This is a genomic window from Chryseobacterium sp. MDT2-18, from assembly GCF_030815285.1.
Lineage (GTDB): Bacteria > Bacteroidota > Bacteroidia > Flavobacteriales > Weeksellaceae > Kaistella > Kaistella salivictor.
Map to the genome: position 1 here is coordinate 1 of NZ_JAUSWQ010000006.1, position 57,671 is coordinate 57,671.

42 protein-coding genes (1 of these 42 running past the window's edge) are annotated in these 57,671 nt (G+C 40.1%); 21 read left to right on the forward strand and 21 right to left on the reverse strand.

What is annotated here, in order from left to right:
- The first annotated feature begins 275 nt into the window (after nucleotides 1-275).
- Together QF004_RS07725 and QF004_RS07730 are read left to right on the forward strand one after the other, a co-directional pair.
- Nucleotides 276-2,141: a hypothetical protein gene (locus QF004_RS07725; protein ID WP_307424655.1), complete on the forward strand. Its 1,866-nt coding sequence runs from the start codon at nucleotides 276-278 to the stop codon at nucleotides 2,139-2,141.
- A 624-nt stretch (nucleotides 2,142-2,765) separates the two neighbouring features.
- Nucleotides 2,766-3,188, forward strand: coding sequence for a GNAT family N-acetyltransferase (locus QF004_RS07730; protein ID WP_307424658.1), 423 nt, complete (start codon nucleotides 2,766-2,768; stop codon nucleotides 3,186-3,188).
- Between the two features lie 192 nt (nucleotides 3,189-3,380).
- Here the strand turns inward: QF004_RS07730 and QF004_RS07735 are convergent, their stop codons facing one another.
- Nucleotides 3,381-3,668 carry a hypothetical protein gene (locus QF004_RS07735; RefSeq protein ID WP_307424661.1) on the reverse strand — a complete coding sequence of 96 codons (288 nt, stop codon included), beginning with the start codon at nucleotides 3,666-3,668 and terminating at the stop codon, nucleotides 3,381-3,383.
- A 259-nt stretch (nucleotides 3,669-3,927) separates the two neighbouring features.
- Between QF004_RS07735 and QF004_RS07740 the strand changes: the two genes are divergently transcribed.
- The gene (locus QF004_RS07740) at nucleotides 3,928-4,446 is read left to right on the forward strand and encodes a YgcG family protein (protein ID WP_307424665.1); all 519 of its coding nucleotides are present in this window, start codon (nucleotides 3,928-3,930) and stop codon (nucleotides 4,444-4,446) included.
- Nucleotides 4,447-5,121: 675 nt separating this feature from the next.
- On the forward strand, nucleotides 5,122-5,742 hold the full coding sequence (locus tag QF004_RS07745; protein WP_307424668.1) for a dihydrofolate reductase family protein: 621 nt from the start codon (nucleotides 5,122-5,124) through the stop codon (nucleotides 5,740-5,742).
- Between the two features lie 340 nt (nucleotides 5,743-6,082).
- On the opposite strand, the gene QF004_RS07750 is transcribed toward QF004_RS07745, so the two are convergent.
- Entirely contained in the window at nucleotides 6,083-6,754 is a 672-nt protein-coding gene (locus QF004_RS07750; RefSeq protein ID WP_133440182.1) for a hypothetical protein, read from the reverse strand.
- 187 nt (nucleotides 6,755-6,941) lie between these two features.
- Nucleotides 6,942-7,694 carry a CHAD domain-containing protein gene (locus QF004_RS07755; RefSeq protein ID WP_307424672.1) on the reverse strand — a complete coding sequence of 251 codons (753 nt, stop codon included), beginning with the start codon at nucleotides 7,692-7,694 and terminating at the stop codon, nucleotides 6,942-6,944.
- 346 nt (nucleotides 7,695-8,040) lie between these two features.
- Here QF004_RS07755 and QF004_RS07760 point away from each other — a divergent pair, with 346 nt between their 5' ends.
- From QF004_RS07760 to QF004_RS07825, 14 genes are all read left to right on the forward strand, one after another.
- The gene (locus tag QF004_RS07760) at nucleotides 8,041-8,421 is read left to right on the forward strand and encodes a YkvA family protein (RefSeq protein WP_307424675.1); all 381 of its coding nucleotides are present in this window, start codon (nucleotides 8,041-8,043) and stop codon (nucleotides 8,419-8,421) included.
- A gap of 207 nt (nucleotides 8,422-8,628) precedes the next feature.
- The gene (locus QF004_RS07765; RefSeq protein ID WP_307424678.1) at nucleotides 8,629-9,339 is read left to right on the forward strand and encodes a hypothetical protein; all 711 of its coding nucleotides are present in this window, start codon (nucleotides 8,629-8,631) and stop codon (nucleotides 9,337-9,339) included.
- A 138-nt stretch (nucleotides 9,340-9,477) separates the two neighbouring features.
- Nucleotides 9,478-10,398, forward strand: a complete 921-nt coding sequence (locus QF004_RS07770) for an alpha/beta fold hydrolase (protein ID WP_307424681.1) — start codon at nucleotides 9,478-9,480, stop codon at nucleotides 10,396-10,398.
- 211 nt (nucleotides 10,399-10,609) lie between these two features.
- Entirely contained in the window at nucleotides 10,610-11,395 is a 786-nt protein-coding gene (locus QF004_RS07775) for a hypothetical protein (protein ID WP_307424683.1), read from the forward strand.
- Nucleotides 11,396-11,585: 190 nt separating this feature from the next.
- On the forward strand, nucleotides 11,586-12,314 hold the full coding sequence (locus tag QF004_RS07780) for a DUF4184 family protein (protein WP_307424686.1): 729 nt from the start codon (nucleotides 11,586-11,588) through the stop codon (nucleotides 12,312-12,314).
- A gap of 558 nt (nucleotides 12,315-12,872) precedes the next feature.
- Entirely contained in the window at nucleotides 12,873-15,851 is a 2,979-nt protein-coding gene (locus QF004_RS07785) for an amidohydrolase family protein (RefSeq protein WP_307424689.1), read from the forward strand.
- Between the two features lie 20 nt (nucleotides 15,852-15,871).
- Entirely contained in the window at nucleotides 15,872-17,155 is a 1,284-nt protein-coding gene (locus QF004_RS07790; protein WP_307424691.1) for an amidohydrolase family protein, read from the forward strand.
- A gap of 149 nt (nucleotides 17,156-17,304) precedes the next feature.
- Nucleotides 17,305-17,685 carry an NTF2 fold immunity protein gene (locus tag QF004_RS07795; protein WP_307424694.1) on the forward strand — a complete coding sequence of 127 codons (381 nt, stop codon included), beginning with the start codon at nucleotides 17,305-17,307 and terminating at the stop codon, nucleotides 17,683-17,685.
- Nucleotides 17,686-17,875: 190 nt separating this feature from the next.
- Nucleotides 17,876-19,999: a Tex family protein gene (locus QF004_RS07800; RefSeq protein WP_307424697.1), complete on the forward strand. Its 2,124-nt coding sequence runs from the start codon at nucleotides 17,876-17,878 to the stop codon at nucleotides 19,997-19,999.
- 230 nt (nucleotides 20,000-20,229) lie between these two features.
- Nucleotides 20,230-20,907, forward strand: coding sequence for a response regulator transcription factor (locus QF004_RS07805; RefSeq protein ID WP_307424700.1), 678 nt, complete (start codon nucleotides 20,230-20,232; stop codon nucleotides 20,905-20,907).
- Entirely contained in the window at nucleotides 20,904-22,157 is a 1,254-nt protein-coding gene (locus QF004_RS07810) for a HAMP domain-containing sensor histidine kinase (RefSeq protein WP_307424703.1), read from the forward strand. The genes QF004_RS07805 and QF004_RS07810 overlap by 4 nt, the downstream gene beginning before the upstream one ends.
- A 64-nt stretch (nucleotides 22,158-22,221) precedes the next feature.
- Nucleotides 22,222-23,511: a TolC family protein gene (locus tag QF004_RS07815; RefSeq protein ID WP_307424706.1), complete on the forward strand. Its 1,290-nt coding sequence runs from the start codon at nucleotides 22,222-22,224 to the stop codon at nucleotides 23,509-23,511.
- Nucleotides 23,511-24,437, forward strand: a complete 927-nt coding sequence (locus QF004_RS07820) for an efflux RND transporter periplasmic adaptor subunit (protein ID WP_307424709.1) — start codon at nucleotides 23,511-23,513, stop codon at nucleotides 24,435-24,437. The genes QF004_RS07815 and QF004_RS07820 overlap by 1 nt, the downstream gene beginning before the upstream one ends.
- A 460-nt stretch (nucleotides 24,438-24,897) precedes the next feature.
- Nucleotides 24,898-27,954 carry an efflux RND transporter permease subunit gene (locus tag QF004_RS07825; RefSeq protein ID WP_307424712.1) on the forward strand — a complete coding sequence of 1,019 codons (3,057 nt, stop codon included), beginning with the start codon at nucleotides 24,898-24,900 and terminating at the stop codon, nucleotides 27,952-27,954.
- A gap of 190 nt (nucleotides 27,955-28,144) precedes the next feature.
- Here the strand turns inward: QF004_RS07825 and QF004_RS07830 are convergent, their stop codons facing one another.
- Nucleotides 28,145-29,245 carry a Fic family protein gene (locus QF004_RS07830; RefSeq protein WP_133440168.1) on the reverse strand — a complete coding sequence of 367 codons (1,101 nt, stop codon included), beginning with the start codon at nucleotides 29,243-29,245 and terminating at the stop codon, nucleotides 28,145-28,147.
- A gap of 29 nt (nucleotides 29,246-29,274) precedes the next feature.
- Nucleotides 29,275-29,403 (reverse strand): hypothetical protein, encoded by a 129-nt coding sequence (locus tag QF004_RS07835; protein ID WP_307424715.1) that lies wholly within the window; start codon nucleotides 29,401-29,403, stop codon nucleotides 29,275-29,277.
- Nucleotides 29,404-30,023: 620 nt separating this feature from the next.
- Here QF004_RS07835 and QF004_RS07840 point away from each other — a divergent pair.
- Entirely contained in the window at nucleotides 30,024-30,464 is a 441-nt protein-coding gene (locus QF004_RS07840) for a PepSY-like domain-containing protein (protein ID WP_307424717.1), read from the forward strand.
- A 289-nt stretch (nucleotides 30,465-30,753) separates the two neighbouring features.
- Here the strand turns inward: QF004_RS07840 and QF004_RS07845 are convergent, their stop codons facing one another.
- The 13 genes from QF004_RS07845 to QF004_RS07905 all read right to left on the reverse strand — a co-directional run bounded on the left by QF004_RS07845 (nucleotide 30,754) and on the right by QF004_RS07905 (nucleotide 47,928).
- Nucleotides 30,754-32,037, reverse strand: coding sequence for an alginate export family protein (locus QF004_RS07845; protein WP_307424720.1), 1,284 nt, complete (start codon nucleotides 32,035-32,037; stop codon nucleotides 30,754-30,756).
- Between the two features lie 202 nt (nucleotides 32,038-32,239).
- Nucleotides 32,240-32,941: a glycerophosphodiester phosphodiesterase family protein gene (locus QF004_RS07850; RefSeq protein ID WP_307424722.1), complete on the reverse strand. Its 702-nt coding sequence runs from the start codon at nucleotides 32,939-32,941 to the stop codon at nucleotides 32,240-32,242.
- A gap of 288 nt (nucleotides 32,942-33,229) precedes the next feature.
- The gene (locus QF004_RS07855; protein ID WP_307424724.1) at nucleotides 33,230-34,003 is read right to left on the reverse strand and encodes a glucose 1-dehydrogenase; all 774 of its coding nucleotides are present in this window, start codon (nucleotides 34,001-34,003) and stop codon (nucleotides 33,230-33,232) included.
- Between the two features lie 82 nt (nucleotides 34,004-34,085).
- Nucleotides 34,086-34,799: a 3-ketoacyl-ACP reductase gene (locus tag QF004_RS07860; RefSeq protein WP_307424726.1), complete on the reverse strand. Its 714-nt coding sequence runs from the start codon at nucleotides 34,797-34,799 to the stop codon at nucleotides 34,086-34,088.
- Nucleotides 34,800-34,960: 161 nt separating this feature from the next.
- Nucleotides 34,961-36,916 (reverse strand): heavy metal translocating P-type ATPase, encoded by a 1,956-nt coding sequence (locus QF004_RS07865; protein WP_307424729.1) that lies wholly within the window; start codon nucleotides 36,914-36,916, stop codon nucleotides 34,961-34,963.
- Nucleotides 36,917-37,489: 573 nt separating this feature from the next.
- Nucleotides 37,490-38,155 carry a LytTR family DNA-binding domain-containing protein gene (locus QF004_RS07870; RefSeq protein WP_133440162.1) on the reverse strand — a complete coding sequence of 222 codons (666 nt, stop codon included), beginning with the start codon at nucleotides 38,153-38,155 and terminating at the stop codon, nucleotides 37,490-37,492.
- Entirely contained in the window at nucleotides 38,156-39,781 is a 1,626-nt protein-coding gene (locus tag QF004_RS07875; protein WP_307424734.1) for a histidine kinase dimerization/phosphoacceptor domain -containing protein, read from the reverse strand.
- Nucleotides 39,782-40,004: 223 nt separating this feature from the next.
- Nucleotides 40,005-40,826: a DUF3570 domain-containing protein gene (locus QF004_RS07880; protein ID WP_307424737.1), complete on the reverse strand. Its 822-nt coding sequence runs from the start codon at nucleotides 40,824-40,826 to the stop codon at nucleotides 40,005-40,007.
- Nucleotides 40,827-41,084: 258 nt separating this feature from the next.
- Nucleotides 41,085-42,521, reverse strand: a complete 1,437-nt coding sequence (locus QF004_RS07885) for a M17 family metallopeptidase (protein ID WP_307424740.1) — start codon at nucleotides 42,519-42,521, stop codon at nucleotides 41,085-41,087.
- Nucleotides 42,522-42,693: 172 nt separating this feature from the next.
- Entirely contained in the window at nucleotides 42,694-43,539 is an 846-nt protein-coding gene (locus QF004_RS07890) for a hypothetical protein (protein ID WP_307424742.1), read from the reverse strand.
- Between the two features lie 276 nt (nucleotides 43,540-43,815).
- Nucleotides 43,816-45,183, reverse strand: a complete 1,368-nt coding sequence (locus QF004_RS07895; protein WP_307424745.1) for an AraC family transcriptional regulator — start codon at nucleotides 45,181-45,183, stop codon at nucleotides 43,816-43,818.
- A 2,031-nt stretch (nucleotides 45,184-47,214) separates the two neighbouring features.
- Entirely contained in the window at nucleotides 47,215-47,631 is a 417-nt protein-coding gene (locus QF004_RS07900) for a hypothetical protein (RefSeq protein ID WP_307424748.1), read from the reverse strand.
- Nucleotides 47,632-47,784: 153 nt separating this feature from the next.
- A complete protein-coding gene (locus tag QF004_RS07905; protein ID WP_282905120.1) occupies nucleotides 47,785-47,928 on the reverse strand; it encodes a hypothetical protein in 144 nt (47 codons plus the stop codon).
- Nucleotides 47,929-49,636: 1,708 nt separating this feature from the next.
- Between QF004_RS07905 and QF004_RS07910 the strand changes: the two genes are divergently transcribed.
- On the forward strand, nucleotides 49,637-51,202 hold the full coding sequence (locus QF004_RS07910; protein ID WP_307424754.1) for a MauE/DoxX family redox-associated membrane protein: 1,566 nt from the start codon (nucleotides 49,637-49,639) through the stop codon (nucleotides 51,200-51,202).
- 27 nt (nucleotides 51,203-51,229) lie between these two features.
- A complete protein-coding gene (locus QF004_RS07915) occupies nucleotides 51,230-51,508 on the forward strand; it encodes a DUF6520 family protein (RefSeq protein WP_307424757.1) in 279 nt (92 codons plus the stop codon).
- Nucleotides 51,509-51,613: 105 nt separating this feature from the next.
- Here QF004_RS07915 and QF004_RS07920 read toward each other — a convergent pair whose 3' ends face one another.
- The 3 genes in view from QF004_RS07920 to QF004_RS07930 are tightly spaced (at most 9 nt apart) and all read right to left on the reverse strand, a layout consistent with a single transcriptional unit that may run on beyond the window.
- Nucleotides 51,614-54,094 carry a S9 family peptidase gene (locus QF004_RS07920; RefSeq protein WP_307424762.1) on the reverse strand — a complete coding sequence of 827 codons (2,481 nt, stop codon included), beginning with the start codon at nucleotides 54,092-54,094 and terminating at the stop codon, nucleotides 51,614-51,616.
- Entirely contained in the window at nucleotides 54,094-55,470 is a 1,377-nt protein-coding gene (locus tag QF004_RS07925; protein ID WP_307424765.1) for a RagB/SusD family nutrient uptake outer membrane protein, read from the reverse strand. The genes QF004_RS07920 and QF004_RS07925 overlap by 1 nt, the downstream gene beginning before the upstream one ends.
- Nucleotides 55,471-55,479: 9 nt before the next feature.
- On the reverse strand, nucleotides 55,480-57,671 hold the 3' portion of the coding sequence (locus QF004_RS07930) for a SusC/RagA family TonB-linked outer membrane protein (RefSeq protein WP_307424768.1). 820 nt of this gene lie beyond the right edge of the window; 2,192 of the gene's 3,012 nt are visible here — the last part of the coding sequence; its start codon lies off the right edge, out of view — the gene reads right to left on this strand; its stop codon occupies nucleotides 55,480-55,482.

Genomic DNA, 57,671 nt, shown 5'->3' on the forward strand with positions numbered 1-57,671 from the left:
TATAAATTTTTAAATGAAAGGTAAAGTTGAGATTTTACAATAAATAGACTATTTTTGAAAAGCAGTTACCGCTCACCGAAGGTGTTGCTTGAACAAGGTATTGCCAAAAGCGGGGCTGAACGGCTTCGATTGGACATTTGTGCAAGGTTCAACTTTCATTTTTAGATTGAACTTTAGTGCTAAAAATCCCCGCCTTCGGCAATACCCGAAACGTTGGCAGAAAGTGCCACAAGATTTGTGAATAAAAATAAATTTTAACCTAAAACCTAAAAGAAATGATTAAAAATTTACAATTAAAAACATTCTGTGTTATCTTATTAGCAATATGCTTATTAACTAATTTCAATTCTTGTAGAAGTGAATCTACAAATTCTGAAGACCTCAATTTATCTTTATACAAAAATAGTATTCAAAAGAAGTCACTAAGCGAATTACCAGATGTCTTACCCATTCTTAGCGAAATAAAAGCGAAAACAAAAAACAACACTGTACTGAACAAGGGGGTTGAAGATTTTGAGATTGATGAAGAAAATATTCTTGTACTTGATTTACCAGAGCAAGGACAACTTATAAGTATGGTTGTTAATGAGCCCGTATTAGATGCAAGCTATACTGTTACTAATCTAAATATTGTAAGAAATAATGGTGTTGAAAGTTATTTTTTAACTAAGTATATTCCAACTGACGGAAAACCTTTTTATAACTATGCAGATTTTGTCGGAACAATTCAATATCTGGATTTAGATGGAAATATTCTTACCAGCTCCTTTTCCAACAAGAATGAAACTATAATGGTTTATGTAGGGTGCACAATGATTGAAATTAATGGATGTACATGTGATGGACAATGGACAGTAGTAGGCTCATATAATATTTGTAGCGGAAGTTCTGGTGGCGGTGGAACAACAACTGGCGGAACCAATGGTGGATACACTCCGGGAACTGGCGGCGGTGGAGGTGGCGGAACAGGTGGAAGTCCAACACAACCAAACATTCCCAACATTCCTTCAGAAGATGTAGTTGAACAAAAAAGATTTAAAAGTTTTTTGTTAACACAGCTTACACAGGAAGAAGTTGATATCCTTATTACAAACCAGAATCTCAGTGATCATATATTCAACTATCAAAAAAATAAGAATTTTTCTCCAGCAAGCTGGAACAATTCTAAATGGTTCATGAATTTCTTCGCCCAAACCCCTGATGCAGAACCGTTTTCTATTTTTGATTTCGGGACAAAATTCATTGATGAAAATACAGGAATTGTAAACCCAAACAATGTCTTTTTAAGAGCCTATGCTCTGGACAAATTTTTAGTTCAGAATCCTGATGGGTTGATAAATGTTTCATGCTATGAATTAGAAAAATGGAAAGAGGTTGCAAATCATCCGATACCTGCAAGTGTGAAAAACAAATTACATCAGCTCAATAATCAAGGTTTATTTACATTTGCACAAATACAAGGTATAGAACTAGCTAATGCGCCCCGAGTAAATATGGATTTATTTCCAGTTCATATTTCTACAATGCCTAACAAACCAAATGGTCAAAAATATACAGCTGCGGAATTTTTTGATTATTTTAGAAAAAATATTAATACGCTTATTCAAAAACCAAATTTAAGCCAATTTTATCCAGCAGTATATCCAAATTATGGAATTAACGATACGGCTTTATGGAATTCAGATAATCCAATTAAGGCAATATTGACTATTGACATCCCATTTGATCCTGGCTCTGTAATTTGTACAGGATTTGGTCCAAAAGCATGGGTTTTCAGCACCATTATCAGCCCATGGGACGGTTTACATCCTGTAAACGGAAACCGATTATTTGGCTATTTTGAAGATGCAAATGGAGGCATGACAATTTATACACGTGGCGTAGATAGATTTACGAGTTTATCGGGAACAGGAAATAATCTATTGAGTATTTTAACACTTGCACAAGAATCTTATGCTTTTAGTCAAGCAGATGAATTATGGGAAAGTTTACAAGGCGGAATTAAGAAATTTGTAAAAGACAATGGTGGCGGTGAAAATGGAGCTGAGATTATTCAGCCAACAATCTATCGTCCCAGTTGGACAAAAATATCAGGGTTTTTAAAAGGAAATACTGATATAAGCTCTTTAGGGTGTTATTAATACAAAAAGATTTTATGAGAGATATTCTAAAAATAATTTTTATTGCTTACATTCATATATTTATGAAAATACTTTTGCAGGGATTAATAGGAACATTATTAACTATCCCTATTTTACCGTATAACACCACAGAAATTTTTAATTTAAAACAAGTAGATTCTTTGTTGATTATGGGTTGGATTTTATATGAATTTATTCTTATTTTTATTTCTGTATATATATGGATTGTTTTCGTAATATTCATATTGCTTAAAAAAGTAATTAAAAAAAATAGCATCTTGATAAATATAGCATATTTTGGTATAATTTATTACTTGTATAGTCAAACTACATATAATGGTTTTAATTTTTACAGTTTGGGTATAATGTGTATGTTAGGTATTATTAATTTTTTCTGTATCAGATATTTTTTCAAAGAAATAAAAACGAGCTTATAAAACACCTTCTGCCAACACGCAGTTTGGCAAAATGGCGGGTTTTGTGCTAAATTCAACAGTTGTTCTTCGGTTCAACCTTTGTGCAAAATTGAAGTTTTGTGCTTCGATTTCCGCCACTTCGCCAAGCTGAAAAACGTTGGCGGTCAGCTTAACGAACGACACGAATAAACAAAGAAACGACTGACAGATGAGAATTTTAATAGAAACAGATCGACTAATTTTAAGAGAATTAGAATACACAGACGAAAATGACTTATTTGAAATGGACTCTGACCCAGAAGTTCATTTGTATATTGAAAACAGGCCTGTAAAAACAATTGACGAAGTACAAAAAGCGATTAAAATGCTTAAAAAGCAATACGAGGAAAATGGAATTGCTCGTTGGGCTGTAATTGACAAATTAACAAGCGAATGTATTGGTTGGTCGGGACTAAAGTATTTTAACCAACCATTAAACAATCACAATAATTTTTACGAACTCGGTTATCGGTTTAAGAAAAAACATTGGGGAAAAGGGTTTGCGACTGAATCATCAATTGCAATATTAGACTATGGATTTAAAAACTTGAATGTTGATACAATTTTTGCAATAACTGACCCGAAAATGTAAATTCAAAAAAGGTATTGACTAAGTTGGGCTTTGCCTTTAAAGAAACTTTTGACTATGAAGGCGACCCAACAAATTGGTTTGAATTGACAAAAACAACTTGGGAAAACAAAAAGCCGAACCGCTAACAAGGGTCAGCGTTGCACAACCATTGAATTTTAAAATTATACCAATAAAGGTAGAACCCAAACTCTTTTAAAGCGATTTAGAGAGGTTGTTTTTTTGGTAAAGAGAATATTTTTTATTTTTGGAACCTCTATCACTATTTATATTATTGAGATAACCTACCATCAGAATTTTAAAAAACACGACGGGATCGATGCTCTCCTGCCCGCATTTCCCGTAATAACTTGCAGTGGCTTTATAAAGAAAATCGAGCGATAGATTTTCATTTACTTTTCGGTAGAAATTATCTTCAGGAACCATCTCATCCAGATTTTGATGGTAAAAGAGTTGCTGCGTAATTATTTTCTTTCCCTGCATTCACTAATCTACAAATAACATACTAACTATCAAATAATTATAGTTATTTTTTGCTGAATATTTATAAAATTTATTTTTAGTATTTTTGGCTGTGCAACAAGCACAAGGGTTTGGCAACAGCGGGCTGAATTTTTAATTCACGTTTTGTGCTTCGGTTGAAATCTGTATTTTAGTTGAAAGTTTTGGCTTCGTATTGGCCGCCATCGCCAAGCCCCGAAACGTATATGCAATATTTAACAAAAATTCTGCAAAAAATATAATGAAGAAATTATTTACACTATTTATCCTCTTATTTTTAGTTTTCAGTTGTAAAACAAAACAAAGTAAAACTTCAAATGATGAGGTAAAAAAAACTGCAATAAAAACCGAATTCCCTAAACAGCTGGGTTATGTTTCTGATTTTGACAACGTCTTAACAAATGAAGAAACCAACAAATTGACAAGAATTTTATCGCAATATGAAACACAAACAACAAATCAAATCGCAATCGTTTCAATAACAAAAGATCTAACTGAAAACAATTTTGATCAATATGCCCTTGATTTATCAAATAATTGGGGAATTGGAAAATCAAAAAAAGATAACGGACTAACAATTATTTTTAGTGTTCAACTAAGAAAAATAAGAATATGTACGGGCAGTGGAACTGAAAAAATTTTAACGGACCAAATTTGTGAAAAAGTGTTGGACGAAAAAATATTACCAGAATTTAAAAAAGAAAATTATTCCTCTGGATTAACAGACGGAATAAACGAGTTTAAAAAATTGTGGAAGTGAAAAAAATACTGCAGTTAATAACTAAGCTTTAGCTTGGCTCAGTTCGGCTCCGCCTCGGGTCGTTTTGTCTGAAAGACAAGAAGAAAGCCTGTTGAATCCTTCGGCTACGCTCCTGGCATTGTAAGACCAGAAGGAGCTGTTCAGCAGCGGAGGGAGTGGGTAATCGGAGGACATGAATAAAAGACAAAATGCCCCCCCGCTGCCTCAAGAATCCTTTCTTGTGGCCGTTTTATAAATTATTTCTATCTTAGATCAATAGTTTTTTTATGAGCGATATCTATAAATTTCATAATCCAGAGGGTTTATATTTTTTTTAGCATGCTGTGGTGCACTCGGTGAATGTTTTTTACAAGAAATGAATATAAAGATTTATTTGTGGAAAGTGTGAGATTTTGCTAAAAAGAGAAAGGATTGGAAATTAATGCTTTGGGGCATTGTGAGCGGTCATATTCATTTGGTTTTTAGATTATAAAAAAAACAGAAACCAGAATTACTGATTACTGATGAATAAGGACTTTTGACCGATATTGAAGTATTTAGAATGTTTGATTTTTAAGCTGACCACACGAAAGGGTTCGTGCGGCAGCGGTGGCTGGTGGACTGGGTAAAACGACACTTCCAACATTTAAACTAAGGAACAAAGATTAACTTTAACGAACAATAAATAATACAGTTATGAGTAAAATTATCTTTGACAGTGGAATATCTCTTGACGGTTTTTTCGCTGGTGACAACAGAAGTCCAAAAAATCCCATGGGCGGTGTTTCAGGACAAATACATCAGTGGATGTTTAAACAAAAAGCATTTTGGGAATACTTAGGAATGGATGGCGGAAAAGAAGACGGACCTGACGGTAAATTTATTAGGGAAACCATTGCAAGAACAGGTTCGTTTATTATGGGAAAACGAATGTTTGAAGAAGGCGAAGTCAGTTGGCCAGAAGACTTATATAAAGCAGATGTTTATGTGTTGACACACGAAAAACGGGAACCCTGGATCCAAAAAGGGACGACAACTTTCTATTTCATCAATGACGGAATACAAAGTGCATTAGAAAAAGCAAAACAATCAGCCAATGGAAAGGACATAAGAATACAAGGTGGTGCGAATACTATTCAACAATTTCTCAATGCAGGGCTTGTGGACGAATTTTTCATTCACATTGCTCCCGTTTTTTTAAGCAGTGGAATCCGACTGTTTGATGGGATTGACAAAGACAAGTACGATATTCAGATTGTAGAAGTAATACCCTCGGACTTGACCACACATTTAAGATACAGACTGACGAAAAAATGAAAACAACTACTGCTAATAAAAAAGCTTTAGATTCACTCAGTTCGGCTCCGCCTCGGGTCGTTTTGTCTGAAAGACAGGAAACCGAAGATTCGCCGAAGGCAATGAATTAAATAATCACCGATTCCTTAGAAAAAATAAAAGAGAAGAGGCAAAATCCGTTGAATCCTTCGGCTACGCTCCCGGCATTGCAAGAAAGCCAACGAGGTGGATCTGCTCAGCAGCGGAGGGAGGGGCGGCCGGTGGATAGGGATAAACGACAAAATGCCCCGCTTGGTGTGAGGCATTTTATGATACCAAAATATCCTGAATGAGTTAAAATATTTTCATGAAATGATCAGGATTACTCTCTTGATTCGTAATATTCAACAGTAGGTTTGCTGATAACGCCGGCTTCTTTCATTCTTTCCTTTAGTACCGGAGAATTCATAAAAGCTTTTGCTTTCGCCATATCCGTTATATCACAAACGACCTGCACGATCATGGGATCATCAATATTGCGTGCGACCAAAGCATCAATTAATCCGGCATTCTCGCGCATCGGCTTCCCTTGGTCGAAGCCTATCAACCAGGCATCAAAATCTTTAACCTTATGCGTCATAATCGCCCATTTGGATTCCTTTGCATCGGGATTATGCCGGATGACCTGATAAAATTCTGCTTTGGGATTAGAGACGCCTCTCATTTTTATTCTTTCCAGATAAGCAGGGTCTTTCATAGCAGCTTTGGCTTTTTCCACATCCATTACGGTCGCCACATTCATCATCTTATTGGGCTCCCCCACCCTTGAGCTGATGATAATGGTGTTCATTCCATTCTGTTTGCGCTGCAAAGAATCTTTCAGGAACAGGGGCTTCCAGACGTTGAAATCCTTTACATCAAAGCTTGTTTCTACGATTTTATCCAACTTCATTTTCTGATCTGTATTCTGTGCAAAAACAGTACTGAAAGGAATCAGCAGCAATAACATTAAAGCCGGTCTCAACGGATTGAGCATTGTTTTTAAAATTTTCATGGTTGTTGTTTTTAGTTTATAAAAATGTATTTAAAAAGTAAAGTTACAACGTACGCTACCATTAATTACAAATTAAACAATGCATTTAACTAAACATTAACTGCAATCCAAATATTTTCTTAAAAATCAACAAATTCAATAAAGGCTACGCAAACGCTTTGCAAAAATAAACAGGGTTCGGAAGGCTTTACCGGAGGCTTTTTTTCCTCAGGTAGGCGAACAGGGCATTGAACTGTTTTTTTTCCTTTTCTTTTATGTTTGAAAAACCAGGTGATTCCTCCATGAGCAGATATCCAGGCGAAAGAAACTTCATGGCAGAATAGGTATCATGCCATTTGCCCAACTTTTTTTCCTGCTTCTTAATTTCGGCTTCATTCAGGTGAATTTTTTTTTGAATTTCAGGAGGCAAAGCGTTATATAAATACATGATTTTCTTTATTTTCATTCTGTAGCGGTGCATCTTTTCCCGGTCTTTCAACTTGAGAAGCTGAGTGGCTTTCTTTATTTCATTTTTAAAGTATTTCTTAATGATGTTGTTGCCGGGTAATTTTTCAGGCAGGGAAATTTCTTTGCGGAAATCCCGGATAAGAAAGGTGTATTTTGAACAATTGCTGATGAAACTGCGAACCAGAAGATCTTCTTTCTTTTGCAGCCTTGAAATGAGCTTTTTAGGAATACCTGAATCACTGGCCAACATAGGGATACTTATTCCGCTCACCCGTATTTTTCCTGCTTCCCGAAATAATGGTCTTAGCCTGGTGGCGTCATATTTTTGCTGATAAACCTTTCCGGCAAAAGAAAACACCGCCTTTATCATCTTTATATCAAGGCGTAACCCATGAATATGTTTAGGCTTTCTGTCGTTTGGATATGCTGAAAGATGCTTTCCGACCGACTCAAGGCGTTTAAAAATATAATATTTTAATAAATTCTTTTCCATTATATTTTATATTTAAACTATTGGACAACCGAATCTTAACCACCTTGTTCATAACATCGGCCTGTGAAAAAACCTCCGTTTATGATGATCAAAATTAACCAAATTATCTCAATAAAACGAGTAAAATCTGTATATTCAGTACGTCAGAATTTCATGGAAACAACAGTCAATTCCCCGCGATGGTACCGTAAACTTTACCATAAGCATGAGTGTTTCTGGCATCAAAACACGCTTGCATTTCATAAAAAATTATTCTTTCAATGAAGAACCCGGCGCTGCTGCCCGAAATCGCAGATTCTTTTGCATGGTCACCATAATACCGTCATAATTTTCTACTTTTACGCGGATGTTCAGTACGTTAAAAGAAAACATAAAAAAATTAAAGCAGGAAACCGTTCCGATTTACTATGCGCTGTTTGACAGGCGGACGCCACTGGCAGCCAAATTACTGGCAACACTTACGGTGGGATACCTGCTGAGTCCAATTGACCTGATTCCTGATTTCATACCGGTATTAGGCTTGCTGGACGATCTGATTATTGTTCCGCTGCTCATCAGAGCAACTTTACGGCTGATCCCCCAATATGTGCTGGACGACATTAAAAGTAAAATCGACAGTAAAGAAAAACTGCCCACGAGATGGTATTATGCATTGCCAGTCATATTGTTGTATGGTTATCTCCTATTTGTCCTTTTCAGGTACGCCCGGCAATGGTTTGATTTCTAATAACACCTGTAATAAAAGAGAATCCGTCCATCGAAACCGGCGGAAAAGCCTCCATTTCTTTTAAGGAAACCTTTCCCAATCGTCCGGTTCAAGGCTTCGTTCAATGAAACTTATTTTTCAGAATTAATCTGTAACAAAAAATCTACTGATGCTACAAATCAGCAGTTATTGAAAATCTGCCTCTTAAAATTAAACGAACCCCATTAAATGATTCAGAAATTTTTTATTTTCTTTGGTGCATGTACCGTTTTATACAGCTGCAAAACGAATAACCCTACAGTGTATCTGCTCCCTACCCTTCACACGCTTCATCAGATTAACGGCCAGTACAGTTACCGCCACCTGAGAGAAAAAGCAGCTGAACTGAAGCCTGACCTCATTGCGGTAGAAATACGGCCCGAAGACATGATGCAGGATTCCCTTTATCTGAAAAAGAATTATCCGTACGAAATGTGGATGATGAAGCAGTGGTTTCCCCAAATAAAAACAGAAGGATTTGACTGGCTGGGAAGCGATATCGAAGGAAAACCCATTCCAGAAAATTACTGGAAGGAAACCGCCCCCATTAAAATATATGAAAAAGCACTTGCAGAAGATACGGTCTATTTCAATAAAAAGTCAAAATGCAGCCATTTCAACACGGAGCGGCTCCCCATTCTGAAAACGAAAAGCCTGCCAGAGATTCTGAATAGTAACGACGGCGAACTTACCGGAAAGTTTTATAACTGCCTCGCAGAAAGCCTCCGCGGAAGCGTTCATCAAAGGGTAACCGATTTTTATGACCAGCGTAATGATGAACTGCTGAAAAACATAAAAAAGATCATCGCCAAAAACAGAAACAAGAAAATTCTTTTTCTGACGGGGGATGATCATTATATTTCCCTCAAAGACAAGATACCACACCGGACCCTTCAATAAAGGAAATGAAGCGAAACCGTCTATGGGATCTGCTTCGCGCCATCACCTGCGCAGTACGCGTCCCATTATTGATCTTTACCATCCTAAAAAACAATAACAGTAACCGCGGGTTCCTGCCCGCCTCAAAATTCAATTCATATGAAAAAAACTCATCTTTCCGCAGTATTTATTCTGTTGGCGCATTTACTTTTCGCCCAGACCCTTTCTCAAAAACCAGATCCTGCAGCTCCGTATTATACTGAAACTTCAGACGGTACCAAACTTTTCACCAAGGTTTCGGGCAGTGGCGATCTGTGCATTTATGTTCATGGCGGTCCCGGGATGTGGAGCGATTCTTTTGAAAACATGAAAGGTAAAAATTTAGAAAGCCGCCTGAAAATGGTGTATTACGACCAGCGTGGAAGCGGCCGCTCTCTGGCGTCGGTAACCAATGATTATTCCGTGAACAGAATGGTGGAAGACATTGAAGATATCCGGAAACAGCTGGGTTCGAAAAAAGTGTATCTGATGGCACATTCTTTTGGCGGAATTATCGCTGCCAGTTATGCGGCAAAATATGGCAGTCATCTAAAAGGGCTGATTCTGGTCAACAGTACGCTTTACCTCAACGATTCGGTGATCGGCCAGGTGGCTTACGCCAACCAGCTTACAGGAAGTCATATTGAAATCAAAGACGGACAGTTCATGGCCGCCCTTTCGGAAGCGATGGGGCTTCTGAATGAGAAAGTACTGATGTATAAACTGCTGACGGACAGTCCGCAAAACATGGACATCCTGAATAAAATCGACGAAAAGAGACCCGACGAGAATGGATTCCGAAATACCGTATGGTCTATGGACGAATATTATGGAGATTTTACAAAGCTGACTCCGGGAATAAAAGTTCCCGTTCTGGTCATCACCGGAACACAGGATCATGCCGTAGGTCCCGACCATTATAAACTGTTCAGATTCCCTAATCAGCGAGTAGCAAAAATCAATGGCGGTCATCTGCTGTATTACGAAAACAATGACGAGTTCCTGAAGACCGTATTTTCATTTACCCGCAAAAAAGGCTGATCATCCTGCTGCGGCCACGAACGCTGATATTGAATTGTCCAGGACCACCAATCAATGTCCTCGGAAACCTGCCGCAGATAAAAAAGACCGTTTGATGATTTGTAAAAGATTTTTCCTAATTTTAGCAGAGCAATAAGGTATTGCGATTATCATACTTATACAACCGGGTTGGGATGGCTTTGTGTGATTTTATTTTACCTGTAAACGAGTTATGCAGCATTTTACGAAGACCGCCCTAAAAACAATTTTTGCGATCTTATCATTAAATTTTATCGGTTGCTATAAGTATGAAAACAATACAGGGCCAAAAAAGGAAGCATTATTATTTGCAACGCAAAATTTTAATGACCTAAATAAACTTGAAAGAACTTTAAAAATTTATTCAGACAGTACATTTATATTCAATGAAATTTTAAATGAACCAAATCACAGTAAAAATGAAACTTTTAAAGGATTTATTAAAATAAAAAAAGATACATTAAAATTTTTCCCATTTGAATTAGAGTATAACAATGCAGAAACTGCTGTACTAAAAAATGGCTTTGTTAAATTTATTGATGGTAAATATCCCGATCGAATGAAAATTGAAAAAACTTCATTATCAACGCTAAAAAACATTGACTTTTCGAAATTGCCTAATTTAGCCGTTTTTACTTACTATAAAAATTTTCATACTCTTGACAGTGAGAAGGATTTATCTAATTATGATTTGAGTACAGAAGAAGTAGAAAAAATTAATGTAATTTTCAAAACTGAATTTAAAAAAAATAATAAGCTAAAAAATTACGATCATTATCTAAAACAAATAGTTGCTGTTCGAAATAGTAAAAATGAAATCTTAATTAAAGCACATATCTTTTGTAAAAATTCAAACTTAGCAGAAAGTTATGAGTATTATGAAACAAGCATGATGGATGGCGGAAACTGCAATGTTTACCTGGAATTAAATTTAACAACTGGGAAGTTTAATTTTATAAATATTGCGGGATTAGCTTAAAAAGACGTTGTATAATCCGTTATTTTTATTAGCGCGGCTGAAATTTCCATCATAAAAACTTTCACTAATTGCTCATTTTGTTATATTTATAGAGACCTGTTATCTAAATCACTGCCGGCAGAAATACACAAACCGTTACACCAATTATAAAAACCGATACTAAATCCAATTAACGAACATACAGAAAAAAATGCCGTTTACATTTTCACACCCAGCGATTGTTTTACCGCTGAAATTTTTGCCTCGGCATTGGTTTTCGTTAACTGGACTTGTCATCGGCAGTGTGACGCCTGACTTTGAATATTTTTTAAGAATGAAAATCCAAAGTAATTATAGCCACACAATAGACGGACTTTTTTGGTTCGACTTACCATTAGGTTTGATACTCGCTTTCATTTTTCACAACTTGGTTCGCGACAGTTTATTCAACAACTTACCGACCTTTTTCAAATCAAGATTTTCAACTTTTAAGCAGTTTGACTGGAATGAATATTTTAAACGAAACTGCCTTGTTGTATCAATTTCAATTTTAGTTGGAGCTGTTTCACATATTTTTTGGGACAGTTTTACTCACGACCATGGCTATTTCGTACAGGCAATTCCAGCTTTGCAAAACTCGGTGGCCTTTTTAGGCGGACAAATTCCAATCTTGAAAATATTACAACACTCTTCAACTTTACTTGGTGGAGTTATAATTGCGTTTTCCATTTATAAACTACCGACAAACAAGACAGTACAAGAAAATATAAATTTGAAATACTGGACCATTTTAGCGGGACTCACTTTGACAATTATTGCATTAAGGCTTTTAAGCGGTCTTGACCTGAAACAATACGGAAACGTTATCGTGACGGCTATTTCCGCCGGACTAATTTCATTAACAATATCACCGTGGCTGATAAGGACGAAAGAACAATGACTGGTGCTACTAACCAAGCATTAGCTTCGCTCAGTTCGGCTCGGCCTCGGGTCATTTTTATCTGCAAAACAAGAAATCGAAGATTCACCGAACGCAAATGAATTAAATAATCACCGATTCCTTAGAAAAAATAAAAAAGAAGAGGTAAAGCCCGTCGAATCCTTCAACTTCACTTGGGACAGCCTACACCTTTTTGACCGTCCATGAAGTTATTATTTTTAGAATAGAGATCATTAAAGCAGTTTTCCAAAAGGACTGCTTTTACTTTGCTAAAACACGATCCAGGAAGCAGGCTGCAGAATCAGCAATAAAGAAAAACCACATTTTCTAACAACTGCTGCTGTGGACTGAATGACTGGATCTTTTCGTGAAAAACCTCTGTTTTCACATCATCACCTTCCCCATCGGTTACTTGATCTGTTATATAAAACATTCACAAAATCCAACCTTATGCCTCCTACCCCATTAACACCTGTGTTTTTTTCTGCGGATAATGCACGCTAAGTGGTAAATATTTATTAATTTGCCCGTTTAACCAACTTCTGAAAACTAAACTTCATGATCAGGAAATTACTCTCTGTTGTGGCAGCCGGCATCTTTGTGGCCGGGTCTGCCCAGGTCGGCTACTGGCCCAATGATACCAAAGGAAAAGACCGCAGCGTGTATGCGGTAAAAAACATCACCCTCTATCAGGATTACAAAACGAAATTCGAAAATGCGGTTCTGGTCTTTCAGGAAGGCAAAATCCTGGCTTCCGGCAAGGTCAGCATTCCAAACAATGCGGTGGTGATCGATGGCCGCGGCGCTTTCGTCTATCCTTCGTTTATCGATCCGTATGCCAGTGTGGGCGTCGAAAAAGCCAAACGCAACGAGTACAATCCCGGCAGTTCTTACCTGCCCACAGACGCCACTTCATCTGCGTACAATGACGCGGTGAAAGCCGATGCACGCGCCGTAAGCACCTTTACCAATCAGGGCAAAGACTTTCAGGAGTATCTGAATCAGGGATTCGGTTCGGTGTTGAGCTTCAACGAGGACGGCATTGTCCGGGGCTCCGCCGTACTGATCGCTCTGGGCGAAGGTATTTCTTCGGAAAAGGTCATTAAAGAAGATGCAGGACTCATGCTGTCCCTGGACAAAGGAAGTTCACGGCAGGCCTACCCTTCCTCACTCGTGGGTGCTGTGGCGCTGCTGCGTCAGCTGTATCTGGATGCTGACTGGTATGGGAAAGCTGGAAATGCTGAAAATAAAAATACCAACCTCGAAGCGTTCAACCGCTTTAAGAAACTGCCCACCATCATTGAAACTTCTGAAAAGTGGGACGTACTGCGCGCCGATAATATCGGGGACGAAGCCGCAACACAGTTTGTCTTTGTGGGCTCCGGAACCGAATACCAGAGGGTGAAAGAAATGAAGGCGACCAACGGCACCTTCATCCTTCCGCTGGAATACCCCAAACCTTACCAGGTACAGGACATGATGAACCCCGAAGAACTGGATGTCGCAGACCTGAAACACTGGGAACTGGCACCTTACAATGCGGTATATCTGGCCAGAGAAAAAGTTCCTTTCGCGCTGACGATGTTTAAACTGAAAGATAAGGCATCCTTTCTCGACAAACTCCGGGACCTGAACAAAAAAGGGCTTTCCAAAGAAGAAATCCTGCAGTCGCTGACCCAAAAGCCGGCGCAAATCCTTCAGGTCACGTCACTCGGAAACCTCAACCAAGGTTCACTGGCCAATTTCATTATGGTTTCAGATGACCTTTTCGCGAAGGAAGCCGTGATCTATGAAAACTGGGTTTCCGGAAAACAGAACATTATCAACAGAAGTCCAGACACCGATGTGCGCGGCGATTACAGGGTACAGCTCAACAGCCAGACCTACGACCTTAAGATCAAAGGAAAGATTACCAAGCCGGAAGCCGAAATTATCCAAAGCGATAAAAAAGGAAAAGTAAAAATCGCTGTGGCCGATTATAAAATGGCCATGGAACTGAAACTTCCGAATGATTCGCTGCAGAACTACCGCATCATGCTGCCACTGACGGATTTCAAAAACCGAACCGGTACTGCTATGGATAAAGACGGACACAGTGTGCCGTTCACCATCAGTTTTGTCAAAACTTTCGAACCTGAAGCAAAGAAAGAAGACATCGCCAAAGCTGACGAACCAGGAAAAATATGGTATCCGTTCTCTGCTTTTGGCGCAGAAACGCTGCCCGCTCAGAAAGACTATCTGATCAGAAATGCCACGGTATGGACCAACAGCAATAAAGGCATTGCAAAGAATACCGATGTAAAAGTTTCCAAAGGGAAAATCGTGCAGGTCGGACAGGGGCTTTCTCCAGGAAACGCTGCCGTAATCGACGGAACCAATTTCCACCTTACCAGCGGAATCATCGACGAACATACCCACATCGGACTTTCCCGGGGCGTGAATGAATCGGGAACCAACAATTCCGGCGAAGTCCGCATGAGCGATGCCATCGATCCCGATGATGTTAATTTTTACAGACAGCTTGCCGGAGGGGTAACCTCGGCGCAGCAGCTTCATGGCTCTGCCAATCCAGTGGGCGGACAGGCCTCTATGGTGAAATTCCGGTGGGGTGAAGATGCTGAAAACATGCGGTTTCCACAGGCAAAACCTTATATTAAATTTGCCCTGGGCGAAAATGTAAAACAGAGCAACTGGGGCAATAGCCCAAACCGCTTCCCGCAGTCAAGAGGTGGTGTCGAGCAGGCATTCGACTTTTGGTTCACCCGGGCACTGGAATACGAAAAAGAGAAAGCCGTCAACAAAAACTACCGAAAAGACCTCAGGCTGGAAACGATGCTGGAAATCCTGAAGGATAAAAGGTTTATCACCTGCCATTCCTATGTGCAGAGTGAAATCAATATGTTGATGGATGTGGCAGACCGGTTTGATTTCAGGGTGCAGACCTTTACTCATATTCTTGAAGGTTATAAAGTCGCTGACAAGATGAAGAAACACGGTGCCAATGCCTCCACCTTCTCCGACTGGTGGGCATATAAAGAAGAGGTGCGGGAAGCCATTCCTTACAATGCCGCACTGATGATGCAGGCAGGCGTGAACGTGGCCATCAATTCCGATGATGCGGAAATGGCGAGAAGACTCAATCAGGAAGCTGGAAAAACCGTAAAATATGGAAATGTACCTCAGGAAGAAGCCTGGAAAATGGTTACGCTGAATCCGGCAAAGATGCTGCAGATCGACCATAAAGTCGGAAGCATCGAAGCAGGTAAAGATGCCGATTTGGTGCTATGGACCAATAATCCGCTCAGCATTTACGCCACCGTGGATAAAACCTTTGTAGACGGAATCCTCTATTTCGACGCTGCACAGCAGCCCTTGAAGGACAAAATGGTGAAAGACGAAAAGAACAGAATCATTCAGAAAATGCTCTTCTCCGACGACGCCAAAAAAGGAAATACGCAGAGTACAGAGAAAAAGCAACGCACCCTTTATCACTGCGATACTTTAGAAGGCGAAGAACACGAATCCCATTCCCATTAATCAGAAATTACAATCAGAACATGAAAAAATCAGTCTTCAAAACACTTTCATTCACCCTGTTCATTTCCGGAGCGGTTTCGGCCCAGCGGCCTGCCCCCGCTCCGAAGCAGACTGTTCCTGTAGCGATTACAGGAGCCACCCTGCACACCGGGACAGGCACGGTACTTCAGAATGCTTCCCTTGTTTTCGACAACGGAAAAATCACCGGCATCAATTCGCCCATCCCTGCGAACGCCAAAGTGATCAACGCTTCCGGAAAACAGGTCTATCCGGGCTTTATCCTGGTCAATAATTCCCTTGGACTGGTCGAAGTATCCGCGACCAAAGCCACGGTGGATTTCGTAGAATCCAACGGCTTCATGCCGGAAGTACGGACTTTAATCGCCTTCAACACCGACAGTCACGTTATCCCGACCGTCCGTACCAATGGCGTGCTTCTGGCTCAGCCCGTGTTGGGAAGCGGAATCCTGAAAGGAACTTCTTCTGTGATGAATCTCGACGGCTGGAACTGGCAGGACGCCGTGGTGGCCACCGATAATGTGCTCCATCTTTCCTGGCCGGCGAACCGCAAGTTCACCGATGAAAAAAGGAATAAGGAAATGAAAGAACGGCGCGATGCTTCCATCCGGGAACTGAAAACCCTGTTTGCCAGAGCCAAAGCGTACCAACCCAAAAACGGCGTTAAAGATTATAAACTGGAAGCCATTGCTCCCGTGCTGAACGGTGATAAAATTCTGTTTGCCGACGTTTCAGGTGCCAATGAAGCACTGGAAGTCATTAAGTTCGCTCAGGATTATGGCGTGAAAAAGACGGTACTTCTGGGCGATTCAAGCCTTGAAAGTGTTCTGGATGACATTAAAAAAAGCGGTTTCCCGCTCATCATCAGCAATCCGCATTCACTGCCGCCCAACGAATCCACCTCACCGAGACTTCCTTACGAATTTGCCAAACTGGTTTCCGACAAAGGAATCCTGCACGGACTGGATTACAGCGCCAGAAAGGATTTCTCCGACTCCCGAAACCTGCCTTTTCTTGCCGGAACCACCGCAGCGTATGGCCTCGATAAAGAAAAAGCCCTGCAGAGCATCACGCTGAACCTGGCGAAAATATTAGCCATCGACAAAGATTACGGCAGTCTGGAAGTGGGCAAAAGTGCCACCCTTTTCATCTCCGACGGCGATGCGCTGGATCAGCTCACCAACAATGTCACCGAAGCCTTTATCGACGGCCGACAGATTGACCTCAATAACCAGCAGAAAGAGCTTTACAAAAGATATAAGGAGAAGTATTCAGGAGCGGAATGACGAATTGAAGATTTAAACTTTGTCAAAGTTCCTGACTTTGACAAAGTTGTTCTACGATGTAGTAATTAGAGGGAAATTTCCTTATCGCTCCTCAACAGGCGATTTCTTGTAGTCAGACTTTTGTAAAGAAAGAAAAAACTTTTATAAAAATGAAAAAAGGAATATTAGTAACTCTACTGATTTTTATGTGTGGTTTGCTTTTGTATTATTTCGGTTTCTCTGGGGAAAAGTATATTTCGGAAAATCAACAGGTAATCAACTGTGAAGAATGTCTCGTCAAAGATGAAGAAACCGCAATCAAAATAGCTGAGAATAAATTATTTGTTATGTATGGAAAATCAAAAATTGAAGAAGAAAGACCATACAATATCGACTTGGTTCATAATAAAGTATGGGTGATCACTGGGAGTTTAAACGCAGGAATTTTGGAGAAATTATTATCCGGAGGTATGCCTATGCTTGGAGGAGCATTCGAAATTAAGATCAACGCGAAGGATGGAAAAACAATAAACATAACTCATTATAAATAATCCCTCACTGCGTATTATATTGACAAATCCGCGCTGTTTGCTAAAGCTTTCACCAATCACGTGAATTTCGGATCACCATGAAAGTCAAAGGAATGTATAAGTAATGTCAACCCTTATCTTTTGCTTTTCCCTACTCCCTCTTGATTCGTTCCCATAATTCTCCCTATTTTAGCGGTCTTAAAACTCTATTATGACGGCGACCGGTTTTATCCAAAAATCCCTCAATCTCTCTGAGAAAAACATCAGCGCTACTTTGAAACTGCTGGCAGAAGACTGCACCATTCCCTTCATTTCCCGCTACCGGAAAGACGCGACAGGAAATCTGGATGAAGTTCAAATTGAAGACATTTACAAACTCAACAAGCAGTTTGATGAAATGGTAAAACGGAAAGAAAGTATTCTGAAATCAATTGAAGAACAGAACGCATTAACCCCCAATTTAAAGCAAAGAATTGAGGAAAGTTTCGATCTTCAGGAACTGGAAGACCTGTATTTGCCTTTCAAAAAAAAGCGCAAAACAAAAGCCGATGCTGCGAAAGAAAAAGGTCTGGAACCTCTGGCAAAAATCATCATGAGCCAGAATGCCAATGATTTACCGTTTTTAGCCTCAAAATATTTGAATGAAAAGGTGAGTTCGGAAGAAGAAGCTTTGCAGGGTGCGAGAGATATTATGGCAGAATGGATCAATGAAAATATGTACGTGCGGAAAAACCTGCGCCGGCTTTTTCAGCGAAAGGCGCTCATTTCTTCAAAAGTGGTGAAAAGCAAATTGGAAGAGGAAACTGCGCAGAAATTCAAACAGTATTTCGACTGGCAAGAAAGCCTGAACAGAATTCCGTCTCACCGGCTGTTGGCGATGCTGCGTGCAGAAACGGAAGGTTTTGTGAAAACCAAAATAGAAATCGACAAAGAAGAAGCGGTTGATTTTATAGAACAGGCCCTCATTAAATCAAATAATGAATGTGCGGACCAAATCGCTTTAGCCATCAAAGACAGTTACAAAAGATTGCTGGAGCCCGCTATTTCCAACGAAACGTTGCAGGAAGCGAAAGAAAAAGCCGATCAGAAAGCCATCGAAATATTTGCTGAAAATCTGAGGCAATTGCTGCTCGCTCCCCCATTGGGCGAAAAGCGGATTTTAGCGGTTGATCCCGGTTTTAAAAGCGGATGCAAAATCGTTTGCCTCGATGAAAAAGGGGATCTGCTGCACAATGAAACCATTTACCCCCATGCGCCGCAAAACGAAACGGGGATGGCGATGAAGAAAATCCGTTCTTTGGTGAATTCCTTTAATATTGAAGCGATTTCGATTGGAAACGGAACGGCCAGTCGGGAAACTGAATTTTTTATTAAGAAGATCGCTTTCGATAAACCGCCTCAAGTTTTCATCGTTTCCGAAGCCGGCGCATCGGTGTATTCTGCAAGTAAAATTGCGAGAGATGAATTCCCCAGTTTTGATGTAACCGTTCGTGGCGCGATTTCGATCGGAAGAAGACTGTCCGATCCTTTAGCGGAGTTGGTTAAAATTGATGCAAAATCGATTGGTGTCGGACAATATCAACACGATGTAGATCAAACACAATTGAAGAACGAACTCGATTCCACAGTAATGAAATGTGTGAATTCGGTGGGGATTAATCTGAATACCGCGAGCAAATCTCTGTTGAGTTACGTGTCGGGAATCGGAGAAAAAATGGCAGAAAACATCGTGAATTACCGCACAGAAAACGGCGCTTTTGAAGACCGGAAGCAATTGAAAAAAGTACCGCGTTTGGGCGAAAAAGCTTACCAGCAAGCCGCAGCTTTTATCAGAATTACGAATGCAAAAAATCCTTTGGATAATTCGGCGGTTCATCCGGAAGCTTATGCAATCGTGGAAAAAATGGCGAAAGATTTAGGTTTAAAAACGATTGACCTCATCGCAAACAAAGAAAAAATTCAAACCATTGATCCTGAAAAATACGTGACGGAAACCATAGGGATTTTAGGAATTAAAGATATTTTAAAAGAACTGGAAAAACCCGGTTTGGATCCCCGAAAAGCGGCGAAAGTGTTTGAATTTGATCCAACGGTGAAAAGCATTAAAAACTTAAAACCCGGCATGATTCTCCCCGGAATTGTGAATAATATTACCGCTTTCGGTTGTTTCGTAGATTTGGGAATTAAAGAAAGCGGCTTGGTTCATATTTCCCAGCTCAAAGAAGGTTTCGTTTCGGATGTGAATGAAGTGGTAAAACTGCATCAACATGTTCAGGTGAAAGTGGTGGAAGTTGATGAGGACAGGAAAAGAGTTCAGTTGACGATGATTTTGTGATTCTTTTTTTAAAGAAAAGATGCAAGACAGGTGCAACATAATTCTGAAAAAGGATTTTGTAATTCTTTTTTTAAACGCAAAGACGCTAGACAACTCCAACACACTTCTGAAAAAGACGCATAGGCGCTTCGCTTGGCAAAGGATTGCTTTCTGTTTTAAAATGGCGGGGATTTTTTTAACTTAATTCAGATTTTATTCAGATTTAAAACTTAATTTTCTAAAAAATTGCTATGAAAATTTTATTGATTGAAGATGAAAGGCAGTTGAGCAAAAGTATTTTAACGTATCTGAAGAGCGAAAAATACAGCTGCGATCTGGCGGAAAATTTTGAAACTGCGCAGGAAAAATTAGAATTACACGAATACGACTGTATTTTGCTGGATATTACTTTGCCCGATGGCAACGGTCTTCAACTTTTAAAACAACTGAAAGAGAATAAAAAATCGGATGGTGTTATCATTATTTCTGCTAAAAACTCTTTAGATGATAAAATCAGCGGTTTACAGTTGGGAGCGGACGATTATCTGGCAAAACCTTTTCACCTTTCCGAATTGGGCGCTAGGATTTCTGCCGTGATCAGAAGAAAACATTTCAAAGGAAACTCCTCCATTACCGTCAATGATTTAGAGATTCATTCGGAAGCAAAACTGATCTCTTTTCAGGGAAAACCCATCGATTTCACGCGGAAGGAATTTGATATCCTCCTCTACCTTGCCGTCAATAAAAACAGAATCATTTCTAAAAATGCCATTGCAGAACATATTGCAGAAGACAATATTCAGTTCTTCGACAATTTTGATTTTCTGTATGCCCACATCAAAAACATTAAGAAAAAATTAGCGGCTGCCGGTGCACAGGACTGCATCAAATCGGTGTACGGAATGGGATACAAATTAGAAGCATTATGAAACTGACGCACTATATTTCTCTGCGCTACATCGGCGTTACGATTTTGGTCATGCTGATTTCCATACCGCTTTTTTACGTCGCCATTCAAAATGTTTTAATCAATAATATCGATGAAAGTTTAGCAGCTCAAAAAACAGGTATAAGCAAAAAACTTCAACTGTTGCCCTCAGAAAATTTCGTGAATTTTGACGACAGAATCAGTATTGAAAAAAATCCCCGACAACTTCTGCCGGAAAAAATCTTCACCAGCGATATTTATCATAAAGAAGATTCTGAGATCGAGAGCTTCCGGATTCTGGCATTTCCTGTAAAAACCGCAAACGGCACTTTTAATGTTACGGTTCGCCAGTCTCTGGTCGAAAGCGAGGACTTGATGAAAAGCATTCTTTACCTCCTGATTTCCGTTTTAGTGACCCTTACCACGACTTTATTGCTGATCAACACACAAGTTAAAAAAAGAGTCTGGAAACCTTTTTACCATACTTTGGCGCAGTTAAAGAACTTTCGGGTCGATCATCCCGAAGATTTAGGTTTGACACCAACCAAAATTAATGAATTTAATGATCTGAATGATTCACTGAAAGAATTAGCTGCAACCAACAAAAAAGTCTTTCAGTCACAAAAAGAGTTTACCGAAAACGCGTCCCATGAACTGCAAACGCCGCTGGCCATTGTACAGAATAATATTGAACTCTTCTGGCAAACCGATTCTATTACGCAGCAACAGGCAGAAATCCTGAACGATATCTCGGACGCCACCACCAGAATGAGTAAACTGAATCAGGCACTTTTGCTTCTTTCTAAAATTGAAAATAAACAGTTCACCAATATTCAGCCCGTCAGTTTGAATCTCATCGTAGAATCTTTTATTAAAAATTATCAGGAACAGATTAAATTTAAAAACCTCACGCTTAAGAAAGATTTTTCTGATGTATTCATTGCGGAAATTAACTATAATCTAGCTGAAATACTGGTGGGAAATCTGCTGTTTAATGCTTTAAAATACGCTCCCAAAGAAAGTGAAATTGATATACAAATTCATAAAAATGAACTGATAATTGCTAACCGTGCAGAAGGATCTGCTCTGGATCAAAATAAATTATTTAAACGGTTTCAGCGCCAAAACACGCACGAAAAAGGGACCGGTTTAGGCCTGGAAATCGCCAGAGAAATCGCGGCTGCATTTCATTTAGATTTAAAATATCAGTTTGAAAACCATCAACATCAGTTTATTTTAAACCGGGAATAATTGCCGGGCGTTTTCTTAGTTTTTTTTTAGAAATTCAGATTATGTACAGAATTAAACACTAATTTTGATAGATAATTTCCAGATTCTGTTAACCATGGCTTTCCAAAAAAAACTGAAAACAGCAGTGCTCCTGCTTTTGTTTCTGGTACATTCAGGATACCGGGCACAAAGCAAAAATACGCTTTCCTACTATTTAGAAACCGCGCAGCAGACTAATCCGAATTTACAGGATTTAAAAAATCAGATCAGCATTACGGCGATAGACAGCATCAAAATGCAGCGCGAATACGGTTTCAAAGTTATCGGAATTGCGGACGCTTCCTATTCGCCACAAATCAATAACTGGGGCTACGATGGGAATTCCACCATCAACGGAAAGAATCTCGCTCTTTTAGGTAGAGTTTCCCGCGATTTCGTTAGCAAAAAAAACTTTCAGGCAAAACTCAATTCCTTTTCACTGACGGTTCAGCAATTATTAAATCAAAAAAATCTTTCCGCTCTCACGCTGAAAAAAGCGGTTACAGAACAATACCTTTTGGCGTATGAAAGCCAGGAGCAAACGAAAATCGATCAGGAAATCATTCATATTTTTCAACAGGAAGATGTAATTTTAAAGAAACTGACTCAGCAATCCGTCTTCCGGCAAACGGATTACCTGACTTTTAAAGTAACGCAACAGCAAAATGAACTGCTTCAAAAGCAACATTCCGCAGATTTTCAAAATAATTTCGGACTCCTGCAATACCTTTCCGGAAATAATGAAAAACAGTTGCCGGATTTAGAGCCGCCGACTTTTAATAAGAAAATGGAACCCGATTTTGAAGAAAGTATTTATGCCCAAACTTTTCGTACAGACAGTCTGAAACTGGCCAATGACCTGCAATTGATCAATTATAATTACCAGCCGAAAATCTCAGTTTTTGCCGATGGTGGTTACTCTTCAGCTTTAATTCAAACGCCGTACAAAAATTTCGGAATCAGCGCCGGACTTTCTTTAACGGTGCCAATTTACGACGGTCATCAAAGACAGCATTCCCTGGAACAGAAAAAAATAGAACTCGACACGCGGAAAAGTTATACTGCATTTTATCAAAAACAGTTTGAGCAGCAAAAAGCGCAGCTTAAAAACCAAATCCGACAATACCGGGATATGATCAGTCTTGCGAATACACAGATGAAATACGCCCAAACTTTGATTGAAGCCAACCTGAAACAGCTGCCGACCGGCGACGTGAAAATGGTCGATTTTATTTTGGCAATCACCAACTATACAACTTTGAAAATTGGACTTTTGCAATACAGAATGCAGATTTTAAGACTTGAAAATCACTATGAAAATATAATTCTACAATAATGAAATCCCTTCAAATATTTACCATTTTTCTGATTTCGATTTTAATGATTTCTTGCAAGAAAAAGTCGGAAACGGTTGCGCAGGAACCTGTAGTAAACGCTGCAACGCCTGTTTCTGTAGCTTTTCCGACAGATACACTTTCCATTAATAATGACATTTCCATTAATGCAACTGCGACTTATTTATTAAAATCGGATGTAAAAGCGAACGCGACTGGATACATTACCAACGTGAGAATTAATCTGGGCGATGCGGTAAAAAAAGGGCAGTTTTTATTTTCTGTGCAGACCAAAGAATCGCGCGCTTTAGGAAATACCATTAATAAACTGGATCCTTCTTTTCGCTTTTCGGGCGTTACAACGGTGACCTGTCCGGCAACGGGATTCGTCAATGCTCTAAATCACCAGATTGGAGATTATGTGCAGGAAGGTGAAATTTTAGCGGGAATTACCGATTCATCAAGTTTCGGATTGGTGATGAATGTGCCTTATGAATACCATGAAATGCTCATCAATAATAAAAATCTGGAAATTAATTTACCGGACGGAAAAACGGTTTACGGTCATATTGCAAAATTGTTACCAGGTGTTGATCCCATTTCACAAACCGAAAAGGTTTTGGTAAAACCCAACGACAATATTGCTATTCCTGAAAGTTTAATTGTGACCATCCGTCTGAAACGGCAAAACAGCCAGACAGGATTATATGTTCCCAAAAGCGCCGTTTTAACGGATGAAACGCAGACCAAGTTTTGGGTCATGAAATTAAAAAACAAAGATACGGCGGTAAAAGTGGACATTGTAAAAGGCACTGAAAATAACAGTTACGTACAAATTATTTCAGGGAATATCAGTTTAAAAGACCAAATTATCACCTCCGGAAATTACGGTTTAGAAAATAATGCAAAAGTGAAAATTGAGCCGTAAAATGCTAGATAACCACAAAAGGCACAAAAGGTAAAGTTAAAAGCATGATGTTTTAAAGTTCACAAAATTAAAGATGAAGTGGTCTTTAAAAAACAATAAAACAGTACTTTAAGAATGTATCTTTTGTGGTTGATATCTTCGGAATGAAAAAACTAAGTAGAAGTTTTTTGGTCTTTAAAAAGTAAAAAATTTAATCTTTAAAAAATGAAGCTTTGGTGACTTTTATGGTTTATATTTCTCCGGAATGAAAAAACTAAGCACAAGTTTTTTGGTCTTTAAAAAGTGAAAATTTAATCTTTAATAAATGAAGCTTTTGTGACTTTTGTGGTTTATATTTCTCCGGAATGAAAAAACTAAGCACAAGTTTTTTGGTCTTTAAAAAGTAAAAATTTAATCTTTAAAAGATGAAGTTTATGTGACTTTTGTGGTGAAAAAACTTGTAAAAACTAATCAGTTTAAAATGAAAAACTCTTTTTTTGTAAGATATAAAAATCCGCTTTTGGTGATGATTCTGCTTTTTATTTTAGGCGGCGTTTTTTCTTATACCAAAATAAAATCCTCCCTGTTTCCACAGATTACTTTTCCGAAAATAAAAATCATTGCGGAAGCTGGAGAACAGCCGGTCGACCAAATGACCGTTGCGGTGACGCGACCGCTGGAAAATGCCGTGAAACAAATTCCCGATCTGCACCTGCTGAAAAGTACCACAAGTAGAGGAAGCTGTGAAATTTCCGCCTTTATGGACTGGAATGCTAATATCGACCTTAGCCAACAGCAAATTGAGGCAAAAATTAATGAGATTAAAAATCAACTGCCGCCAAACATCAATATCACCGTAGAAAAAATGAATCCGGCCATTTTACCGGTGATGGGCTATTCTTTGAATGCTTCTTCGATTTCGCCCATTGCGCTGAAACAATTGGCACTTTATACCATAAAACCCTTTCTGTCGCAGGTTGACGGCGTGAGCGACATTATAATTATCGGCGGACAGGACAAAGAATTCTGGGCCATTCTCGACCAGGGAAAAATGACGAGATTGGGTTTGAATCCAAAAGACATTGAAACTGCACTGAATGAAACCAACTTCATCAAGTCCAACGGCTTTTCTTCCGATTATAATTTTCTGTATTTAACGCTGACCAATTCCCAAATCCGAAGTCTTGAAGATCTGCAGAATGTGGTCTTAAAAAATGATGGAAATAGAGCGATCTATTTTAAAGATATTGCTAAAATTGAAGTTCACACCGCCAAGCAATTTATCAAAGTCAACGCCAACGGAACTGAAAGTATTTTAATTGCGGTTATACAACAACCCAATGCCAATGTGGTAGATGTTTCTGCAGCGATGGAAACCAAAATTGCCGAATTGCAGAAAACTTTGCCCAAAGAGGTGGTGATAAAACCTTATTACGTGCAGGCCGATTTTGTAAACAGTTCCATCAAAAGTGTCACAGATGCGCTTTGGATCGGACTTTTGCTCGCTATTATCGTCGCCATTTTATTTTTAAAATCCTGGAAAGCAAGTGCCACCATTTTGATCACCATTCCAGTGACGATTTGTTTAACGCTGGTTATTTTATATGCGACCGGTGCGACTTTTAATATTATGACTTTAGGCGCAATTGCGGCGGCAATTGGTCTAATCATCGATGATGCGATTGTCATTGTAGAACAAATTCACCGTACCCACGAAGAATTTCCGGAGGAAAACAGTACCACTTTAGTCCAAAAAGCCGTCAATTATTTATTGAAAGCCATGGTGGGTTCTTCATTGAGTACGATTGTTATTTTTCTGCCTTTTATGCTGATGAGTGGCGTTGCCGGTGCTTATTTCAAAGTTATGACGAATACCATGATCATTACTTTGGTGAGTTCATTTTTCGTCACCTGGCTTTTATTGCCCGTGATTTATTTGTTTTTATCTAAAAAAGGAAAACCCAAAAAAAAAGAAGTTCATCACGAAGTAAAAGAAAGAAAATGGGTAGGCTTTTTCATCCGGAAACCAGTTTTTTCATACGTGTTTATGGCGGTTTTGGTTGTAATTACGGCCTTCATTATTCCGAATATTTCCACCGGATTTTTACCCGATATGGACGAAGGAAGTATTATACTGGACTACAATTCGCCACCCGGAACTTCTTTGGAGGAAACTGACCGCGAGCTTCGGGAAGTGGAAAAAATAATTAAGGCCAATCCACAGGTGGAAGCCTACAGCCGAAGAACCGGAACGCAAATGGGATTTTTCATTACCGAACCCAACCGCGGCGATTATTTAATTAATCTAAAAAAAGACAGAACCCAAACGACAGCAGAAGTTACAGACGATCTCCGACGTAAAATTGAAGCCACGGGTTTACCATTGACCGTTGATTTCGGCCAGGTTATTACCGATATGCTCGGCGATTTAATGAGCAGCGCGCAACCGATTGAGATCAAAATTTTCGGGAATGATGTTCCTACCCTTCAGAAATATTCGCAGCAAATTTCGAAAATTGTGGGAAAAATCCCAGGAACAGCCGATGTTTTTGACGGAATTATCATCGCAGGACCTTCGATTCAGATTACCCCGAATTTTCCTGTTTTAGCGCAATATCAGATTTCGCCTCAGAATTTTCAATACCAGACACAGACGATTTTAAGCGGAAATACGGTCGGCGATTTATTTGATAAAAATCAGTTCACGCCGATCCGGATTCTGTATAATACTCAATCAAACGCGTCACTTCAGGAAATCCAAAACAGCATGATTTCATTACCCAACGGACAACTGAAACCGCTGAAAGAATTTGCAGAAGTCTCTATTTTGGAAGGCACGGCGGAAGTAGAACGCGAAGATCTGCAGAATATGGGCGTGATAACAGCACGTTTGGATAACGGCGATTTGGGCGGAACGATTAAAAAAATTCAAACAGAAATTAACAAAAACATCAAACTTCCGACGGGTTACAGTATTTCTTACGGCGGCGCTTACGCAGAACAGCAAAAATCTTTCAGTGAATTGCTTTTGATTTTATTCGTTTCCTGCTTGCTCGTTTTTACGACCATTTTGTTTCTTTTCAGGAATTTAAAAGTCGCTTTCTTAATATTGTTGGTTTCAGTTTTAGGAATTTCGGGGAGTTTTATTTTATTATTTATAACCGGAACGCCCCTGAATGTCGGCAGTTATACCGGATTGATCATGATGGTCGGAATTATCGGAGAAAATGCCATTTTCACTTATTTGCAGTTTGAAGAAACTTTAGAGAAAAAATCCAAAGAAGATGCTCTGATTTACGCCATCAGTACGAGATTACGTCCAAAATTAATGACGGCTTTAGGGGCCATTATTGCCTTAATGCCTTTGGCTTTGGGAATTGGAACCGGAGCACAAATGCACCAACCGTTGGCGATTGCGGTTATTGGTGGCTTTTCAATTGCGTTGCCTTTGCTGTTAATCGTTTTTCCGACGCTTTTAAATCAATTAAATTTTAAAGAAAAATCTTCAGCTAAAAACGCAGAAACAGAGAGCAATTGAACCGTCAAAAATCAATTAAGAAGTGAAGAAAATTAAAAATAAATACTAAGTAGATAAACTTCCTAAAATAGCTGCTTTCCTTACTTTCTTTCCTCACTGAGGTTCAACACAGGTACAAGAAATCAAAAAACGCTGTAAATACATAGATACCTCTCTTTTGCATTTTAATTGCTGTCGCCGAGCGGTGATTTTATTCCTTCGTATTCAACTGGTAATGGGTGCTCCGTCCGCCGGAACCGGATTTGAGGAGGATGCCTTTTTCAATTAAGTCCGTGATGTCGCGGAGGGCGGTATCGGATGAGCTTTTTGTCAGTTTGGCATATTTGGAGGTGGTGAGATTTCCTTCAAAACCATCCAACAGTTTGGTGATGACCAAATGCTGACGGTCATTGGTGATGGCGGGACTGTTTTTCACCATAAAATCATGCTTTGTGATGACTTTGCTGATGATTCCGTCTGAATTTATAATGGCCTCTTTGAGGCAGTTCAGAAACCAAACCAGCCACTGCGTAATATCCAGACTGCTCTTCTGGGATTTCTCCAGGATTTGATAATATGATTTTTTATCGGCATTGATCTGGGTTGACATGCTGTAAAAGCGCTGGTTTACCCGATCTGCTCTGGAAAGCTGCATATCTGCAATTGCGCGTGCTATTCTACCATTTCCGTCATCGAAAGGGTGTATCGTGACGAACCAGAAATGGGCTACGCCCGCTTTTAACAGGTCATCCATCTTCTGCTCCTCATTGAACCACGTGAGGAAATTCAGCATTTCACTTTCCAGCAGATTAGCTCTCGGAGCTTCAAAGTGTATTTTTTCTTTGCCCATCACTCCGGAAACTACCTGCATCTCCCCTGTCCTCCATTTCGCTACTTCAATTTTATACATGCCGCTTCTTCCGGCGGGAAATAATGCGGAATGCCAGCCAAACAAACGCTCGTCAGTTAGTGATTTATCGTTATTCTGTGTTGCATCCAACATCATTTCAACGATTCCATCAATATGCCGGTCTTTGTTTTCTTTTCCTTTGTAATCCAAACCCAGATGAACTGCAATGGAGGAACGCACGAGTTCAGGATTAAGGAGTTCCCCTTCAATTTCTGATGATTTTACTACATCCTGGATCAGGGTTTCCAGGTTCGCTTCGTTTCTGAGTTCGAAGCCCAAGAGTTCTACTTTCCCCAGGAGTTTACCCTGCAGGTAACGGACTTCTGCCAGCAGGTTGATCAGCTCATCAGGCTGCCAAGAAAAGTGGGGCCATTGCTTCAATTGGTGGATATATACTGCCATCGTTAAGGATTATGCTGTAAATATAGTGATTAATCTCCGTATATTTTGCGGTGATTATGGAGTTTAATCACCGCAACGTGGATGGAGCTGTAAGGAAAGGCGATAAGGATATTCTGTAACCACGCGATAGAATCGCGCGGCAGCAGAAATTGAACCATTAAGAATCAATTAAGGACTTAAGAATATTAAGTTTTCCACCGGAAATTATAATGCGCAAATCTTCATTGACTTTTCAACAGAAATTTTAAAAAACTAAAAAAAAGGAAGAATAACTTTGTGACTTGTGTGGTTGAAAATCTAAAACTATCATTGGAAATTAAACCGTTAAGAATCAATTAAGGAGTTAAGAAAATTAAGTTTTCCACCGGAAATTATAATGCGCAAATCTTCATTGACTTTTCAGCAGAAATTTTAAAAAACTAAAAAGAAGGAAGAATAACTTTGTGACTTGTGTGGTTGAAAATCTAAAACTATCATTGGAAATTGAACCATTAAGAATCAATTAAGAAGTTAAGAAAATTAAGTTTTCCACCGGAAATTATAATGCGCAAACTTCATTGACTTTTCAACAGAAATTTTAAAAAACTAAAAAGAAGGAAGAATAACTTTGTGACTTCGTAGTTAAACAATTCTTAGTATAAGAAAAAAAATGTCGGATATTAATTAAATGTTAAACTTTTTATAAGGAGATAAAAAATCAGATTCTCTACAGATTGGCGGGGCACTTTTGTAGGAGAGATTGAAATACATTCAGTCCGAAAAATAAAAATATTTCAAAATGAAAAAGCCAATCGTAATAATGTCATTTGTTTTAGCACTTGGCGCAGGAACCATCACTGCACAACAAATGAATAAAGGCGGTGAAGTACCGGTAGCGGTGAAGAACGCCTTTAAAAAAGATTTCCCGCAGGTGAAAAAAGTAAAATGGGATGATGAGCACGGAACGTATGAAGCAGAATTTAAACTGAACGGTAAGGAAACTTCTGCCACTTACAATCCAAAAGGCATGAAAGAAGAAACTGAAACTTCTTTGAAAATCAGCGAATTACCGAAAAACATCATCTCTTATGTTGCGGCAAAAAAATATGGTAAAATAAAAGAAGCGGCAAAAATTGTAAAAGCCGACGGTTCTGTAGTTTATGAAGCCGAGGTGAAAAGCGGCGACCTATTGTTTGACCACAATGGAAATTTCCAGAAATTAGTGGTTGAAAAAGACTAAAATTATTCTTAAAGGCAATTCTGTACCGGGATTGCCTTTTATTTTATCATCCGATAAAGGAAATTTCAGATAAAATACGTCAAAAACAAAAGGGATTTAAAACTTCATCAGTTTTAAAGAAAAACAAACGTACTTCGTTTATTGAAGGAATACAACTGGTTATATTTCAATGAATTCAAAATTATTTCACAATTTATATTGATGAATTGGATCTGAGATTCCTTTAAAAAAACAGTGCAATTTTAATGCATTTGACCTGCCGGTGAAAAGCAGTTATCCGTGAAAAAACCTATTTCACTTTAAACCGTGTCATAAAATTAAGACCCAACCAGGTCCAGCTTTGCATTGATTTGGGATCTGCAACGTTTTTAAGATATTTCATCCCGTCGGTCGCAAACATTTGAGAGTGTCCCAGTTGCATGGTGAAAATACTGGCGACTTTGTACGTAAAGACCACATCACCTTCTGTTCCTAAATACCGGGAGTATTCTTTATTATTCGCCACATCATATCCCAATTCCGCATTGCCGGTAAAACCGTGAAGATTGAAAGCTAATGCTGCTTTTGGATTCAACTTGAAATGAGATTTTAGATAAAAATCCTTCAAGCCTACGCTGTTGAAATGATTGCCGACGTAAAAATAATCCATGAAACCGTTAAACTTATGATTTGTTCCGTACAGCGGGCTGAACGAATTATTTTTGGAAACATCTCCGTTATAATCCGTTCCTGAAAGCCATTCGGTACCCAGAATAATATTGGCATTTTGAGTCAGAATAAAATCGACGTTTGCTGAAAACTGATAAGCATTTTTGCTTTGTGCCAAACTATTTTTACCGGTCTGCCAATAAGCAGAACCAAAGAAACCAACGTTTCCGAAGTATTTTTTAGCATTCATTCCGACGGTCAACATATCGTAATGCGTACGGTTCAGATGCTGAACGACATTATTGAGACCGATAAAGGAAAGACTTGCTTTCGGCCACAGATACTGATAATGAAGAATCTGCATTGATTTCGTTCTTTCACCGGAATCTAATATGCTGTAAAATTCTCTGTCCGGCAGATCATTCGCATCGTTGTCGTCATTGTTATAGCTCACCACCGCTTCCAGTTTCGATTGTGGACTGAGGCGGAAAATTCCTTTCGCCGCGTCAAAACTTCTACCCTGCATCTGCCAGTCCAAAGCGCCGAGCAGTCTTTCGTCATCGTAAGAAAGAATTTGGCGGCCAACCTTTAATCCAGTGTTTTTAGTGAACTGATATTTTGCCCAGGCCTCATTCACATTCAGGGTTCCGCTGCGCTGATTGGTCGAGGAAACTTCGCCCCAAACCCTGGCATCCTGCAGGGAAATAAAGAGTTCCAGATCCTTCCAGTAATAATCCACGCCCAGTCGTGCTCTTGAAAAAACATTAGTTTCGGGTTTTTTATTTTCCGGGATTAAAGTTTTATAGCCATTATCGAGTTCAGCGCGGGTTCGGAAATCCAGATTAATTTTCAGACTGTCGGTCTGAGCTTTTGCTGAAAACGTAAAAAAGGACAAGGCACAAAATGTAAAAATCTGTTTCTTCATGATGATGATTTTCAAGGTTGGATTTTTCTTTATTAAGACAAAAAAGTCTTATTTAAACTGATGCGAAATTAATTATAAAGCGGGACACTGTTTCGTGAATACCATCAGAAAAACTGAAATCCTGCGAAAAGTCATTTTTTCAGCATAAAACAGAGAACATTAGCCGAAAACAAATTCTAAACCGGCGCTAACCCTTTCGGTTTTACTTATGGATCAACTGATTGGGAATGTCAGTCGTAACAAAATCAATTCCCTGCATTTTTAGTTTTTCGAATCCTGCAGTATCATTGACCGTCCATGAATTCGTTATTAATCCCAACATTTTAGCCTGCGAAATCCAGCCTGGATTTGTAATAAAAACTGAATAATGATAACTGAAACCGTCAAAACCTCTTTGTTTAATTTCTAAAGGCGAAAGGTCTCCGTTCAGGTATTTTACTTTAAAAGTTGGTTCCTCTTTTTTTAGCTGTTCACAAATATTCAGACTGAATGAAATAAATTCACACTGCGATTCCATTTGAAAAGTTTTAACCATTTGAACGACTTTCTGTACCAGCTCATTTTCCCGAAGTTTGGAATTCATCGGTTTCAGTTCGATGACGAGTTTTAGGGATGGATTTTTTTTCCCTTTCTCTAAAAAATCCTTTAATGTTGGAATGTTCTCACCGTTTTTTAATTTCAATTTCGCCAAATCTGCAAAGCGGGTTTCTGAAATTTCCAGCGCGTCGTAATGTTCGTCATGGTAGATAATCAGCACCCCGTCTTTTGACATCCGAACGTCGAACTCTGTCCCATAAATATTTAATCCCTGAGCATTTTCTAAGGATTGAAGGGAATTTTCTGAAGTTGGAGGTTCTGTCTGCCAATATCCCCGGTGTGCGATGATCTGAGTTGGTGTCTGCATGCGGAACAAATTTAATACTAAAAAACAAAAGCGGGCAAAACCCACTTTTGTTGTACAATAAGAGGTATCCCTCTTTAATCATCATGAAAATTTTTAATCCCGTTGTGAAGGGACAAAGATTTCATTTAAAAGAACCATGAATTACAGCACTGTTTTCTGCATTTCAAAAAAGGCAGCAAAAACAAATAAACGTCCGGCAATTATGCAAGGTTTGTTTGAAATATAAAACAAAGTCATTTGTTTTAAGAATGATCAGAAAGCCATCGAAACAACCTGATCATCCAGTCATTATTCCAAAGTCTGCTCGCCACCACCATTCACAAAAATAGTCTGGCCACTCACCCATTCTGAAATTGGAGAGGCAAAATAAAGCATCGCTCCGGCGATATCATCAGCTGTTCCCAACCGTTTGACCGGCGTGTGCGCCAACATTACTTTTTCTATTTCCGGGGTCAGCACACTTTCCAGAGCAGCGGTTCTCGTCGCTCCCGGACCAACCGCATTGATGCGGACTTCCGGACCAAAATCGTGTGCTAAATTCGCAACCGTATGATTGACGGCAGCTTTAGATCCGCCGTAACCGCTCATATTAGGGCTTTTATTGACGCTGGACATTGAGGTGGTGAATACGATGGATCCGTAACCATCTTTCTTCATGTGCGGAACAACCAACTGGCACAGTCTCCAGCCACTGAAAACGTTGAGCTCATAGTCTCTTTTGATATCTTCCACCGATATTTTAAATGGATTTTCACGTCCGCCACCGCCGCCACCTGCGTTGTTGATCAGGATGTGTACGCCGCCTAATTCTTTCACCGTCGTTTCCACCAGATGCACCAAATCTTCATCTTTGAGAACATTACAGGAAACCGCAATAGCCTTGACGCCCAAAGCTTCTATTTCTTTAGCCGTCTTTTGGGCATCTTCAAGATTAAAATCGCCAATCGAAATATTGGCGCCGTGTTGGGCCAAAATCATGGCCGTTGCTTTTCCGATGCCGTTTGCGCCACCGGTAACGATTGCGGTTTTTCCTTTTAAATTAAATAAATCAGAGGGATTCATAATTTCTTTTTTTAGGATGATTTCTTAGGAATTTCTTCAAAAAATTTCAGTTAAATTCTTGAGGTGAACCGAGTTTTCAATCTTAAGGATTCGTAGAGAAAATAGAACCGTTGGCAATGAGTGCTCTTCTGTTCATTTTTAAAATATCACGAACCCATTCTGCAAAATCTTCCGGCTGCAAAACCGTTTCTGGATTTCCGTCGGTCAGCCCACCCTGAATCGACATATCGGAGGCGATGGTACTTGGCGTCAACGTAATCACGCGGATATTCTGTTTTCTCCATTCTGCCATCATCGATTGTGATAAAGATACGACTGCTGCTTTTGAAGCGGCATATGCCGACATATTCGGTCCGCCTTTCAAACCGGCAGTTGACGCTACATTCACAATATCGCCCGCTCCTTTTTCTTTCAGGAATGGGTACACCGCTTTTGCTGCATAATACACACCGAAAAGGTTGGTTTTAATGACCTGCTCCCAGGTTTCAGACGGCATTTCTGCAATACTTCCAAAGTCTCCAATTCCTGCATTGTTGATAAGAATATCGATTCCGCCTAAATCTTTTGCAAGATCTGCTATTCCTTTTTGAACTGCAGTTTCTTTGTCCATACTGAATATCGAATAAGAAGCCTGAACACCTAAACCTTTCAATTCTTCAACGGTTGTTTTTAGGTTTTCTTCATTTCTTCCGGTAATTCCGATGTTCACTCCTTCTTTCGCTAATATTAAAGCCACGGCTTTGCCTAGACCTCTACCACCACCGGTAACGATGGCGTTTTTTCCTTTTAAATTCATTTCAATCATTTTTTGATGCTACAAATTTAAGGAATACGACTTTATTTAAGCAGTGATCACTTCCACTTAACTTTTATTAACACGTTGGTTAGTCGTAGTAGACTGCAATTTTTTAGTCCAGAACAACATTAAAAATCACTGAAGAGAATCACTGTAAAAAGTTAAAAAGTCATTCTCTGAATACGCACGGCATTTAAAATCGCCAGCAAAGCAACGCCGACATCAGCAAAAACAGCTTCCCACATCGTCGCTAAACCACCTGCACCGAGAACCAAAACCACGGCTTTTACCGCAAAGGCTAAACCGATATTCTGCCACACAATTTTTTTCGTTTGTTTTCCAATATTGATCGCCATGGGAATTTTGCTGGGTTGATCGTCCTGAATCACAATATCTGCAGTTTCAATCGTGGCATCACTTCCAAGTCCACCCATGGCAATTCCGACATCGCTCAGCGCGACAACCGGCGCATCATTGACGCCATCGCCGACGAAAGCGACACTTTGTTTCAGCGCTTTAATTTCTTTGAGTTTATTCACTTTATCCTCCGGAAGCAAGTCTCCGAAAGCATCTGCGATTCCTAATTGTGCTGCGACCTCTTTTACCACAGCGGTTTTGTCGCCACTCAGCATGGTCGTTTTCACGCCTAAAGCTTTTAACTTTTGAATGGTTAACAGTGCATCTTCTTTGATGACATCGGCAATGGTAAGATAACCCACGAATTTTTGATCATAGGCAATCGCAACAAGGGTATAAACAATATTGGCGTGATTGAAGTCGTACGGAATACTGAACTGATCCAACAGTTTGAAATTCCCCACCAACAGTTCTTTTCCTTTGATGGTGGCTTTTAAACCCTGACCTGCAATTTCTTCTACATTTTCCAAAAGGATCGAATGATCGGATTCGCCCACAAAATCATGAATCGCAGTGGCGATCGGATGTGTACTTTGACTTTCCAAAGCATTGACCATACTTAAAATTTCTTCCTGATTAAATTCCGGTTGAAAATGAACTTCCTGCACTTTGAAAACCCCTTCTGTCATGGTACCGGTTTTATCCATCACCACGTTTTGAATATTGGCAAGGAGATCTAAAAAATTACTGCCTTTAATTAAAATTCCGTTTCTGCTTCCAGCCCCGATTCCTCCGAAATAACCAAGTGGAATGGAGATCACCAAAGCACACGGACAGGAAATCACCAAGAAAACAAGCGCTCTGTAAAGCCAGTCCCGAAATACATAATCAGCGACGAAAAAGTAAGGTAAAAGCGTAATTCCAAGCGCGAGAAAAACAACGATCGGCGTATAAACTTTCGCAAATTTGCGGATGAATAATTCGGTAGGAGCTTTCTGCGCGGTGGCATTCTGCACCATTTCCAGGATCTTACTCAACTTGCTGTCTTCGTAAGCGGCGGTTACTTTGATCTGACTTACCGTGTTGAGGTTGATCATTCCGGCCAGGACTTTTTCCCCTTTTATTTTGGTAGCAGGTTTACTTTCACCTGTCAAAGCTGCGGTGTTAAAGGAGGCTTTTTCGGAAAGTAATTCGCCATCCAGACCTAATTTTTCCCCGGATTTCAATTGAATAATTTCACCGATATTGACTTTTCCAGCTTTAACGGTTTGAGGTTTACCCGACGTGATTACCGTCACCTCATCGGGTCTTTGATCGAGTAAGGCTTTAATATTGGATTTCGCCTTGGTTACTGCCATAGCCTGAAAAATTTCACCCACGGAATAAAAAAGCATTACGGCAACACCTTCCGGATATTCACCGATCGAAAAAGCACCCACCGTTGCGATTCCCATTAAGAAAAATTCCGAAAAAACAACGCCATGAATGATGCTTTGAAAAGCTTCTTTTAAGACCGGAAATCCGACAGGAATATAGGCGATAAGATACCAAACCAGGCGAATCCAGCCGGAAAACCAATCCGGTTTCAGCCAGTAATCGAACGTAATTCCGAGAAGCAAAAAGACGAAAGAAAGGATCGCCGGAAGAAAAAGCTGAAAGACCGTTTTATCGCCCGTATCATGCGAGTGATCGTGATCGTGGCCTTCGTGTTCCGGGTGAGTCGGTTGTTTTTTCGGTTGTGTACTGCAGCATTCCTCCATATCTAATTATTTTATTGCAAAAGTAGCAGTATAGCAAATGCAATGCTATTGCAAACTTTCGAGGCAATTTTCGCAGATTCTTTCAGCAAAATGCCGAACCTCCGCAATTCTGAACATTGCGGGAAACGTTTGCATAAAAGAGATTTCTGCGCTGCACATCGGCTGTTCGCAGATTTTTCAGTAGATATATGGATTATTAAAAAAAAGGAGCGGAAACCATGGTTTCCGCTCCTTTTCATCATTTGTGTTGCTTCTTGTGAAAAGTATATTCCACTCCTCTTCATCATTGGTGTTATACGGTAAAAAGAAATCGGTCGCCTGAAAAAGCGGTTTCGCGATACACCGTTCAGCTCCTGGTATTGATGCTCCGGAAAAGCGGTTTCTTTTTGTATGTTCAGTTTCAGAAAATGAATTCCTCCAAACATTAACTCGGTGAACACAGGAATTTTTTCTTTTCCATCCTTGTTCTTTTGTTTGGTGGTGCAAAAGTAAAAATTACCGCTTAACGGACACAATTACTGGGACGAAATGCAGAACTTTATAGGCCGAACAGCAGAATCCCCCGTTAAACACTTACGGGATGACGAAATTCTTTCTAAAATTGCGCGACAGAGGCAGAACGGTCTCCTGAACAGCCACCTCATCCGACGAAATCCGGTTGACATATTGGCTGTTGACGACAACAGAACGGTGAATCTGCTTAAAGAAAACGGGCAGTTCTTTACAGAATTCAGACAGTGTATTTCTGATCGTGATCTTGCGGTCGCCGACCATCATGATATCGAGATAGTTCCGGTCCGCTTTCACGTACAGCATATCTTCGAAAACCAGCTTCACATCGTGGTAACCGTCTTTCACAAAGATATAGTGCTTCTTCTTTTTGTTGGTGGCAATTTTCAGCGCCGTCAAGAGTTCGATCTTACGGATCGGCTTCGTAAGATACGACTCGGGTGATGTCGCCAGTGCTTTTTCGATCGTCGCACCGTCGCTTTGCCCCGTAATGAAAATGACGGCCGCGTCTTCATTTTTTTGCTGACTCAGCGTGATTCCTTCAAACCCGCCTTCAAGATTAAGGTCCATTAAAATGAGGTCTGGTTGTACCTGCTGCATTTTGTCGCGGGCCTCTGCTGCAGTATGCGCCATAAACACCGACCGATACCCCGATTCTTCGAGGAGGTCTCTGATGAAATCTGCGATGAGAATTTCGTCTTCTACGATAAGGATGTTGAGATGCTGCATTTAAATGTTCATGTCAAAATTAATTTGGAACCCATTGGTGGTGTCAAGTTGGTACTGCACGCGGAGTTGGCGGCAGAGTTTATCCACCAGCTGAAGTTTCGGGATTTCCGCGGTTCCTTTTCCGTTGTCCGCGTAACAGAAAGAGAGCCCATTGTCGGTGGACGTGATGAGCAGTGCAATATTTTTATGGTCCTCCTGCGTGAAAGCGTGTTTCAGCGAATTCATGCACAGTTCGGTGACGAGCAACCCGAAATACATCGCCTGCATTTCGGGGAGCACGGTATGCGCCACCTCGAAGCGGTTCGTGATGCCGTTCGCCTCAAAAAGCACCTCCGCATTCTTCCAGATGTCCTTTAGATACGCATGGAGGTCGAGGCTTTTGCCAGTGGCGTTTTGATACAGATGCCGGTGCAGAACACCCAGAGAATCGATATTTGCCGTAATCCTGCGGCGGCTGAACGCATCAAGAGCCGGATTTTTCTTAAGCTCATTCTGAATAAGGATGCTGATGAGCTGCAGGTTGTTATTGATGCGGTGATGGGTTTCCGACACGAGAAGTTCATTTTCCTCAGAGGCCAGCCGCAGTGCGGTATTTTTCTTGCGGATGAGGCGCGTGTTGTACAGCAGAACGCCTGCAAGTAACACCGCCGCAAGCATCATGAGCAGAATAAAATACCGGATGAGCTCCTGCCTTTTCAGTTCTTCTTCTTTCAGCAGCAGCAGTTTGTGGTTATCGTCTATCTGATTCTGTTTCTCAGCGAGCCGGAACTTTTTTTCGTACTCCAGTACTTTTTGGTCGTGCAGTTTGTTGTAGAAATCTTCCGTAAGGTCGAGCCGAATTCTAAGGTATTTATGGGCGTTGCGGTAGTCGTTTATTTTAGAATAGGCCACCTGCAGGTTGTCAGCGAACAGCAGCTGGTTAAAGCTTTTTTTATTTTTTTTCGCAAACTCGAACGCCTCCAGGGAAGTTCTGATAGATTTGCTGTACTCCTCATTCAGATTAAGGTTCCGGCACAGATTGACGAGTGCATCGCACTGCAGCTGCACATTGCCGTCCTTTTGAGCAAGCGCCACCACTTCGGCCGACAGTTTTATCGCCTGTGCATAGTCGTGCTTGCGTACATAAATACCTGAAATCTCCATCAGCGACTGCATCAATACGTCGCGGTCTCCCGTTTTATGCGCAAGGATCATTGCCTTTTCGGAATAGATGAGGGCACTGTCGGGCTTTTGGTGGTATTCAGAAAAAAGCGCGGCTTTGCGGCTGTAGAATTTCATCAGGTACGCATCGGGGATTTTTTCCCTTTTCAGCAGGTCTTCGCACAGTTTCAGGTACTCTTCGGCATCGCGGTACAGCCGTTGATACCGGTACAGTTCGGCAATCCCTGTGTAGGTAAGAAAGATTCCGGGGGTTGCCTTTTGCGTTTTAAACAGCTGCAGGGCGCTACGGTACGCCGCGAGCGCTCGGGCATATTGCTGTTCCTGTTTGTACGTACTTCCGAGCTGTAGATAGGCCAAGCCTTTTTCTGTAGCATTTGCTGATTTTTTAATCCCGGCATTCAGTATCAGAATGGCGGAATCGATTTTATTTTTCTTGATAAGATCGCGTGAATAATTCAGATCCATGCTGTATTGCGCACTCAACTGCGGCGCCGCACATACACAAAGGAACACCGCACCTAAGACAGAAAAAAGAAAATATGGTTTTGTCATTGTAATTACTGGTCTGCAACGGCCACATCTGCGGCGGTCACTGAGAAAATGGCTGTTGATAATACGCTCAAATATAAGGGAATTTTATTTTATCTCATAAAAACCTCGTGTGGAGGAAGTGACGAGGAATTCATCTTCACTTATATCGAAAACAAAAAGGCAACAAAGCATAAACCTTCTTTTGGAGTGGAATAAATGACCCACGAGATTTTGGGGTACCGGTTTGTGAGTAGAATCTGTAAAAAGGACTTACCGAAGCAAAAGGCGAAATTTTCACCGGGGTTTCGATACTCACCGTGTTCGATTTTAATCCCCAGTCATCGGTATAATACCGGTAAGAGGTTCTTAAAATAATTTGATCTCCCAGGAAACAATTGGCTCTCATGCCCACCGGAATCTTAAACCGCTTATCAGGTAAATTTTCCTGATGAACAGAGCCGTCTGTAAAATAAACACGGTGAAAAGGCAAGCTTAAAAATCCTGTTTGCTGCACCTTGTCTGCTAACAATTCAACCTGAAAATTCTTATTGATGATTTGCGAATAAGACAGCAAAAGCACAAAGGTATTTCTACCGCTATTTCCATAATGCTCATGGTCTCTACCTCCTGTATTTCCGGAGCGCAACTCAATTGCGGTTACTAATATCACCTGATCCAGACATGCCAGAAACCTGGCGAAGAACTCTCCCATCCTATTGGGTGTTTTTTGTGCAATACCAATATTGGCACCGATCGACTGGTAATCAAATTCTGCAGAAAAAGAAACGCCCCCCATTATTGTACTTCCTTTGGCTTCATTCTCGCGGCTCCATCCCAGTGAAGGATAAATTCTGGTATCTGCATGAGAAGCGGATGAATTGGCTTTCAGATCAATCATATCCAAAAATGCAGAAGTATAATGATCAATTACGGACGCAAGGGCGTCTGACTTGGTCGAATCTTTGATTTCATTGAGCAAAGGCAAGCAGAATAAAAGCTTTGTGCCTTTGTGGTTTAAAAAAACTTAAAGATGCAGTGCTTACTTTAATATATTTTAACCCATCAGTCCTATTAGTTTTAAATGCTTTCATTAAAAAAAGAGCACATGAGCTGGAAAATTTTTGATTTTCCAGTTCATGTGCTCTACTGCTTTCTTATGATCATCAACTTATTTGTTAAAAATAGAAATACTTATCAATTTAACAGGCATTAACGGGCAGCTAACATCGTTTAATTCTTACTGACATTTAGTTTTAATAAACTGATACAATAACCGCACGGCAACGCCCGTACCACCGCTTTGTCGGTAGCCTTTTGCGTCATTGACGAACGATGCTCCGGCGATATCCAAATGGATCCACGGGTAATCGGTAAAATGTTCCAGGAATTTTCCGGCGGTTGTCGCGCCACCGATGGGTCCTCCAATATTTTTCAAATCGGCGATATCCGATTTCAGCAGTTCTTCGAATTCTGTCCAGAACGGCAGCTGGATCAGTCTTTCGTAAGTCTCTTCCCCGGACACTTTCAATTGTTCCATGAAATCCTGGTTATTTCCTGCCATTGCAATTCCGAATGACCCTGTGATCGCAACCGAAGCGCCGGTCAAGGTCGCCATATCAACCACCAATTCAGGATCAAAACGTTTTGCATAGGTTAAGGCATCAGCCAAAACCAGACGTCCTTCGGCATCGGTATTCTGTACTTCTACGGTGGTGCCGTCCATCATGGTGATGATATCATCGACGACCAAAGCGTCAGAAGAGATTTTATTGTCGGTCGCAGACACCAAACCGATGATCCGGTACGGTAATTTATTCGCGGCGGCGGCAGAAATAATTCCCAAAACTGCGGCACCACCAGCCATATCCGATTTCATGGAGGTCATATTGCCGCCCACTTTGATGGAATATCCACCGGTATCAAAAGTGACTCCTTTTCCTACTAAAACCAAAGGTTTTTCATTCACCGCATTTTCCGGCTTGTAATGAAAAACAGTGAAGGTAGGAGGTACAGAAGATCCTCTGTTGACGGCCAAAATTCCGCCCATGCCTAATTTTTCGATTTCTTCTTTCCCAAGTATTTCGGTTTGAAAACCAAATTTCTTGCCCGCTTCTGTGGCGTATTCGGAGAATCTCAGCGCATCCATAAACTGAGGCGGTTCATTCACCATGGTTTTGGTTAATGATACGGCTTCTGCAATTTTCTGTAATTCGGTCAGCGACTTTTTATCGATAAAGTGCGAAGAACAGGAAATTTTAATCTCAAAAGCTGTTTTTTCTTTTTTATATTTAGAAAAACTGTAACTGCTCAAAAGCAAACCCTCTAAAAAAGCAAACCGTTGAAGTTCAGTCAAACCGCTAACCTCATCAATATTCACTTCTTTGCTGTTCACCTCTTTCAAAGCCTGAAAAACTGAAGCGCCTGCAAGTCTTAGACTTTCCAGATCAGTCTTTGGAAGCGTAATCAGGAATTGCTGCACCTCGCCGTTAGTGATGATTACTTTGTTCTTCTTTTTTTCAAAGGCGTCTTTAACCGATTCAGCAACCGATTTTGGATATTGATTTGACACCTCATCAGTTTGACTGACAATAAGGTGTACCGGACTGCTTTCCGCAGCCAGATGATCTTTTTTAGCGTACGATACTAACGTTGCATTTAAATAATGTTCTGTCATTTTTTATTTTTTATTTTATTTTTTAAAGGTGGTGAATTGATTGTTCACCATTTTCGTGATTGCTTTTTGATGAATTCCCCATAAACTGCCGGTGAAGAATCTACAGCGCACGTTCCGGGCATGTCCCGGCCGGAAATTACTTTACCGACTGAGAAGCTCTTCCCTCCAACCACTATAATCTGCCTGATAACTGCTCGAGCTGCCGAACGATATCTCTCGGATGTGCGCCTTGTTGTAAAGAATCCGCTGCAATTTTGAAGGCCAAAATCTCCGCTCCCAGTTCTTTTCCTTTGTCCTGAATCATTTGGATGAGTTCATTCATTTCTATCTGATAACCCAGCATCATGAAAGACGAAAGCATTTTTTCGGCAATTTCGGTATCGGTTTCACCGAAGGCTTTTCCGGCGATGAGGGGTAATAGAAATTCCCCTTCGACAAAAACTGCATCTCCCTCCGGGAAATCCTGGACAAACTGCGGAAAATTGAATCTTGTTTTTGCACTTGCAAGAATAAAATCTTCTATCAGATCCAGCTCTTCATCAGAGAGATGACTGAATTCATCCTGATCATCTTCATCTTCATCTTCATCTTCATCTTCATCTTCATCCTCATCCTCATCGTAGAGATCTTCATCATCTTCAAAACCGTCTTCTTCTCCGGAAAACAAACTGTCATCCTCTTCATCATCTCCGTCTCGGTCTGAATGATCCTCTTTAGGATCTGCGTTTGACTTTGACTGGATTTTTTTCATCTCCTGCTGAACCAATTTGTAAAATTCATCGAAACGGAATTCATATTTTTCATCGAGTTCCCTGAGTTCTTCTTCCACCTCTTCCAAAAACTCAGCGTCTTCTTCAAAGATCTCCTCTTCCGTGGCGACGTCGCGGAGCCAGATTTTATCCCGTTGCAGCATGCTGAAAACGCGAAAAATAACTGCTTCTGCCTGTTTGCGGTCCTCATCTTCGATGAGAATATCAAAAGCAGAAAGGTTTTCGAGGTAAAAGTTTTTATCGATCATTATAGCAGAATTTGTTGGTTAAAATTGAAGTGCAGTTAAACTGGAATTAATAAAAGACCCTTGAAAGCGATTTTTTTAAACCTCCATTTAATGCAGCGAAATTTACGAAAACTTTCGCAGGTGATTGGAATGATCAGGTGATTTTGCTACTTAACACGAGCCAAACGCCCCCTCAATAAATACATAAGAGATTGTTATTAAAGCACTTCAAAGAGGTAACGAACCGCTGTTATTTTAAATACAGTTGCAAACCCCTTGAAGGAATGCCAGCGGGTTTCAGGAAGTACCCTCATTCCCGCCCATTTCTCCGGCAAACTTCTCTCGGCACTGCTTCTGGTACTGCGACAGCGGCATGCCATAAATGATGTAAAAAAGATGCCGCATGTTCGAAGGCGAGGCAATTCCACATAAAGCACACAACTGTTCAGCCGACCGATTCGCTACTGCAGGATCTTCAGCCATCTTCCCGGCAATATAGGCAATGCGCAACTCTGCGAGATAGCGGCTGATACTCATTCCTTTTTCGCTGTTAAGATACCGCGACAGATAATTGGCATTGACGCCTGCCTCCTGTGCCACCTTTTTAAGGCTAAGGTTCGGTGCTAAAAACGCTTTGTCTTCTTCAAATTTCCGGAGGTTATTCCGGATGGTTTGGCGGATTTCTGGGGTCAGGGCAGGTGTTCTCTTTGGTGCTTTAGGTTCCGTTTCCAAATCTTCCGTGCTGAGGATGCCACCTGCCAAGAGTACGACCGGCGGTTTTTCCAGATAATCATCAAGAAGGTAGCCTGCCAAAATAAGTGAAATAAATATAACGCCAAAAAGGACTGTCCGATACCGGTCAGCAGTATTTTGATGATCATCCGTGATGCTGGCCAATCGGAACCGTGCGTACAGGTGATGCCAGTCTTCGTGGTTCACCGTTTCAGCCGCTCTTAATGCATCCATATAAGAAGTAAGATCGCGGAAGTTTAACCTTTGACCGGCTTCACGGATAAGGTAATGGTAGCCGTGCTGCAGTTCAGGAAATATAAAATGGTGGCGCTGAAAAACCGAATCCATCTTTTTAAAATAGCTCACCCCTTCATCTTTGCGGTTTTGCATCACAGCGTTATTGCCTTTGTAATAATAAATTACGGAGACCCAGGCAAAATCTTTTGCTTTGATCAGTTCCGGCAACGCACGGTCGAGTTCCCCAATACTTGCCTTATAATTTCCTTTGTTGTATTCAGAAATACCTCTGGATTTTAAAAAGCAGCTTCTGATCACCGCGAATTCACGGCCTTCAGGAATTTCCTTGAGCACTGCTTCAATGAGGCGGTCCGCGCTCGCATGCTTATCCGTTTGCTGGTAGATGTTCACGAGCTCGTGCAGACTGTCATAATAATTTTTGCGAAGGTGTTGCAGCCGTTGACCTGGCTGCTCCTTGTGAAGTTCTTTCCTGAAAAAGGCAGCACACCTTTTAAGATTGTCGGTAGCCTCCTGATGCAAACCCATGTAACCCTTCACGACCCCAAATTGATACAGCAGCCTGTACTGAAGATAAGGATCACCGCTGATTTTGGCATAATCTGCCGCTTTCAGGTAATCCTCCATTGCAGCCTGGTAGTTTCTGTAATGAGCGTACGTCACAATTCCTCTGCTCATATAGGCCTCCCCAATCAGATCACTGCGGCCGCTGCGGTGCGCAATGGCGATGGCACTGTCGGCATACTTCAGCTTTAAGTGTACGGTGGGGTGAAATTTCAGGGCATCAAGATAGGCATAGGTAAGCTGCGCAGAATTCTTTTCCTCTTTTGTCAGCGTGATCAGGAGTCCTATAAAGGGAATTGCCGCCGGATCACCGTGCTCCATCTGCTGATACTGCTTTCGGATCTGCTGATAGGTTACATTGTCCTCGCACTGCGCAACGAAGGGTTCCGCAGTGAAGAGCAGGAGCAATATAAACAGTCTGAGCGAAAGCATGTTAGCTTCATTTTATAGGAATATTTTATCAAAATTAAGTTTTTTTATGATATGGCGCAAGTGAATGATGATATTATGAGGGAATTGTGTGCAAAGGGTGCTGTAAGATGGATTACGCGCTCACTTTTTCAAAGTTTCTAAGGCGGTAACAGGATGCTTTGACAAAGTTTTTGAATAGGAATCGGCGATCAGCCTGAGGGTTGATTCTAAAATATTCTTTTTACTTTTTGTCTTGACACAAAAAGTAACAAAAAAGTCAAGACTGGATCTTTTTGCCTCATTCCTTTTCCTATTTTTAATGGAATCGGCGAACCTCCTTCATCGGTTTGCTAAAAAATGAAGATTTCTTCTTAGAAATTGACTCCCTGTGGTCGTCGAACCATTTCGTTAGGTTTCCACAAAATTTATCTCGTCTTTAAGACAAGATTTGTTATCGATTAAAGTTATTTGCCGCCCTCGAACAGTGGGGATTATTTTTACTTTTTGTCTTGACACAAAAAGTAACAAAAAAGTCAAGACTGGATCTTTTTGCTAAAAAATAAAGATTTCTTCCAAGAAAATCCCCGAAATTTATCTCGTCCCTAAGACGAGACTCGCGCGGAAACAAAGTACCGCTTCGAAACCGAGATGATGGCCGCGCTTCGGACAAAGGGGATTTTTAGACGGTATGTTCTTTTAAAAACGTGGATGGGAAGAAATCTTCATTTTTCTTAACGCAAAAATCTCCTAAGTCGGGATTATTTTTAAGAAAGTGGTTTTGGTTTGGAACTTTATCAAAGTAGCGCGCAACTACTTTGTCAAAGTTTTAAAGCGGTATCAGAATACTTTGACAAAGTTTTTGAGGATAGGAATCGGCGATCAGCTGAGCGTGGACTGTTAAAGGTTTTAAGTTCTTTTGCCTTGATGCAAAAGAACCAAAAAATCAAGACTGGATCTTTTCGCTAAAAAATGAAGATTTCTTCCAAGAAATTGACTCCCTGTGGTCGTCGAACCACTTCGTTAGGTTTCCCCGAAATTTATCTCGTCCCTAAGACGAGACTCGGGCGGAAACAAGATTTGTTATCGATTAAAATTATTTGCCGCCCTCGAACAGTGGGGATTATTTTTACTTTTTGTCTTGAAACAAAAAGTAACAAAAAAGTCAAGACTGGATCTTTTTGCCTCATTCCTTTTTATGTTTTTGATGGAATCGGCGAACCTCCTTCGTCGGTTTGCTAAAAAATGAAGATTTCTTCTTAGAAAATCCCCGAACTTGCACGGGAACAAAATATCGCTGTGAAACCGAGATTATGGCCGTGCTTCGGACAAAGGGGATTTTTAGGTGGTATGTTCGTTTAAAAACTGGATGGGAAGAAATCTCAATTTTTCTTAACGCAAAAATCTCCTAAGTCATTTTAATTTCGTTTTTACATCTTAGTTTCGTTGAAAAATCTCCTAAGTCGATAGAATTTCCCTTTTTAATTGAATCTTCGATTTCAAGATCTCATTTTTTTTGCCTCATTCCTTTTCTTGTTTTTAATGGAACTGGCGGATCTGTGGAATCCGTGGAATCTGTGAGCCATTTTCAGTTAAGAAAATGAAGCATCAGGTTTTTAATTGAGCAATGAGTTAATTGGCTACTCAAGTTTTGACTTTAAAATCTATCATCTCGTATCTCTAAGTCTTATGTCTGTAAGTCTCATTTGAACTCACATGAATAAAACAAACATGATGTTAATCCCCAATATCAGGTATCGAATTATAGGTTCTCTCAAACATTTTTACGATATCTTCTTCTTTTTTACGAATATCGGCAACACTGTTATTAATCAAAAGATAAGAGCTTATAGAAGGATATTCTAAATGGGTGAAAGTTATATTTCCAATTCTGTCCTGAATAAATTTCGAATAGACCCGAAATCTCTGGTTATTTTCCAGATTTTCAGTCAGTTTTTTAGGGTTCGAAAAATCAATAGATCTTGATGAACATAATCCAAAACTGCAATTGGGATGTTGCTCCAGCAAAATAAGAATCAGGGAAGTACAGGTATCAAGAATTCTAATTACAGATGTGAAATTGCCTTTATTGATGATTTTGTTGTATTTATATTGGCTTCCTCTGTCTTTTTTACAGTAGAATTTCAATGCCATTACATTTTCTAAATGGTATTCCGCTCTTATAATATAATGTAATCTGGTTTTCTTCGCAATAGAATTTGTATATATACGTAAAAAGATGGGCGGAACCATCTTTACATTTATCTTTTTGTATGAATATAAGCCCGTACAATTTCGGGAAGAGGATTAATGAACAACTCTTTTAGGACTCACCGCAGACGCTACAACTTTTCTGCCCTTTAGATTTTTAGCCGAAATTTTTACAGAAACTACTGTAGATAATGGTTTCCAATTTAGTTTTTCGCCTTTTGATAAAGTCCTTGTACTCATAATTTTATGAATTTATAATACAAAGATATTATTTAAAATGAAAATAACAAAACTTTTAATATTTAGGACAAATCCAAGAGACTTTTCTTCACTTCAGCTCGAAGAACCCTCTCTAAACCCGTTAAATTAAAACTTTGTCAAAGTAGCGCGCAACTACTTTGTCAAAGTTTTAAAGCGGTATCAGGATACTTTGACAAAGTTTTTGAGGATAGGAATCGGCGATCAGCCTGAGGGTGGATTCTAAAATATTATTTTACTTTTTGTCTTAACACAAAAAGTAACAAAAAAGTCAAGACTGGATCTTTTTGCCTCATCTCTGTTATTTTTTTAATGGAATCGGCGAACCTCTTTCGTCGGTTTGCTAAAAAATGAAGATTTCTTCCAAGAAATTGACTCCCTGTGGTCGTCGAACCACTTCGTTAGGTTTCCCCGAAATTTATCTCGTCCCTAAGACGAGACTCGCGCGGAAACAAAGTACCGCTTCGAAACCGAGATGATGGCCGCGCTTCGGACAAAGGGGATTTTTAGGTGGTATGTTCGTTTAAAAACTGAATGGGAAGAAATCTTCATTTTTCTTAACGCAAAAATCTCCTAAGTCGATATAATTTCGCTTTTTAAGGTTTATTTAAAGGCCAAATAAGCTCTCATTTTTATGCTGAACAAAGCCGAAGTAATAGTTTGGGCAAAGAAATTTGATTTTTCTTAACGCAAAAATCTCCTAAGTCATTATCCACTCAAGGAGGGTGTGGTTATTCTTATTAATCTCCTAAGGGGCTATTTTTGAGAAAGTGGTTTTGGTTTGGAACTTTGTCAAAGTAGCGCGCAACTACTTTGTCAAAGTTTTAAAGCGGTATCAGGATACTTTGATAAAGTTTTTGAATAGCCCTCTCAAAACCCGTTAAATTAAAACTTTGACAAAGTTTTTGAGGATAGGAATCGGCGATCAGCCTGATGGTGGATTCTAAAATATTCTTTTACTTTTTGTCTTGACACAAAAAGTAACAAAAAAGTCAAGACTGGATCTTTTTGCTAAAAAATGAAGATTTCTTCCAAGAAAATCCCCAAACTTGCGCGGAAACAAAGTACCGCTTCGAAACCGAGATGATGGCCGCGCTTCGGACAAAGGGGATTTTTAGGTGGTATGTTCGTTTAAAAACTGGATGGGAAGAAATCTTCATTTTTCTTAACGCAAAAATCTCCTAAGTCATTATCCTCTCAAGGAAGGTGGTTATTCTTATTAATCTCCTAAGGGGCTATTTTTGAGAAAGTGGTTTTGGTTAAACCTGTGACTAGGTTAATTTTTTTCCAGATGTAAAAATTGGCATTTTAATGTTTTTTGATTTTGGGAGTCATTTTAGGAGAAATTTTTCTTGCAGGAAGTCTTCAGTTGCACCTGTTGCGGCTTAAACCACACATTTCTAAACAGGCAGTCAGCGCCCATCAGTAAAGGGGATGTTGGGAATAAGCCGCTTTGGTGTGTTTAAGCCGCAACGCAGTTCCGGCTTATTCTCACTTTTTTTATCAAAACCCGGAATATTTGCCCGTCTTTAGGAGACGGCGATGCAGTGGGTCAGTTTGCGAATAAGCCGTCGGACATTGGATATAAGCCGCCCACCCTCTTGTTTTTCACCTATTGACCGCTATACATTTGGATAAGCATTCGGATCAGATGGATCCGTACAGAATGGATCACGCAAATTATACGGTCATGAAAACTTTAAGAAAATTCTTCCCGATTATTATCAGCTTCTTTTTCGTCCTGCTTTTTATTTATGCTTCGGCAAGTAAAATGCTCGACTTTGAAAACTTCCAGGTGCAGCTGGCGCAATCGCCATTGCTGAGTGCTTATGCGGGATTTATTTCTTACGCGGTCATCATTCTGGAACTGGTGATTGCCGGTTTGCTCTGCTTCCATCTTACGCGTCTTTGGGGATTGTTTGCGTCTTTTGCAATCATGGTAGCTTTTACGGTTTACATCTACCTCATCCTTAACTATAGTGATTTTGTGCCCTGCTCCTGTGGTGGGATCCTGGAGAAAATGGGTTGGGCGGAGCATTTGATCTTTAATATTGCAGGTGTTGTGATAGCAGGTCTTGCTGCAATCGCAGCCTATCCCATCACTCCTAAAGCACCTATTATGTATGTCACTGAAGAAGAATGGATGGCCAATTACTGGCAAAGAAGAAAGGACCGTCGGGTGCTTGTTTATATCATGGTAGCGCTCCTCGTTATGTCTGCAGGCAGCATGGTCGCCCTGTTTCTTTCTTCTGAATACATCATGAAAAAAGAAAACAATTTTACAAGGAGATATATTCCACATGCTCTCGACTTTCAAAAAGCAATGAATATTAAAGTTAATTCATACTATTTTATGGGTTACGATGATCGCAACATTTATCTCGGTAATACCACTGCACCCTTAAATATATTAACCGTAAGTAGAGATCTTAATAAATCTTATAAATACAGAATTCCGCTGGACGTCAAAAACTACAGGTTCAAATCCATAAAACTTGCATATCACTCACCGTTTTATTACTTATTTGACGGGCAGGTTCCCATCATACTTAAAGGGAAAATAGGTGATAATAGTCCGCCCGAAATAATCAGTTATAAGGATATGTATTTTGATTGGTTAAGCATCAACTCTGGAGATATGGTATTCCGCGCACAGAGCAAAGACCATCATAACTTTATACTTGGCACAATTGATAGTCTTAAACGGCTCAAGTTACACCCTGAAGTGCTCGGGCAAAAAAATACCGGTTACATCCAAAATGATGGACTATTACTATCCAATCCTCATCAAACGGGAAATCTTATTTACCTCTATTACTATAGCAATACTTTCCTTGTTATGAATAATGACCTTTCTATTCAGAGACGTTTAAAACTCATTAGTCCTCCTCAAACTATTACTGAAAAGTTGGTCACTTTGAAAAATGGTAAGACCAAAATAGAAGCCCCGCAGATTCTGAATTTTTCTAATGCATATCTGGCCAATCATCTCTTATGGGTGCAATCCAACATCAGAGGAAAGTTTGAAGAAACCCGGCAATGGCAGAATGCAAGCGTAATTGATTTGTACAGGACGGATCACCATTACTATACCGGAAGTTTTCTGGTACCACACCGGCAAAGCAAACCTCTAAAAGATTTTTTGATTATAGATAACGAATTCTATGCGCTCATAGATAATGAAATTGTTAAATACCGTTGTGTACAGGCGTTAAAAAAGCAGTTTCAAACAGGTAAAGCCGAAAACCTGAATTAATCGTAGGCAAAATTAAATTTTATTATCATGAAAAATGTTAAGTCATTTTTGATCCCTGTAGCCCTTGTATTCCTCGGCGCAGGAAGTGCTTTTGCAACTCATAAGGCAAAAGCAAGTGAAAAAGTCGGAGAAATAGGATTCTATTATGACGCCTCTGCACCGGCAGAACAATGTATTGAGTACAAGGAAGTTGACTGTAACAAAGTCAGTGGACCAGTGTGTACTGAAATTGTCAGCGGTGTTTCGCGCACCATGTTGGAACCTCTGAATAACACAGAGTGTGGAGTGGCATTACATAGAAATTAATTAATAAAAGAGGATGCCGCAGTAGGCATCCTTTTTTTGCATTATTTAAAGATTAAGATAGCGATATAAAGCCTGCTATCTTTTTTATGGTTTCGAAAGATTCTGTTAAAGGATCTTATCGGAAATCCAGCCTTTATCGGAGGTTTCATCTTTCAGATAATAATCCAGCCACTCTAAGATACGTTGATGAAGATCTTTAGCACTCTCCAAACTGATCATAGAATGAGGATCATCTGGATAAAACAACGCCAACGCTTTCTTTTGATTTCTTTTCAGTCCCATATAGAATTCCATTGTTTGAGTCCAATCTACATTTTGATCTTTTTTGCCTGTCCACAAGAGCATAGGAGCACTCACCTGTTCCACAAAATGGATGGGATTATTCTGCAAATAGAGGTCTTTATTTTCCGAATATGAACTATTAAACTCATACTGTTCCTCTTCGAACTGCCAGAAAAAAGGGCTCAAAAAGGCGTAATTAAAAGAATAGTAAGATCTTACAATATCGGCAGTTCCGCTTCCCGAGATATAGGTTTTGAATCGCTTAGAGTGGGTTGCAATAAAATCAGTCTGATAACCGCCATGCGAATGCCCCATTAATGCAATTTGATCGGAATTAATGCTTTGATGACTTTGTAGTACATCCAGCGCATTATTAATACAGTCTAATGATGATAACCCTGTGCCTCTGTCATCAAAAATCACGTCAGGCATCAATACAAAATAACCTTTTTCCAGAAGACTTCTAATATTGAAGCCGACTGCTGACTCTTCATACCGCAAATCCGGATAAATGTTGATTTTATTACTCTGATCATGGTAAACATGAACCACCATGGGATATTTCTTCGAGGCATCAAAATCCAATGGATAGTAGAGCAGTCCTTTCAACGGGATATTTTTGCTGTTCTTATAATGAATGCTTTCCACTTTAATTTTTGCGGCATCCTTATCCAAAATATTGGATTGAAAAACCAGTTTCGGTTTTCGGCAGCCTTCCAGTTTTATAAAACGTTTTGGCAAATTATAGTTCTCTTCAACAAAGACAAACTGCATTTGTGCAGACAATTCGGGCAGATAGACTAATTTTGAGGTTGTTGGTTCTTTCAGTACCTCTACTTTATTTTTTATGCCAAGTAAAATACTGGTTTCTTGTGTTCCATCGTTTTTAGTTTCTATAAGCATATTTCCAAGGTTCACAATCGGGGCATGGAAAGCAACCTCCATACTACCACCTGTAGCGATTGTTTTTACAGAAGCATTCAGTATGCGGTAATGAAGATCTTTTTGCTGATTGGCATATTGAGCGATCATTGTATTTTTCTCCAGATCATATCTCCAGATTCCGCTCTTTCCGTCAAAATAAATTTGACCGTCATTCCCAAAATAAGGATTCTCAAAGCCCTTATCAGTGATTTCGGTCGGTTTCAAAGTAAGGAGGTTCACCAGTTTCCATACCTTGTCTTTTTGATACATAATCATTTCACCGTTGGGTGCACCGTATATTTTTCCGCTCACGGTATCGATGGGGATTAGCGATTTATTTCGGCAATCGGTCCGGTAAATCACTGAAGGCACTTTGCGCTTCGTATAATTCTGAAATTCCGAAGAACTGTAAGCCAGCAGAAAATTGGGATTCCCGATATCTGCAATGCGATTTTGCTTTTCATCGCCTAGTTCGGTGATCTTTTTTTGGTCTGGGTACCATATAAAGTATCTTTTTTTCACCTTACTGAATTTCTCTATAAGCAACTGGTCTGCAGTTGACCAGATTTCGGGTTCATTTTTTTTTCTTTCAGGGATGTCAACATCAACTTTTAAAAACAAGCTTCCGTCCTTCCGGGAAGTAACATTTATACTCTTGGGCTCAAAATCGATCACATCCCTCAAATGAAAGACTTTATGGTCAGGTAAAGAAATAAAATTTAAATCTTTCCCTTTTCCATCTCGTTTTTCAAAGCTGAGTACTGCTCCTGAATCAAGGCTTTGAATATTGGATATAGAGTTATCCGTTCTATACATCGGCACTAAAGTATTCCCTGATAAATAATACAGGCTCTGGGCTTTATCGCTTTTACGTACAGCATAAACCTTATCTTCATTGACGAACACCTTTTCCAGATCAGTTCCTATCTCCGTCAACCCATTTTTTGTGGTATCATAAAGAACCAGGCAGTTTTTATGAAATAAAACCAAGCGTTTAGATGCTGGCAATAACCACATTTTATCTGCCGGAGGAAGCATTATACTCGTCTTTTTCTTCAGATTCAACACTTCTGTCTTCTCTGGAGTACTGATGGCAATGCAATGATCTTTAATCCATACTTGTTCCTTCGTTTTCACCCTTGTAAAAGCATGATTAGACTGGGTGTTTTTGATCATGAGCGTATCATTGTTACCATCATAATTTTTATAAAAGGTGATCCAGTCCCCATTTTTAGAGGTCGACTTGTGACCAAGATCATAAAATTGATATTTGGGATGGTATTTGGCACCCACTCTTTTATCCAATGACTTTTGAACTTGTGCATCCGCATGAAACCAGATGCCCAAGCTCAAAAATAACTGTAAAAATAAACTTCTCATCAGTAGCCTGTATTTTGAGGTTTAAGATTGGGATTAATCAGCAGCTCTTTCCCGGGAAGGGGTAAAGCTTTGTGAAAGGATTGCCAGTTGGGCTTGCTGATACTCAGATCCTGCAGTTGATTCAGCCGTTTCAGATCCAAAAACCGATGACCCATTTCAGCAAAAAACTCATGCCGCCATTCTTCTTTGATTTTCGTAAGCATAGTGCCTTGGCTTAGTCCTGCGGGGAGCACAGCCAGTCCCGCCCTTTGCCGGATTTTATCAACGGATGATTTAGCCTCATCCGGTCGGTTTTGCTGCGTCAGTGCTTCTGCGTACAGCAGATAAACCTCTTCTAATCGAAATACGATTGAGTATTCATTAGTATTGGCATTCGCAGGATTTTTATACTTTATTGGGCGGTAATAGTTCTTTTGATTAAATACCAAAGTCTGAATCCACTTTTGCTTTCGCAAATCATTGGATTCAAAAGAATCAGCCAGTTGATCACTGAGGCTGAAAGTTTTGGGAATACTGACGGTAAAATTGTAAAGCAGAAATTCCTTCGTGGCATCTGTTGCATTAGCAGGCTTTAACTGCCAAAGGATATGACTGCCTGTTTTCTGAAATACTTTAGTGAGGTCATTCTCAAACGTATATTGGGGTGCCTGTATAATACCACTTAGCAGCAACTCTGCTTTATGCCAATCCCCTTTCAGCAGATAAACTTTAGCCAGAAGCAGTTCTGCTACTTTTCGGTTAATAAAAATCCTTTCTGAATTTTTGTAAGCGTCTTCCAGCAGTGGGATTGCCGACTGCAAATCGTTTTCCAGTTGGTTCAGCAGAGCAGATTCTGACAGTTTCGACAGCTTGCTGTTATCATTATAATCTGTAACTGAAGTGTAGGGTACCTCATCAAACATTTGCTGCAGATAAAAGTACAGGATGCTTCGAATAGTAATCGCCTCCCCTATCAGCCGGTCTTTATCCTTTTGGGGAATACCGGCGGAAGCCCGCACTCCTTCTATGATCGCATTGGTATAGTAAATATGCTTATACGCTTTAGACCAAAAATTGTAAACTACATTGTTAGCTGGTTGCTGAATGTTGTTATAGAGATCAGTAATCGAATTGGAAGAGGGTTCTACAAAACAGGTGAGGTCATCTGCATAAGTTCCCAAAATCGCGCCCGAACCAGTAGTATCCCCTGCTAATACAGACGATTGCCACAGTTCTGCATATAAACCTGAAAGTGCGGCATTAGCAGACTGTGTATCTGCATACACCTGTGCGGTACCAATCTGGTTGTAGGGCAGGTCGGTATCGATGAGGTTTTCACAGCTGTTTGAAGATAAACTAATGCCGAGTAATAGGATGATAAAGTGATAGTTTTTCATTGGGTAAGTTTAAAAATTAATTTGTGTTCCTAAAGACCATGTTTTGAGTGGAGGCAAATAACCCGTCACAATAAACTCCGGATCCAGCCCGAAATAATTCGTCAGCGTCCACACGTTTTGTCCCTGTAGGTAAACAGTAGCTTCTTTAATGACCGACGAACGTAATGGTATTTTGTAATTAACCTGAACGTTTTTTAATCGGATATAAGATGCATCACTCACTGCCGCGGTGCTTTTAGTGAAGTTATAGTGAGACATATTTTTCACCGCATTAGTCCCTGTTGAGTAAGGCATATAATAACCTGTAGGATTAGTTGCAGACCATACATTGTTAACTTCAAAAGGCTGATTGATCATGGTTCCCGGCAATGACATCTGGCTGTTGTAATTATAATTATTCTGCTTGGTGAACTGGAAAAGGAATGACAGATCCCAATTTTGAAAACGAATCTTGTTAGACCATCCACCATAATATTTTACCGATAACTCCGCTATATTTTTGTTGTCATCAGGAGCGGTAATTTTACCGTCCCCATTCACATCGGTAAAGCGGTACAATCCGGTGGCTGGATCAATACCGTTAAACTCAAAAAGTTTGACGATCGACGTAGAATAACCGATTTCCAGCTGATTGGCGTAAGCGGAACCTTGTAAATTAGGAAAGGCCAGTAAGGTATTTTTAGGAACGGTTACATTAAAATCCGACTGCCAGGTAAAATCCTTACTCTTTACAGGAACAGTCTGCAACTCCAATTCCCAACCTCTATTTTCTACCGTGGCATCAAGATTGGCTTGCACAGAAGTAAATCCTGTAATAGCAGGCAAAGGAAGACCTACCAATTGGTTAGAGGACCGATTGCGGTAGTGCGCAGCATTAAGTTGAATTCGGTTTTGCCATAAGCCCAGCTCTAAGGCAATTTCCAGTTTTTTGGTGGTCTCCCAGCTGAAATCAGGATTGTACAGTCTTGAGGGAACAAGTCCCACTACCCCGTTATAAATGCTCGAAGAAGCTACCGAATACGTATCCCGGTATTGCGAATCACCGATATTATCACTGCCCGTTTTTCCGTAACTCGCTCTTAATTTCCCAAAATTTAAGAGGGACGAATGCTCCAGCCACCTTTCTTTACTGAACAGCCAGGCGGCTCCTACAGCACCGAAGTTGGCGAACCGGTTATTCGGGCCAAACCTGCTCGATCCGTCTCTTCTTGCCGTCAGATTCAGAATGTATCGGTTATGCCATTGATAGTTAAATCTTCCAAAAACAGCAGCGTATCGGTATTGCGTGGAATTAATATCGGAGAAGGTTTTGGTTTTTGCAGCGTTAATGTTCATCATCAGTGAGTTGTTCTCAAATCCGGAACCTTGCAGGGCCGATTGTTTCGAATCCGAACTTTGAAAACTTCCACCCACCAAAACAGTCCAGTGGTGAGTACCCCTCTGATAATCATAATTCAGCTGAGGTTCAAGAAGATAAGAAAATGAGTTCTGACTGCTGGTATAAGTGCTCGAACTGGTAGAACTGGTTAAGTTGTACGCCGGGTTAAATCGGGTATGCGGGCGAAGCGAAAATTCTTCGGAATTCTGATAATTAAATCCTGCATTAAGGTCAAAGCGGAAATGAGGAATAAGCTGGTAACCCAGGTTGATGCTGTTATTGAATTGCTTGCTGGCATTCAGGTACGTAGATACTGTAGAAGCGACTGGGTTGGTAAAAGTATTATTTTCCCAGTTCAGACTGCCGTCTGCCATATACAGTGCTGGCGCATTCGGACTCAGCGTTAATGCCAGATTCGTAAAATCTTCATTAATTACCGTATTATCCTGCTGAGAAAAATGACTGTTAAGAGATAACTGGAGTTTTTTGTCTGCCGAACGGTGCGTAAATCCTGTAGTTAAAGTATTGTTCTTGTACCCGTAGTCAGCCGGGAATACCGTGGTTTGCCCATGATGCGTTGCATTCACCCGGTACGTCCACTGCTCAGAACCGCCAGACAGTCCCAAACTGATAGTAGAAGTAGTTGCGGTCGATCCTGTCAATATCTTTTGCCAGTCAGTATAGCGCGTCGGATCCCAGATTCCGTTCAAATCGTACGCAGTTGCCGGATAGGCCGTGATCCCGTCATTCAAAAAAGCTTGCCTTCGCATATTCAGATAGTCCTTGGTATCCATCATTTTTAGTTGAGATGCAGTGGTACTAA

Bases quoted from the DNA above. Each gene is read 5' to 3' on its own strand.
- QF004_RS07770 (WP_307424681.1), top strand. From the start codon at position 9,478: ATGAAAAAAACTCATCTTTCCGCAGTATTTATTCTGTTGGCGCATTTA.
- QF004_RS07865 (WP_307424729.1), bottom strand. From the start codon at position 36,916: ATGGAGGAATGCTGCAGTACACAACCGAAAAAACAACCGACTCACCCG.
- QF004_RS07915 (WP_307424757.1), top strand. From the start codon at position 51,230: ATGAAAAATGTTAAGTCATTTTTGATCCCTGTAGCCCTTGTATTCCTC.
- QF004_RS07890 (WP_307424742.1), bottom strand. From the start codon at position 43,539: ATGATCGATAAAAACTTTTACCTCGAAAACCTTTCTGCTTTTGATATT.
- QF004_RS07805 (WP_307424700.1), top strand. From the start codon at position 20,230: ATGAAAATTTTATTGATTGAAGATGAAAGGCAGTTGAGCAAAAGTATT.
- QF004_RS07920 (WP_307424762.1), bottom strand. From the start codon at position 54,094: ATGAGAAGTTTATTTTTACAGTTATTTTTGAGCTTGGGCATCTGGTTT.
- QF004_RS07795 (WP_307424694.1), top strand. From the start codon at position 17,305: ATGAAAAAAGGAATATTAGTAACTCTACTGATTTTTATGTGTGGTTTG.
- QF004_RS07790 (WP_307424691.1), top strand. From the start codon at position 15,872: ATGAAAAAATCAGTCTTCAAAACACTTTCATTCACCCTGTTCATTTCC.
- QF004_RS07730 (WP_307424658.1), top strand. From the start codon at position 2,766: ATGAGAATTTTAATAGAAACAGATCGACTAATTTTAAGAGAATTAGAA.
- QF004_RS07725 (WP_307424655.1), top strand. From the start codon at position 276: ATGATTAAAAATTTACAATTAAAAACATTCTGTGTTATCTTATTAGCA.
- QF004_RS07910 (WP_307424754.1), top strand. From the start codon at position 49,637: ATGAAAACTTTAAGAAAATTCTTCCCGATTATTATCAGCTTCTTTTTC.
- QF004_RS07855 (WP_307424724.1), bottom strand. From the start codon at position 34,003: ATGAATCCCTCTGATTTATTTAATTTAAAAGGAAAAACCGCAATCGTT.
- QF004_RS07925 (WP_307424765.1), bottom strand. From the start codon at position 55,470: ATGAAAAACTATCACTTTATCATCCTATTACTCGGCATTAGTTTATCT.
- QF004_RS07775 (WP_307424683.1), top strand. From the start codon at position 10,610: ATGCAGCATTTTACGAAGACCGCCCTAAAAACAATTTTTGCGATCTTA.
- QF004_RS07765 (WP_307424678.1), top strand. From the start codon at position 8,629: ATGATTCAGAAATTTTTTATTTTCTTTGGTGCATGTACCGTTTTATAC.
- QF004_RS07860 (WP_307424726.1), bottom strand. From the start codon at position 34,799: ATGAATTTAAAAGGAAAAAACGCCATCGTTACCGGTGGTGGTAGAGGT.
- QF004_RS07760 (WP_307424675.1), top strand. From the start codon at position 8,041: ATGTTCAGTACGTTAAAAGAAAACATAAAAAAATTAAAGCAGGAAACC.
- QF004_RS07825 (WP_307424712.1), top strand. From the start codon at position 24,898: ATGAAAAACTCTTTTTTTGTAAGATATAAAAATCCGCTTTTGGTGATG.
- QF004_RS07885 (WP_307424740.1), bottom strand. From the start codon at position 42,521: ATGACAGAACATTATTTAAATGCAACGTTAGTATCGTACGCTAAAAAA.
- QF004_RS07800 (WP_307424697.1), top strand. From the start codon at position 17,876: ATGACGGCGACCGGTTTTATCCAAAAATCCCTCAATCTCTCTGAGAAA.
- QF004_RS07875 (WP_307424734.1), bottom strand. From the start codon at position 39,781: ATGGATCTGAATTATTCACGCGATCTTATCAAGAAAAATAAAATCGAT.
- QF004_RS07845 (WP_307424720.1), bottom strand. From the start codon at position 32,037: ATGAAGAAACAGATTTTTACATTTTGTGCCTTGTCCTTTTTTACGTTT.
- QF004_RS07745 (WP_307424668.1), top strand. From the start codon at position 5,122: ATGAGTAAAATTATCTTTGACAGTGGAATATCTCTTGACGGTTTTTTC.
- QF004_RS07820 (WP_307424709.1), top strand. From the start codon at position 23,511: ATGAAATCCCTTCAAATATTTACCATTTTTCTGATTTCGATTTTAATG.
- QF004_RS07870 (WP_133440162.1), bottom strand. From the start codon at position 38,155: ATGCAGCATCTCAACATCCTTATCGTAGAAGACGAAATTCTCATCGCA.
- QF004_RS07835 (WP_307424715.1), bottom strand. From the start codon at position 29,403: ATGGTTCAATTTCTGCTGCCGCGCGATTCTATCGCGTGGTTACAGAAT.
- QF004_RS07755 (WP_307424672.1), bottom strand. From the start codon at position 7,694: ATGGAAAAGAATTTATTAAAATATTATATTTTTAAACGCCTTGAGTCG.
- QF004_RS07830 (WP_133440168.1), bottom strand. From the start codon at position 29,245: ATGGCAGTATATATCCACCAATTGAAGCAATGGCCCCACTTTTCTTGG.
- QF004_RS07735 (WP_307424661.1), bottom strand. From the start codon at position 3,668: ATGCAGGGAAAGAAAATAATTACGCAGCAACTCTTTTACCATCAAAAT.
- QF004_RS07850 (WP_307424722.1), bottom strand. From the start codon at position 32,941: ATGCAGACACCAACTCAGATCATCGCACACCGGGGATATTGGCAGACA.
- QF004_RS07780 (WP_307424686.1), top strand. From the start codon at position 11,586: ATGCCGTTTACATTTTCACACCCAGCGATTGTTTTACCGCTGAAATTT.
- QF004_RS07785 (WP_307424689.1), top strand. From the start codon at position 12,873: ATGATCAGGAAATTACTCTCTGTTGTGGCAGCCGGCATCTTTGTGGCC.
- QF004_RS07750 (WP_133440182.1), bottom strand. From the start codon at position 6,754: ATGAAAATTTTAAAAACAATGCTCAATCCGTTGAGACCGGCTTTAATG.
- QF004_RS07810 (WP_307424703.1), top strand. From the start codon at position 20,904: ATGAAACTGACGCACTATATTTCTCTGCGCTACATCGGCGTTACGATT.
- QF004_RS07905 (WP_282905120.1), bottom strand. From the start codon at position 47,928: ATGAGTACAAGGACTTTATCAAAAGGCGAAAAACTAAATTGGAAACCA.
- QF004_RS07740 (WP_307424665.1), top strand. From the start codon at position 3,928: ATGAAGAAATTATTTACACTATTTATCCTCTTATTTTTAGTTTTCAGT.
- QF004_RS07900 (WP_307424748.1), bottom strand. From the start codon at position 47,631: ATGGCATTGAAATTCTACTGTAAAAAAGACAGAGGAAGCCAATATAAA.
- QF004_RS07840 (WP_307424717.1), top strand. From the start codon at position 30,024: ATGAAAAAGCCAATCGTAATAATGTCATTTGTTTTAGCACTTGGCGCA.
- QF004_RS07895 (WP_307424745.1), bottom strand. From the start codon at position 45,183: ATGAGCAGAGGAATTGTGACGTACGCTCATTACAGAAACTACCAGGCT.